The 57,671-nt window shown below is 49.3% G+C and carries 50 protein-coding genes (2 of these 50 only partly in view); 27 read left to right on the top strand and 23 right to left on the bottom strand.

The window, feature by feature from the left end; all coding sequences use genetic code 11:
- A protein-coding gene (locus CVV44_17770; protein ID PKL36069.1) for a two-component system response regulator crosses the window boundary here: on the top strand, positions 1-888 show its 3' portion. 195 nt of this gene lie to the left of the window's left edge; only the last 888 of its 1,083 coding nucleotides appear in the window; its start codon lies beyond the left edge, outside the window; it ends in the stop codon at positions 886-888.
- Here CVV44_17770 and CVV44_17765 read toward each other — a convergent pair whose 3' ends face one another.
- Positions 889-1,413, bottom strand: coding sequence for a hypothetical protein (locus CVV44_17765; GenBank protein PKL36068.1), 525 nt, complete (start codon positions 1,411-1,413; stop codon positions 889-891).
- A 353-nt stretch (positions 1,414-1,766) separates the two neighbouring features.
- On the opposite strand from CVV44_17765, the gene CVV44_17760 reads away from it, so the two are divergent.
- A complete protein-coding gene (locus CVV44_17760; GenBank protein ID PKL36067.1) occupies positions 1,767-2,780 on the top strand; it encodes a hypothetical protein in 1,014 nt (337 codons plus the stop codon).
- Positions 2,781-2,861: 81 nt separating this feature from the next.
- On the opposite strand, the gene CVV44_17755 is transcribed toward CVV44_17760, so the two are convergent.
- Positions 2,862-5,681, bottom strand: coding sequence for a hypothetical protein (locus tag CVV44_17755; protein PKL36066.1), 2,820 nt, complete (start codon positions 5,679-5,681; stop codon positions 2,862-2,864).
- A 552-nt stretch (positions 5,682-6,233) separates the two neighbouring features.
- Here CVV44_17755 and CVV44_17750 point away from each other — a divergent pair.
- From CVV44_17750 to CVV44_17740, 3 genes are read left to right on the top strand one after another with little or no spacing between them, the layout of a single operon-like run.
- Positions 6,234-7,391 carry a hypothetical protein gene (locus CVV44_17750; protein ID PKL36065.1) on the top strand — a complete coding sequence of 386 codons (1,158 nt, stop codon included), beginning with the start codon at positions 6,234-6,236 and terminating at the stop codon, positions 7,389-7,391.
- A complete protein-coding gene (locus tag CVV44_17745) occupies positions 7,385-7,810 on the top strand; it encodes an NUDIX hydrolase (protein PKL36064.1) in 426 nt (141 codons plus the stop codon). Before CVV44_17750 ends, CVV44_17745 begins: the two co-directional genes overlap by 7 nt.
- 24 nt (positions 7,811-7,834) lie before the next feature.
- The gene (locus CVV44_17740; protein PKL36063.1) at positions 7,835-10,015 is read left to right on the top strand and encodes a hypothetical protein; all 2,181 of its coding nucleotides are present in this window, start codon (positions 7,835-7,837) and stop codon (positions 10,013-10,015) included.
- A 43-nt stretch (positions 10,016-10,058) separates the two neighbouring features.
- On the opposite strand, the gene CVV44_17735 is transcribed toward CVV44_17740, so the two are convergent.
- The 3 genes from CVV44_17735 to lon form a co-directional block, all read right to left on the bottom strand.
- Positions 10,059-11,624: a hypothetical protein gene (locus CVV44_17735; protein PKL36062.1), complete on the bottom strand. Its 1,566-nt coding sequence runs from the start codon at positions 11,622-11,624 to the stop codon at positions 10,059-10,061.
- 45 nt (positions 11,625-11,669) lie between these two features.
- Positions 11,670-12,344 (bottom strand): hypothetical protein, encoded by a 675-nt coding sequence (locus CVV44_17730; GenBank protein ID PKL36061.1) that lies wholly within the window; start codon positions 12,342-12,344, stop codon positions 11,670-11,672.
- Between the two features lie 170 nt (positions 12,345-12,514).
- A complete protein-coding gene (lon, locus tag CVV44_17725) occupies positions 12,515-14,926 on the bottom strand; it encodes an endopeptidase La (protein PKL36270.1) in 2,412 nt (803 codons plus the stop codon).
- A 152-nt stretch (positions 14,927-15,078) separates the two neighbouring features.
- Here lon and CVV44_17720 point away from each other — a divergent pair, with 152 nt between their 5' ends.
- The gene (locus CVV44_17720) at positions 15,079-15,303 is read left to right on the top strand and encodes a hypothetical protein (GenBank protein PKL36060.1); all 225 of its coding nucleotides are present in this window, start codon (positions 15,079-15,081) and stop codon (positions 15,301-15,303) included.
- A gap of 29 nt (positions 15,304-15,332) precedes the next feature.
- Positions 15,333-18,056, top strand: a complete 2,724-nt coding sequence (locus CVV44_17715) for a hypothetical protein (protein PKL36059.1) — start codon at positions 15,333-15,335, stop codon at positions 18,054-18,056.
- A 151-nt stretch (positions 18,057-18,207) separates the two neighbouring features.
- Here CVV44_17715 and CVV44_17710 read toward each other — a convergent pair whose 3' ends face one another.
- A complete protein-coding gene (locus tag CVV44_17710) occupies positions 18,208-18,801 on the bottom strand; it encodes a hypothetical protein (GenBank protein ID PKL36058.1) in 594 nt (197 codons plus the stop codon).
- A 119-nt stretch (positions 18,802-18,920) separates the two neighbouring features.
- Positions 18,921-19,676, bottom strand: a complete 756-nt coding sequence (locus CVV44_17705) for a hypothetical protein (GenBank protein ID PKL36057.1) — start codon at positions 19,674-19,676, stop codon at positions 18,921-18,923.
- On the opposite strand from CVV44_17705, the gene CVV44_17700 reads away from it, so the two are divergent.
- The 7 genes from CVV44_17700 to CVV44_17670 all read left to right on the top strand — a co-directional run bounded on the left by CVV44_17700 (position 19,675) and on the right by CVV44_17670 (position 28,022).
- Positions 19,675-19,971: a hypothetical protein gene (locus tag CVV44_17700; protein PKL36056.1), complete on the top strand. Its 297-nt coding sequence runs from the start codon at positions 19,675-19,677 to the stop codon at positions 19,969-19,971. The two genes, CVV44_17705 and CVV44_17700, sit on opposite strands and share 2 nt — an antisense overlap.
- The gene (locus tag CVV44_17695; protein ID PKL36055.1) at positions 19,943-20,398 is read left to right on the top strand and encodes a PTS fructose transporter subunit IIA; all 456 of its coding nucleotides are present in this window, start codon (positions 19,943-19,945) and stop codon (positions 20,396-20,398) included. The genes CVV44_17700 and CVV44_17695 overlap by 29 nt, the downstream gene beginning before the upstream one ends.
- A gap of 16 nt (positions 20,399-20,414) precedes the next feature.
- Positions 20,415-22,883, top strand: coding sequence for a leucine--tRNA ligase (locus CVV44_17690; GenBank protein ID PKL36269.1), 2,469 nt, complete (start codon positions 20,415-20,417; stop codon positions 22,881-22,883).
- 358 nt (positions 22,884-23,241) lie between these two features.
- The gene (locus tag CVV44_17685) at positions 23,242-24,534 is read left to right on the top strand and encodes a hypothetical protein (protein PKL36054.1); all 1,293 of its coding nucleotides are present in this window, start codon (positions 23,242-23,244) and stop codon (positions 24,532-24,534) included.
- A complete protein-coding gene (locus tag CVV44_17680; protein ID PKL36053.1) occupies positions 24,473-25,483 on the top strand; it encodes an RND transporter in 1,011 nt (336 codons plus the stop codon). The genes CVV44_17685 and CVV44_17680 overlap by 62 nt, the downstream gene beginning before the upstream one ends.
- Positions 25,480-27,453 (top strand): MacB family efflux pump subunit, encoded by a 1,974-nt coding sequence (locus tag CVV44_17675; protein PKL36052.1) that lies wholly within the window; start codon positions 25,480-25,482, stop codon positions 27,451-27,453. The genes CVV44_17680 and CVV44_17675 overlap by 4 nt, the downstream gene beginning before the upstream one ends.
- A gap of 161 nt (positions 27,454-27,614) precedes the next feature.
- Positions 27,615-28,022 carry a hypothetical protein gene (locus CVV44_17670; protein ID PKL36051.1) on the top strand — a complete coding sequence of 136 codons (408 nt, stop codon included), beginning with the start codon at positions 27,615-27,617 and terminating at the stop codon, positions 28,020-28,022.
- A gap of 83 nt (positions 28,023-28,105) precedes the next feature.
- Here the strand turns inward: CVV44_17670 and CVV44_17665 are convergent, their stop codons facing one another.
- The 3 genes from CVV44_17665 to CVV44_17655 all read right to left on the bottom strand — a co-directional run bounded on the left by CVV44_17665 (position 28,106) and on the right by CVV44_17655 (position 30,817).
- Positions 28,106-29,164: a hypothetical protein gene (locus CVV44_17665; GenBank protein ID PKL36050.1), complete on the bottom strand. Its 1,059-nt coding sequence runs from the start codon at positions 29,162-29,164 to the stop codon at positions 28,106-28,108.
- The gene (locus CVV44_17660; protein PKL36049.1) at positions 29,164-30,069 is read right to left on the bottom strand and encodes a hypothetical protein; all 906 of its coding nucleotides are present in this window, start codon (positions 30,067-30,069) and stop codon (positions 29,164-29,166) included. Before CVV44_17660 ends, CVV44_17665 begins: the two co-directional genes overlap by 1 nt.
- Before the next feature lie 118 nt (positions 30,070-30,187).
- Complete coding sequence (locus tag CVV44_17655) at positions 30,188-30,817, bottom strand: hypothetical protein (GenBank protein PKL36048.1); 630 nt, start codon at positions 30,815-30,817, stop codon at positions 30,188-30,190.
- 192 nt (positions 30,818-31,009) lie between these two features.
- Between CVV44_17655 and CVV44_17650 the strand changes: the two genes are divergently transcribed.
- The 7 genes from CVV44_17650 to CVV44_17620 all read left to right on the top strand — a co-directional run bounded on the left by CVV44_17650 (position 31,010) and on the right by CVV44_17620 (position 36,760).
- Entirely contained in the window at positions 31,010-31,729 is a 720-nt protein-coding gene (locus CVV44_17650; protein PKL36047.1) for a hypothetical protein, read from the top strand.
- Between the two features lie 83 nt (positions 31,730-31,812).
- Positions 31,813-32,343, top strand: a complete 531-nt coding sequence (locus tag CVV44_17645) for a RimJ/RimL family protein N-acetyltransferase (GenBank protein PKL36046.1) — start codon at positions 31,813-31,815, stop codon at positions 32,341-32,343.
- Positions 32,344-32,406: 63 nt separating this feature from the next.
- A complete protein-coding gene (locus CVV44_17640; GenBank protein PKL36045.1) occupies positions 32,407-33,381 on the top strand; it encodes a hypothetical protein in 975 nt (324 codons plus the stop codon).
- 61 nt (positions 33,382-33,442) lie between these two features.
- Positions 33,443-33,889, top strand: a complete 447-nt coding sequence (locus tag CVV44_17635) for a hypothetical protein (protein ID PKL36044.1) — start codon at positions 33,443-33,445, stop codon at positions 33,887-33,889.
- Positions 33,890-34,078: 189 nt separating this feature from the next.
- Positions 34,079-35,170, top strand: coding sequence for a 4Fe-4S ferredoxin (locus tag CVV44_17630; GenBank protein PKL36043.1), 1,092 nt, complete (start codon positions 34,079-34,081; stop codon positions 35,168-35,170).
- A gap of 119 nt (positions 35,171-35,289) precedes the next feature.
- The gene (locus CVV44_17625; protein ID PKL36042.1) at positions 35,290-35,724 is read left to right on the top strand and encodes a hypothetical protein; all 435 of its coding nucleotides are present in this window, start codon (positions 35,290-35,292) and stop codon (positions 35,722-35,724) included.
- A 16-nt stretch (positions 35,725-35,740) separates the two neighbouring features.
- On the top strand, positions 35,741-36,760 hold the full coding sequence (locus CVV44_17620; protein ID PKL36041.1) for an oxidoreductase: 1,020 nt from the start codon (positions 35,741-35,743) through the stop codon (positions 36,758-36,760).
- An 18-nt stretch (positions 36,761-36,778) separates the two neighbouring features.
- Here the strand turns inward: CVV44_17620 and CVV44_17615 are convergent, their stop codons facing one another.
- From CVV44_17615 to CVV44_17595, 5 genes are all read right to left on the bottom strand, one after another.
- Positions 36,779-37,153, bottom strand: coding sequence for a two-component system response regulator (locus CVV44_17615; GenBank protein PKL36040.1), 375 nt, complete (start codon positions 37,151-37,153; stop codon positions 36,779-36,781).
- A 287-nt stretch (positions 37,154-37,440) separates the two neighbouring features.
- Positions 37,441-37,857: a VapC toxin family PIN domain ribonuclease gene (locus tag CVV44_17610; protein ID PKL36039.1), complete on the bottom strand. Its 417-nt coding sequence runs from the start codon at positions 37,855-37,857 to the stop codon at positions 37,441-37,443.
- Positions 37,857-38,102 (bottom strand): CopG family transcriptional regulator, encoded by a 246-nt coding sequence (locus CVV44_17605; GenBank protein ID PKL36038.1) that lies wholly within the window; start codon positions 38,100-38,102, stop codon positions 37,857-37,859. Before CVV44_17605 ends, CVV44_17610 begins: the two co-directional genes overlap by 1 nt.
- Positions 38,103-38,282: 180 nt before the next feature.
- Positions 38,283-38,615, bottom strand: a complete 333-nt coding sequence (locus tag CVV44_17600; GenBank protein ID PKL36037.1) for a hypothetical protein — start codon at positions 38,613-38,615, stop codon at positions 38,283-38,285.
- Between the two features lie 111 nt (positions 38,616-38,726).
- Complete coding sequence (locus CVV44_17595) at positions 38,727-40,481, bottom strand: hypothetical protein (protein PKL36036.1); 1,755 nt, start codon at positions 40,479-40,481, stop codon at positions 38,727-38,729.
- Between the two features lie 162 nt (positions 40,482-40,643).
- On the opposite strand from CVV44_17595, the gene CVV44_17590 reads away from it, so the two are divergent.
- A complete protein-coding gene (locus CVV44_17590) occupies positions 40,644-41,222 on the top strand; it encodes a nitroreductase (protein PKL36035.1) in 579 nt (192 codons plus the stop codon).
- A 123-nt stretch (positions 41,223-41,345) separates the two neighbouring features.
- A complete protein-coding gene (locus tag CVV44_17585; GenBank protein PKL36034.1) occupies positions 41,346-42,812 on the top strand; it encodes a sodium:proline symporter in 1,467 nt (488 codons plus the stop codon).
- Between the two features lie 12 nt (positions 42,813-42,824).
- On the opposite strand, the gene CVV44_17580 is transcribed toward CVV44_17585, so the two are convergent.
- Positions 42,825-43,997 (bottom strand): hypothetical protein, encoded by a 1,173-nt coding sequence (locus CVV44_17580; protein ID PKL36033.1) that lies wholly within the window; start codon positions 43,995-43,997, stop codon positions 42,825-42,827.
- Positions 43,998-44,233: 236 nt separating this feature from the next.
- Between CVV44_17580 and CVV44_17575 the strand changes: the two genes are divergently transcribed.
- Both CVV44_17575 and CVV44_17570 read left to right on the top strand, forming a co-directional pair.
- Positions 44,234-45,244, top strand: a complete 1,011-nt coding sequence (locus CVV44_17575; protein ID PKL36032.1) for a hypothetical protein — start codon at positions 44,234-44,236, stop codon at positions 45,242-45,244.
- A 53-nt stretch (positions 45,245-45,297) separates the two neighbouring features.
- Positions 45,298-46,530, top strand: a complete 1,233-nt coding sequence (locus tag CVV44_17570; protein PKL36031.1) for a hypothetical protein — start codon at positions 45,298-45,300, stop codon at positions 46,528-46,530.
- A gap of 9 nt (positions 46,531-46,539) precedes the next feature.
- Here CVV44_17570 and CVV44_17565 read toward each other — a convergent pair whose 3' ends face one another.
- The gene (locus CVV44_17565) at positions 46,540-46,995 is read right to left on the bottom strand and encodes a hypothetical protein (protein PKL36030.1); all 456 of its coding nucleotides are present in this window, start codon (positions 46,993-46,995) and stop codon (positions 46,540-46,542) included.
- Positions 46,996-47,033: 38 nt separating this feature from the next.
- Positions 47,034-49,181, bottom strand: coding sequence for a hypothetical protein (locus CVV44_17560; GenBank protein ID PKL36029.1), 2,148 nt, complete (start codon positions 49,179-49,181; stop codon positions 47,034-47,036).
- Here CVV44_17560 and CVV44_17555 point away from each other — a divergent pair.
- A complete protein-coding gene (locus CVV44_17555; protein ID PKL36028.1) occupies positions 49,176-51,050 on the top strand; it encodes a hypothetical protein in 1,875 nt (624 codons plus the stop codon). The genes CVV44_17560 and CVV44_17555 overlap by 6 nt on opposite strands.
- Positions 51,051-51,102: 52 nt before the next feature.
- Here the strand turns inward: CVV44_17555 and CVV44_17550 are convergent, their stop codons facing one another.
- A complete protein-coding gene (locus tag CVV44_17550; GenBank protein ID PKL36027.1) occupies positions 51,103-52,389 on the bottom strand; it encodes an MFS transporter in 1,287 nt (428 codons plus the stop codon).
- Positions 52,382-53,053, bottom strand: coding sequence for a hypothetical protein (locus CVV44_17545; protein PKL36026.1), 672 nt, complete (start codon positions 53,051-53,053; stop codon positions 52,382-52,384). The genes CVV44_17550 and CVV44_17545 overlap by 8 nt, the downstream gene beginning before the upstream one ends.
- 252 nt (positions 53,054-53,305) lie before the next feature.
- On the opposite strand from CVV44_17545, the gene CVV44_17540 reads away from it, so the two are divergent.
- Positions 53,306-55,258, top strand: coding sequence for an aldehyde ferredoxin oxidoreductase (locus CVV44_17540; GenBank protein ID PKL36025.1), 1,953 nt, complete (start codon positions 53,306-53,308; stop codon positions 55,256-55,258).
- A gap of 18 nt (positions 55,259-55,276) precedes the next feature.
- On the opposite strand, the gene CVV44_17535 is transcribed toward CVV44_17540, so the two are convergent.
- The 3 genes in view from CVV44_17535 to CVV44_17525 are tightly spaced (each overlapping or abutting the next) and all read right to left on the bottom strand, a layout consistent with a single transcriptional unit that may run on beyond the window.
- The gene (locus tag CVV44_17535; protein ID PKL36024.1) at positions 55,277-56,590 is read right to left on the bottom strand and encodes an NAD(P)/FAD-dependent oxidoreductase; all 1,314 of its coding nucleotides are present in this window, start codon (positions 56,588-56,590) and stop codon (positions 55,277-55,279) included.
- A complete protein-coding gene (locus tag CVV44_17530; GenBank protein ID PKL36023.1) occupies positions 56,514-57,161 on the bottom strand; it encodes a siroheme synthase in 648 nt (215 codons plus the stop codon). Before CVV44_17530 ends, CVV44_17535 begins: the two co-directional genes overlap by 77 nt.
- Positions 57,161-57,671, bottom strand: partial view of a hypothetical protein gene (locus CVV44_17525; GenBank protein PKL36022.1) — the end only. It continues 761 nt past the right edge of the window; the window shows 511 of its 1,272 coding nt (coding positions 762-1,272); its start codon lies off the right edge, out of view; the stop codon is at positions 57,161-57,163. The genes CVV44_17530 and CVV44_17525 overlap by 1 nt, the downstream gene beginning before the upstream one ends.

Below are 57,671 nucleotides of genomic sequence, written 5' to 3'. Positions count from 1 at the left end.
GATGTGATAACACACGTCAGCGGAGAATATCCTGACATCCCCGTCATAGCCGTATCGGGAACGGGTGATATCTCCCTGGCCATAGAAGCGGTCAAGCTGGGGGCCTGGGACTACCTCATGAAGCCCCTCTTTGACATGAACATACTGATCCACTCCATCAGCAGGGCCATCGAGAGGTCCCAGCTCCTACGGGAAAACAAGCGCTACCAGGAAAACCTGGAATTCATGGTACAACAGCAGACCGAGGAACTGCGGCGTGAAATCGAAATGAGGAAAACGGCCGAAAAGAAAATAGAGGAACAGATGCAGGTGCTGGAGAAAACCCTCCAGGGTACAGTGCAAGCCATTGTTTCGGCAGTAGAACTCCGGGATCCTTACACGGCCGGCCACCAGCGGCGCGTGGCCATGCTGGCACAAGTCATTGCCCGGAACATGTCCCTGGACGATTTTTCAATCGCCGGCCTCACCACGGCCGGCACTATCCACGACCTGGGCAAGCTCTCGGTACCCTCGGAGATATTGTCAAAGCCTTCGCGACTTACCGGTGCCGAATTCAACCTGGTGAAAGACCATGCCCGTTCAGGCTTTGAACTGCTCAAAGGGATAGATTTCCCCTGGCCCGTGGCGAAGATCGTGTATCAGCACCATGAAAAAATAGACGGTTCAGGATATCCCCTGGGAATAGGGGGAAGCGAAATAACACCCGAGGCAAAAATACTCACCGTGGCCGATGTCGTGGAGGCCATAGCCTCGCATCGTCCCTACCGGGCCTCCATGGGAGTGGAACTCGCCGTGGAGGAGATAAGGAAGAAGCGAGGCATTCAATACGACCCCGAAACAGTGGACAGCTGCATAGCCGTATTGAATCAGAAATTATTCAGCTTTTAATCATTCGTTTACATTGACCGGTTCTTCATGGCCATCGGGATGTATGAGGTACATCAGGGCCGGATCCTTTTCGTCGATGCGGGCCACAACCCTTTCCATCCCTTCTGATTCCACATTCCAGGTATTGAGATCATCGTGATACACCAATGCCACGGCCTCACCAGCTTTCTGTCCGGTCATCGTGACAACATCAAAACGGTTTTTTGTTGCTGTTATGCGGTACAGATCATTATTGTATGTAACGACCTGCTGCTCTTTATCCCCGGGATTCATAGCCAGGGGATTGCTGCCGGTCCAGAATTCAATAGTGTTAAGCCCGATCAGGTCTACTAAAAAGCATATGCCATAAATCGGAACCAGCCACAGAAGGAAATGGACCACGGACCTGACCCATTTATCCCCGATTGTTCCGTTCCATTTCAACACCTTGTGAAACAACGTATAGCTGCCGTGACAGCCCGCTAATACATTCATTGAAAGCACTGCCGACAGAATTATGGCGGTCCCCCTGAACATTCTTTTCATTGCATTTCTCCTGGATAATTTAAAATATTGGCACCTCAAAAAAAACGGTTTTTCAATACCATTAAAATGAAAAACTTTATTTTTGCGATGTTTGCGCCCGCAAGGAAGCAACAAAAAAATTATTTATTGAAGCTCCCTTATGAATCAGCCGTGCATGGAGATTCTTTTCCATCCCCTGAGGCTCATCTTTGCTGCAGTTATTAGCAGGAATGTTGATAATTAGCAACTTTTTTTTCATTTTCCCCCGGCAAAAGGATGATAATGTATTTGACCGGCCCTGCCGTGTTTTCATACAATTCTTTACGGCAGCGTTCATCCGCGACCGGACCGACGCCATGTATAGATAAAGTACGATGAAAGAACTGTATCCCGACATCTTCTGCATAACGGAAAAAGGCGTGGCACGAAACATGACACCGCCGGTAAATATCTATGTCATCGCCGGAAGTGACGGCCTCATCTTCGACGCAGGTTATGGCCGCACCGGCAGCCTGAAAGAATTCATAAGCCAGTTCACCGCCATACAATCACGGTTTGAGGAAACGGGCAGGCCTTTTGCCGTTACGCGGGTCCTTCCCAGCCACACTCATGCCGACCACTTTTCAGGAGCCGCCGGGATCAGGGACAAACTGGGAACATCCATTATTCTCACGGCCCCCATGGCGGAAAAACTGCACTCCAGGGAATCCTACGTGAGGCGCTATGAAAAAGACCGTTTCCGCTCATCATTGCGGGATATAACCATGCGCGGCCGCATACAAAAAGCGGTATACACTCCCCTCTTCACACTCTATTTCGAAAAGCTCTATGGTTCGCAATTCATCCCCGACCCTGACATCATAATAGCAGAAGAAACCGCCATACTCATAAACGGGCGCCAGTGGCGCATCTTCCCCACGCCGGGACACATGGACGATCACATATCGCTCTATGATCCGGAAAGGGGCATTCTTTTCAGCGGCGACAATGTCCTTAAAAATATCACCACCTGGCTGGGACCGCCCGATTCGGACCTTGACCAGTACATACATACCTTGGAGCGCATCAGAAACCTTCCAAAGCTCGAAGTGCTGCTGAGCTCCCACGGGTCCCCCATCACAAACCCCGTTGAGAGGATAGACGAACTCATCAGCTGGCGCAGGGAACGCCTTGAACATGTGCGGGAGGTCATCACCGGTTCCGGCGGGAACGGTATAACACTGCGAGATATAATCACCTCACTGTATCCCGCCTTCAATCCGAAGATGCGATACCTGGCGCATGGCTGGATACGCCTCTCGGTGAAATACCTGGAGAAAAACGGAAACATCGAAAGCCGCGTGATTAAGGACAGGCGATATTATTACGATGCAACGCCCGGCAAGTGATGCCGTCCTTGGCAGCAAGTGCCCGATCCCTTTTCCAATCCCCGTACCGCCCTGAAACTGCGGTGCGGGGACTATAACACACTAATTGAGCCTGGCACCGTCCTCTTCTTCCGGACCCTCAATGAGCAGCTTATGAAGCGGCAGGAAACGGAAAATTTTCCAGTCCTTTATATTGCATACGTTTATCTTCAGAAGCATGATGGCACTGGGAAAGAGAATCAGGTTCGACAGCGTGGAGATTACCAACACAGCACAGATCAGAAGACCGCTCCTGAAAACGGGCATAAAGCTGGAGAAGATGAGAACCGACGATCCCAGGCTGTTGGCCATTGAGGTGTACACGATGGCCAGACCCGTTTCGTGGTGCGTCTGGGTTATAGCCTCCCGTATCGGTATGCCCTCGAGGCCCTTTTTACGCAGCATGTTGAGGATATGACACGCGTCATCGATACCGATCCCTATGGCTATGGGTGATATGAGCGCCTCGGTCATACCAAAGGGAATACCGGCCCAGCCCATAAATCCGAATATCCAGACAATCGATGCCACCATGGGAACAAGCACGGACAATCCCGTCTGCCAGCTCCTGAAAATAAGAAACATGATAATACCGATAGAGAGGATACCGGTGATCATACCCTGGATCTGACCATTATTGATGTATTTCGCGATGATAACGAAATTGACCGGCCCTCCTACGATATAATGCGTATACCCTTTTGGATTGGGAATGGAATCGAGATATTCCTTCACATGATTCAGGGTTCTCTCGGTGCGGGCGGTACTGAGCTCTATGCCGGGAGGGCTTCCCATCCTGACATAGAGCACGGTCTTGTTGTAATCCTTGCTCAGCGTTGATTCGAACATGTCTGGCCGGCCGTCATAGTTATCATCATCACCGGAGAATATCTCCATGAAATCCATGATCGTCATAGTATCGTTAGGGATAGTGTAAAACTCGGGCTTTTCGTTGTTTATGGCCTTGTTCATACGCTTGATATAATCATTGAACCCCGTTGAAAGTCTGATATAATAGTTGTCGCGATTTTCCTTTCTGCTCAGCCACTTCTGGACCCCGTCAATATATTTGAGAAATTCCGCGTCTATTACGTCTTTGCCTTCGCCGGGACTGAACACTATATTGAAAACATAGGACCCCTCGAAAAGTTCATTGGTCCGTGCCAGTGATTTACGTATATATGAATCGGGCTTGAAGTAAGTAGTGGCCGATGTCTCGGTCTTCAGCCGCATAATGCCGAAGACGCTGACCACGATGGAAATCAGGACAACAATCACGACTCCTTTATAATGATCCGTGCTGAGATGCGCCATGAAATCCACCATACGCTTTACCATGAGATTATACGGCGCATCGGTGCCCATAACATTATCCCCCTTCTTGGCCCGGGGAATCGGCAGGACGGCCAGGGCCGCCGGCAAAACCACTATCGATATTACAATAATCAATACAGTGCCCAGGGCAATGCCGATACCGAAATCCACCAGAACACGCACGGTGTTTGTCGTCAGTGTGAGGAAGCTCACGAAGGTGGCCAGACCGGTGAGAAGAACGGTATTGAGAATGTGCAGCATGGCCTTCATGAGACCATTTTTTCTGCCCTCATTTCGTATCATATCCAAATCGATATAATACTGGTTTAACACGTGGATGGCATAGGCGCTGCCGATGGCCATAAGCAGAGGCGGGATAATAGCGGTAAGGATGGTCATTTTAATGCCCAGAAAACCCAGAATTCCCATGGTCCAGACGCTTCCCATGAAAACCGAGAGAATGGGAAGGGCCATGCCCCGGATCGACTTAAAATTCAAGTAAAATACTATAAGCATGATCACAGCGGCAATGGGGAGATATTTGCCCATATCCTTTTCGTTGTACTCATTAATGACCTTGTTGAAAACCAGGCTTCCCTGGAGCAGAACTTTCACGGGAGAATGGGGGTTATTATGTTTATTGAACATGGCCCAGCCATACTCGGTGAAGGCATCATAATTGCGCTGGCGGCGCAGCATCATGGACATTGCCAGGGCACGTATCTCTCCCTTATCATCCATGGAATAAAAGTTTGACTTGAAGGCCGGGTTCCGGAGAAGTCTCTTCTTGTAGGCAGCAAAGTCGGCGGGTGTCGAGGGAATTATCCTCTTTCCCTCCTTATCCTTGGGGATGAGGGTTACCGCTTTGAGTTCATCATGTTCGCCGTTTATGTCCGTGATAGATATGGGGTCCACGGCCTCCTGGAGTAATTTTACTGATTTAAGAAGATATATATCCTCCCAGGACTCGAGCAGTATCTTGTAATCCTTTATATCCATGGGAGAGCTGCGATCCAGCTGTTTCATATTCTTCGCTTCAATGATAGTCTCCATCATGGCTCTGCCGCCGTTATCGAGCCGCGAGGCGATGTCCTTCATTGAAACAGCACGATAAGCGCTGTAGTCGTAGCGGTTACGGGGCCTATAGGGCTGATCATACCCCTCCTGAAGTTCCTTCTCTTTATCTGAAATTTTAACGGGCCCGGCAATTTTCACGTTTCCCGATTCAAGAACGGTTGCGAGACGCAGATCTTCTTTCGCCCGGTTAAAGGTCCGGTATTCCTGTACCTCGTTGGCAATGCCATTAATATACTGAAATGTTTCTCTTGTAAGCAGTTTCCCTTTTTCGGCAGGCTCAATAGCTGCAATGAGAAATGTGCTGCTGTCGCCGAAAAGCTTTTTAGTTTCCTCGCCGAGTTGGTACGTCGTATCATCATAAGGCATGGCGTTTTTTTCTGAATTGTCATATTCAAACAAGGTAATCCCGTATCCGGTTATGAGAGTTATAATCAATGCGGTTGCAATAACCAGGCGCGGACGGGATAAGACAAACTCAAGCATCTTTTTCATACTACCCTCACTTATGCACACAGGCACTTATTTCATAATCTGACATACAACACCGGGGAAAAACGGAAGAAAAGACCGCTGTATACTATCTACACCAGTCTCACCACACTCACCGGACATAGAGCGTACCTTATCGATTGTTGCTCAGCTTTCATGTATATGGAAAGTAAATTACACCGATGGATACTCCCGACCAATGGCCCCTTACATATAATGCGGCGAAAAACGACCCCGGATTATACAGGATCGACGGGATAACTTGTACGGCATGACAGAAAAAAAGCAAGAGAATTTTAGTATTTTTCAGCAAATTACACCAAACCTGCAACAAATGTTCCGGGCAAATACGAGGTAAAATCAGGATTTTTATTCAGCGGAAATTGACCGGGATAAAACTATATTTTGCTTGTAAATCGATGGAAATGCTTTATCATCTCAAGCAGGTGAAACAAAGAGGCGATCGGAGTGACATGATTCCTTTGCCGCAAATAATATATAGTTTCGGGCAGGAAGCATGTCAATAAAACAGCAGGATATGATCACGCTGAGACCATGAATGATCCTATAAAAAGAACCTTCAGCAGCATGGAACGGGCATATATCAGGTATATATCGCTCTTCTCTATTGCCGCCTTTGTTATTGTCCTGTCTCTGGATTTCCTCTTTGAACATATTCATCGCCACATAATGCCTATTAAAGAGCATTATCTCTCTCCGGTTCTGCTCATATTCACATCCCTGGCCGCACTTTTCCTGTTTCTTGCCCTGACGAGAAACAGGATCAGAAAGTCATTCCAGGAAGTCGACGAAGAACTGAGCTTCATTGAACTGATGAAAAACCACAGCAATGAAATCATCATTCTCCTGGACAACCTGGGTCGTATCGTTAATCACAACACGGCCTTCAGCCGGAGCCTCAATATCGACCAGAAAGCACTTATCGGCAGGCCACTGAGAGAAATATTTTTCCTTGCCGACGTTGAGAACGACGTTCATTACCGACAGCTCGTCCTGGATAAACTGAAGAGTGCTTTTATGGGGATTGAATCGGAGCTCATCACCACCGTTTTCATGAAGGAATCACGCGACATTCAGACGATTCACCTGAAAATGAAACCGGTGCTGAAGAATAAAGAGCTGCACAGAATATTTGTAACAGGGCGCTTTCTGCAAAGCGACTATATCACCAACAAATGGCTCACCTCTGAGAAAGCCAGCTATGTTCTGGACAACGATCTTTCCCTGGTCCATCTCTTCAGCTACCGCCTCATCCGGAACCTCGATGGTAAAATACCACGGAATGGCATACTCTATCTCCAGATTGCCCTCCAGGAAACCATAATAAATGCCATTGAACACGGCAACCTGGAAGTCGGATACAAAACCAAAACCGAACTCAAGCAACGCGGAGGCAACTACTGGGAATTCCTTGTCCAGCAGTGCTGCAATGATTCGATCCTGAAGAGAAAAGTCCTGGTGGAGTATGCCCTGGAAAAAGACCACGTGAAATACATTATCACCGATGAAGGCAATGGATTTGACTGGCAGACCTTCATGTCGGGGAATACCGGGAAGTACAGTAAAAATTTTCTCTCCACCTACCACGGCGTGGGCCTGCAGATGATAAAAAAATCCTTTGACAAAATCATATTTAACGATAAGGGTAATCAGATAACACTGATAAAAAATATTGGAGGGGAAGAATTTTGACAAAAGAACACCGGAATCCCCTGCCCACCGTGGATATTATCATAGAAATAATCCCTGATGGCGGCAAAAGCCCCCGGGGAATCGTGCTCATCGCACGGAAAAACCCTCCTCATGGCTGGGCAATTCCCGGCGGCTTCGTGGATTACGGTGAATCCCTGGAAACCGCCGCGGTCAGGGAAGCGCTCGAGGAGACGTCCCTGCACGTCACCCTGTCACGCCAGTTCCATACATACTCCGATCCCTCCCGCGATACCCGGCATCATACCATCACCACGGTATACATAGCTTCCGCCCATGGGAATCCCGTGGCAGCCGATGATGCGCGGGAAGCGGCTGTTTTCACGCAAAACTCGCTTCCGGAAAATATTGTCTTTGATCACGCCCGCATACTTGACGATTATTTCAATAAAAGGTTTTAAGGTATCAATCGAGGAGTGTCATCCATGGAAAGAATATCGCAGCCTATTACTAAAACCGTCATCGTCGCACTGGACGCCCTGTTCAAATCGTCAAAGGTGGACATCAGGCTGCATGACCTGGAGAATGTACCTGACCAGCCGGTCCTCTTTGTTATCAATCATTTCACCCGGCTGGAAACAATTTTCATGCCCTACATCATAAAAAAATATCTAAACATGTACACCTTCTCCCTGGCCCACTATTCCTTCTTCGGCGGCGGCTTCGGCAAATTCATAGAGAAACTGGGAGGTGTGTCAACGAAAGACCCGGACCGGGACGTGATCTTCACGCGCTCAATGCTCACGGGAGAAAACAGCACCCTTATATTCCCCGAGGGACAGATGGTCAAGGACAAGAAACTGGTGGAAAAAGGAAAATATATGATTTACAACACGGGGATACGAAGACCGCCCCATACAGGTGCCGCCAATGTCGCCCTGAACACCGAGTTTTACCGTGAAAAGATGCGTTATCTGAAAGAGAATAATTTTAATGATGAACTCAAGGCTATGCTGGAACACTTCAGGCTCACCCCGCAGGACCTGGACGGCGTCCTGGCCAAAGAGTCCCTTATCATTCCGGTAAACATCACCTATTATCCAATCCGGGTGCACAACAACGCCATCAACCGGCTGGTGGAACGGTTCGTCAAAAATGTTTCTGAGAGAATGGAAGAGGAACTGGAAATCGAAGGGACAATGCTTCTCGACGGCGTGGACATAGACATTAATTTCGGCAAACCCATACACCCGCGTGAATATCTCAACGGCTGCAGCACGGCCATGGGAAAAGCGGCAAACAGGAGACTCTATCTTGATTCCGACGAACTGAAAAAAGAGGTCCCTTTCAACAGGCCCAGCATCGACCTCATGCAACGCTACATGGATGCAATCTACGGCATGACCACCATAAACTCGGACCACATCTTCGCCTATATGCTGACAAAAACGAACCGGACAAAGATCCATGAATGTGATCTCAAGAACAGGGCCTTTTTGGCCATTGAACAGCTGAAAGAAAAAAAGATCCCAAACCTTCATACAAACCTTTACAAGAACCAGTTTCACATCATTACCGATGACGAGCACCAGCGTTTCAACAGCTTCATCGAAGCCGGTGTCAGCGACGGCCTCATAACAATGAAAGACCATTACATAATAAAAAATAAAAAGAAGTTCAGTGATATCTATGAGTTCCATACGATCCGCAAGGACAATATATTCGAAGTCTTCACCAATGAGCTGGAACCCCTGCCGGGCATAACCAGGCTCCTCATCAAGTCGGCGGCGCGGCCGGCCTTCCTGGCGCGGAGAAAAATACGCGGGTATTTCCTGGAACTCGACCAACGATTTTTCGAAGAGGATTATGAAAAATATTTCCTGCCCGATGAAAGCAAACCAAAAAATATCGGCCGCCCCTTTTTCATGAAACGGTGGTACCAGAGAAAAGGGATCATCCTGATTCACGGCTACATGGCCGCTCCCGAGGAGATGAGGGTCCTTGCCGACATCATCCATGGTAAAGGGTATGCCGTTTACGGCGTGCGCCTTCGCGGTCACGGTACGGCACCGGAAGACCTTGACTCCCGCGAATGGATCGAATGGTACAACTCGGTGAACCGGGCCTACATCGTCATGGAAAATTCCGTCAGGCGGTTCGCCATTGCCGGTTTTTCAACGGGAGCGGGCCTGGCCCTTCTCCAGGCCTCGCAGAAGGGTGACAGGCTGAGCGGCGTTATTTCCATATCAGCCCCGCTGAAGCTCCAGAACATATCATCGCGCCTTACCTCGGCCGTCGTGGCATGGAACAAGTTCCTGGACAGGCTGCACGTGGGAAAAGGAAAGATGGAATTCATTGCCAATACACCGGAAAATCCCCATATCAACTACCTGCGCAATCCCGTCAGGGGCGTCAATGAACTGGGGAAACTTATGGACGTGGTGGAAAAAAATCTTCCCGCCATCCAGATCCCCGCACTCATCATACAGGGCTCCAATGACCCGGTAGTTAATCCCGTCAGCGCCATGGAAATATTCAAAAAAGTGGGGACCACCAAAAAGGAAATTTACGAGATATACTCGGAGCGGCACGGCATCGTGCGGGGAGACACGGCAGAAAAAGTGGCCGAACGGGTAAAAAATTTTTTGGAATCAGTTTTCGACTGACCGGCACGGCCCATACGTCACGGCAACCGTTCCCATTACACAGTTAGCGGGACTGATACAGCACGTTCTTCATCCTGCTTATATCACCGGCAAGGCTTTCCGAGAGCTGCAGTAGTCGCGTCGACATGTCGCCCAGATTGTGATAAAATTTTTCAATTTCTTCCATCATCATCCGTGAATTATCAATTTCCCTGGCATTCTCATCGGTAATACGATCGATGGAATGCGTGTAATCCAGTGAATTCTCGAGCTGATCAATGAGTAGCTGCACGTCCCTGACCTGTGACTGGATGACCGTACCGAAATCCTCCAGAAGGCTCCGGTTGTTTTCCAGGAACGATATTATATCCTTTAAGGCCGTCGAGGTTTCCTCGATCTGTTCCGAGGCCTCGTTGATCCGGCTTACCGACATCACAATGATGCCGCTGATCTCACGGGCCGAAGAAATGCTCTTCTCGGCAAGCTTTGATATCTCATCGGCGACAACGGCGAATCCCCTGCCGTGATCCCCTGCCCTGGCCGATTCGATTGAGGCGTTCAGCGAAAGCAGGTTCGTCTGATCGGCTATATCGTTGATGGTCTGGGAAATCTCCTCTATCCGCGACGATTCCTCCTTCAGTTTCTCAATGGCGTTACGCGAATTTTGGAGTTTGATATCGCATTCATCGGAAAGAATTTTTATTTTATGCGCTTCTTCAATGGCGGCGCTGCTCGACTGCGCCGAAACCTTCATGTCCCCCCGGAGCTGCTCCGTAAGCCCCTTTCCCTTGATGTTCATTTCCAGCTGGCTGTTCGTCTCGATTTTCAGTTTTTCAAAAGAAGATATTACCGTGTCATTCGAGACCCGGCTCCTGGCCATGAGCTCCGACTGTTCCCTGATGGCCGTGTCCACGTTTTTAGAGTAACCGCTGATAATGCCCGTGGCCTCGTCAAGGTGGGTCAGCACATCCTTTGTCTCGGCCACGATGCTGTCAATGCGCTCCTTGTCGGTCTGTATGCTCTCCTTGTGCTTCTGAATCTCTACAGATTTCTGCCAGCTCTGAAAACGGATCCGGTCAAGGACATAGATGAAAACGATGACGAAGCCGGCAGTTGCGAGGAGATCATTGAGGCGGTACTGCTCTTGCAGTGTTGCAAAGGCCATGCCCTTGAAAATCCCTATTGACATGAAGAGCGCCACGGACAGGAAAAGAAGTATCCACGTGAGCACCTTGATAAATGGCATAATGGTGAGAATCATGACCACAAAGATATAGCCGGAAAAATATACGGGGTCCCCCTTGGTAAGTGCCGTGATGACCGCCGTAGCCGCCTGGAGATATACTCCCAGGACGAACAGGAGATACATGCTTTTCTTTTTCAGTACCGGTATAAACTGAGCGACAAAAATAAGAAGCCCGACAGCCGAAAGGCCGTAACGCAGCGTTATGATATGGGGCTCTCCGGGATAAAGCTGCCCGTCCACGGGGATATAATTGATCCAGGCAAAAATGCAGATAAATGATGCGGGCAGAATGACCCTGCTGCACTGGTAGTGCAGCTCCGATTGAAACTCGCCGCCAAACTCCTCCCGTCCCGGGAACAATGTCTTTTTAATCCATTCCTTCATGGTGAGAACCCGCCCTGGCGATTTTTCAAAAGAAATCGGCAAATCCTACTTGTAGAGAAAATCCAGGTCTACACCGACCTTCGCCTGCAGCAGCACAATGGCGGTGGTGTGGGTCTTCGCCATGTTGGGTTTCGAAATGGTTTCTATCTCAATATCAACCTTTTTATCTTCAAACTTGGGATGACTGAATTCGAGGGTAAAGGGCACATGGGCGCTTTTCCCCATATCGCCTTTGGAAAAAATGGGCCAAAAATGGTAATAGCCCTTGGTGGCCTTGTTGGTAGTATAGGGATTTTTCCAGTTGTCGTCGATCATCTTCGCCGGTTTGCCCTTGAACAGCAACGTCACTTCCACGTTGGGAATCATGGAAAGTGTTGTTTCCTCCAGAACCTCGCCGACTATATGAGACAGGCGGTACTCTTCGGCAGCAGCTGTTGATTCGGCAGAATGCAGTTCCGTTGAGCGTCTTTTTTTTATTACATCGATGGCTTCATAGACGCTGAACAGCATGTCGGTCTTCTGCTGCGTCTCGTAGTGCGCTTGAATCTTCCCGTGGAGAATTCCGCGCTCGCTGGTTATATATTTGGGAGGTATTCTGTTCAAAACATAGGCGACGATATCATCGCGATTCACCTTTATTTTTTCCAGATCCTTGTCCTTTTTCATCACCTCTTCAACGACATTGGCGACGATATCTTCCATCAGATTCTGAATCGACATTTGGGCCCTCCTGGCAAAGGATATTGCTCACCGGCATCACAGGGAATACAACCCCATGGTCATGCCATATATGTATTAATGACATTATTGTGCCGCAAAGTCAATAATATTCTGCCTGGACTCTTTTATTTTATTCCCAGCATGCCGATCCGTCCCGGCCGGGAAATAAGTCAGCCTTTTACCTTTGCTTTACCGGCAAAGACAAGTTCGAATACTTCTTCCACTTCCCTGACAAAAGAAAAACGCAGCCCCTTCTTAATATAGTCGGGGATTTCCTCGTAATCCTTCCGGTTGTCCGAGGGCAGGATGATGTGCTTCATATGGGCCCTTTTCGCCGCGATGACCTTTTCCTTCACGCCTCCCACGGGAAGAACACGCCCCGTAAGTGTAAGCTCGCCTGTCATGGCGATATTGTTCTTCACCAGCCTTCCCGTTGTCAGCGAATAAAGCGATGTGGCCATGGTAATCCCGGCCGAGGGCCCGTCCTTGGGAGTAGCGCCGGCCGGCACGTGGAGGTGAATGACATTATTATCGAAAAACTTGCGGGCCTGTTCGTCACGGGCCAGCATATGCTGAATATAGCTGTAGGCGATATTGGCCGATTCGGACATAACCTCGCCGAGCTGACCCGTCAGTTTGAGACCCGCTCCCTTCCTGTTCTCCACGGAAAGCGATTCTATGACGATGGTAGTGCCTCCCAGGGAGGTCCATGCCAGCCCTATGGAAAGCCCGGGTTTTGTTATTTTCGTAAACTCATCGTCGAGATATATCTCCGGTCCCAGGTACTCCCGTATTTTCCCCACGGAAAGCGGCGCCGGTGAAATTTTTTTCTTTTTCGCCACAAAGGTCGCCGTCTTTCTGCATATCCTTTCTATCTGCCGCTCCAGGTTTCTCACTCCCGACTCCCTGGCCCAGCCGTTAATGATGTACAGGAATCCGGTCTTGTCGATCTGAATGCTGTTTTTTTTCAGGCCGTGTTGTTCAACCTGCTTGGGCAGCAGGTATTTCCGGGCAATCTGGTATTTTTCCATGGCGATGTAGCCGGCAAGCCTGATGACCTCCATCCTGTCGGCCAGCACGGCCGGTATGGAGTCCAGGGTGTTGGCCGTTGTGATAAACAGAACATCGGAAAGGTTGAAAGGCACATCCAGGTAATAATCCCGGAACTCCACGTTCTGCTCCGGGTCAAGCACCTCCAGGAGGGCCGAGGCCGGGTCGCCCTGAAAACTCTGTCCCAGCTTATCTATTTCATCAAGCATGAACACGGGATTTCGCGACCTGGCAATTTTCATTCCCTGGATTATCTTCCCGGGCATAGCACCGATATAGGTTCTGCGATGGCCCTTGATCTCGGCCTCATCGCGCATCCCCCCAAGGCTGACGCGGAAAAAGTTTCTGTTTAGAGCCTTGGCAATGGACTTGCCCAGGGAGGTCTTTCCCACTCCCGGAGGCCCCACGAGGCAGATGATAGAGCCCTTGGCGTCGGGCTTGATTTTCTTTATGGCCAAAAATTCCAGTATCCTTTTTTTCACATCTTCAAGACCGTAGTGCTCCCGCTCCAGAATGCGTTCCGCTTTATCCAGATCGATTTTATCCTCGGTCTTGGTATTCCACGGCAGGGAGAAAATAGTTTCCAGATAGTTGCGGGTCACCGTATATTCGGCCGAAGAAGGTTCCATGAGCGTGAGTTTTTCCAGCTCTTCGGTCACCTTTTCCCTGACCTCTCCTTTCAACTCGAGATCGTCGACCTTCTTCTTCATCTCGCGGACCTCGACGGATTTTTCATCATCCTCGATGCCCAGTTCCTGTTTTATGGCCTTGAGCTGTTCCCGGAGGAAATACTCCTTTTGCTGCTTGTCTATCTTTTCATTTATCTGGCCCTGGATTTTTTTCTGGACGTTCATAACCTCCATCTCCTTCTGCAGGAGACGGAGCACTTTTTCCAGGCGCTTTTTCACATTGAGGGTCTCCAGCACCTCCTGGTACTCGTTTTTTTCGATATTGAGGATGGAGGTGACAAAGTCAGCGATCTTTCCCGGCTCATCGACGTTGAGCATGGTGAGCTTCATTTCCTCGGTGAAAAGAGGATTGTTTTCCGACAGCTTTTTAAGGCGCCCCAGAACCTCGCGGGTCAGAGCCTTGATTTCAATGCTTTTAACGCTTCCCAACCGATCGTCCATGTATTCCACATCGGCCACGAGAAATTTTTTATTGGAAATGACCTCGTTTATCCTGAAGCGCTTTACGCTGTTAATGAGAACATTCACACCGCCGTCGGGAAGATTGATTTTTTTCAGTATCTTAACCGCCGTTCCGAAGTTGTAGAGATCCTCGGAGTCGATTTCATCCTTTTCATCGTCTTTAATAAGGACAAGCCCCACGGTTCGTGATTCATTGAGCACCTTGTCAATGGCATCGGTGAACCGTCCCTGGGAAATGATCAGGGGGGTAACGATACCGGGGAAAATGGGACGGTACCGGATGGGTATGATATACAGCTGTCCCGGTAATGTCTGATCGATAGAGACGAGCTCGCTCTCAATCAGGTCCGTATCGATTGATATATCGCTCCCTTCGATCATAATTTCATCAATTTCCATCATTCTTCACATCCTGGTGGATAAAATTTTAATATCCAAAAATAATATTTTACATATACCGATGCAACCATTCAAAATATGTTTGCATCGCTGAAAATTCCTGTCAATGTTAAATCTGCAACGGCATTCAGTATATGCCGATAATTTACCTTCTCTTTTTTATCATGCCCGGCATACGCGGCCAAAATACCAACCTATTTCAGGCAATGCTAATGTCTATTATTAAATTTTTTAAATTTTCACCTGCACTAAAAAGACCGCATCCCTGTACCATTATTCATTTTTTACTTGATAGTGGGGCCGTCATTTATAAAGTAACACTTATTAAACAGTACATCAAAATAAAATCAACCTTATAGAATTCAACGGCCGATAAATACCGGATATCATGTCATTTATAGAAACAATCGAAAAAAACCGGGAGAATTTTCTCACCTTTAACAGGGCCAAGTTCGACCGATTCCAGCAGCTCATTACCAATACGGCGATTAAAAAGGTCGTCAATGCCATTCCGCTCCTCCTGTGCGTAAACGACCGGAAAATACCGGGATTCGTCGAGGGCAAGGTTCCCCTGGGCATTGCAGGATATGAGCCCGACCGGGAAACGATCAAATACCTGGAAAACAGGTTTCATAAAACGGGATTATCCATCCACAACCAGCACCCCTTCGTGGAAATGCTGGCCGTCATGGGAAGCGTCGGCACAATCGCCTACACGAAGCAGTCCGACTTCGATTACTGGGTCTGCATCGACAGGAAGGGAGTGCCCGCCGACGTCATGAGTAACTTTCAGAGGAAGATAGACGAGATACAAAAATGGACCAAGGATGAAGCCGGAATCGACGTGCATCTCTTCCCCAACGATATCAGCAACCTCCGAAATAACATCTACGCCGAGGATGAAGATGAGGCCTTCGGATCAACCATTGGTGCTACCCTGAAGGACGAGTTTTACCGGAGCTCCATTATAATCGCCGGAAAAATCCCCTTCTGGTGGGTGGTCCCCCGTATCGGCGACAGGGAATATGATATGCTCTACCAGCAGGTTCCGGCGGAGCTTCGCGAGGAGTATTATATTGACCTGGGCAATCTCTACAACATATCCAAGGAGGACTTTCTCGGTTCGGCCCTTTTCCAGCTCATAAAGGCCCTGGGGAATCCCTTCAAGTCCATTCTGAAAATCGGCATCCTGGAAAAATACCTTTTCGGTTCGGACCAGGCATACCTTATCAGCCAGAAAATAAAATCGGCCATTCACAAGGGTGATTTCGACAACAAGATTCTCGACTCGTATGTTCTTCTCTTTGAAGAGGTGTACGATTATTATAACGCCACACTGGAAGACCGGAACCTCCTGACGATCCTGCGGCAGAACCTCTATCTTAAAATCAATCCCCAGCTGTCCAAGTATGCCGCCATGCAGAAGAGCAAGAACCTTCCCTACAAGGTCATTGTCATGTTCAGCTATGTAAAGGAATGGAACTGGACCGCCGCCGATATAAAAGAAAACGACAACTTCGACAACTGGGATTATAAAAAAATCATGTTCTTCTGGAACATGGTGAAAAAATTCATGCTCCTCAGCTATCAGAAAATCGCCCGTGAGCTTCCCGCCATGAACCTGGCGCAGAGCATCTCCGAATCGGACTTCATGCTTCTCAGCAGAAAAATCAAAGCCAATTTCACCCCCAACGAGGATGAGATAGACAACTATGTCACCTTCAAGGACACACCCCATGAATCCATTCTCTACGTAGAACCCCTGAACGCGGGGATAACCGATATCGAATGGCGGCTGTATAAACGCGATACAAGCTCCACGGACAAATTCATCTCCACTACGCTCAAGACCGAGAGGGACCTGGTGAAGCTCATGACCTGGACCGCCATAAACCAGATTTTCAATCCCACATTCACGCGGCTCCAGATCCAGTCGGGATACAGCAGGATAAACCAGAATCTAATCCTGGAGCTCCTCACGGAGATATCAAACCTTTTCGTCGGCGGTGATATTTATCTGAAAAACGAGTTCTACCTCAACCGGACTTTCAACACCATCAACATGATAATAATCAATTTCAACCGCGAAAACGCCGATGCCCTGGAAAGCATCTACCATGTATTCAAGACAAGCTGGGGACAGAGCTATATCCATCATTACACTTCCGAGGATGCCCTCATCGGGATACTGGAAACGATACTCTGCGACGGTATACTGCTTAAGCGGCCCTATGAAAAATACTGCGCCGTCAATACGCCTGAACCCTTTAAAAAAATGTATAAAGACATTGACCGCCTTTTCAGGGAAACCTATGACTTCATCGTTCAAAGCAATCCCCCGTCGTCGCTCCGCCTGGTTACCAGGATCGGCTCCCATTTTGTGGTGATAAACAGGGATGGCGCAGTCATCACCGTAACCAGGCAGCCCCATCTCATTAAAATGCTGGCATCCCTCACGGTGAGCCCCAAGAAGGCCATGACGCTCCACTTCCAGGGGGGTGATCCGCGCATCATGATGATGGAAGCCATTTATAACAAACGAAAGAAAAATTCCATCTCCATCATCTACGAGGACAAAAAAGAACATGTGCTCATGTATATCCTCGATGAGCGCGGAAATATTTTCTCCTTTGTTAAACCCCAGGCCGACAAGGAACAGGCCCTGCTGCACCTCTATGAGTTCAGTAAAAATGTTATAGAATCCATAAATAATGAAAAAGTGATTTCCCGTATAAATGTCAAGATAGAGGTGCTCAAACTGGCACGGTCCAAACAGGGAGAGGTCTCCTTCTCCAATGAAAGTTCATTCCTGGCCGACCTGCATCTCATGAAGTTCCGTACGGTGAAACCTACCGTGGCAATCATTGCGCGGTATAACGACAACCAGTACTATTACTGCATAAAAACTCCCGGCGCCTCCACGGATTTCACTCCCCTCAAAAACCTCTCGCAGAAGCTGAGCGGAATCAAAACACAGATCGGCGGAAACGGACTGATCAGCGCCATTGAATTTAACGGCATACGCGATGAAGACATGGAGATGGGCTCGGCGGTTTACTTCCTGGAGAAATACCGGCTGGAATTTGTTTTGGCTAAATTGCTGTCAAAGTAAAGCTGGCCGGTGCCCCCCCCCTAAATCCCCCGGAGGGGGACTTGCCATTAAAGGAAATTGTAAAATGAATGTATTACCCCCCTCAGGGGGTGGCGGGTCTCAGTTAATTAAGGACGGCAGGTCCGTTCGCCGGGGGCAAGAGTATAGGACGTTAATCCGTGGGGAAATTTTCCCTGAAGAAGCGTACCTTCTTCTCCTTATCGACATCCTTCCGGTTATCAACATCCTTCCGGCTCAGAGTTCCCTTTTCCAGGGCTATGTCCAGTATTTTCACGCTGTCATCACTGCCGTGAACATCGGATTTGGCCTCCTCCTTTTTCCGGGGGGCCTCCTTGACCTTGATATCGTTCATCCTGGCATCGATCATGTCCTGGGTGAGCATAGGGATATCATCATCGTCGGACATATCATCATCGGCGCCTGACCTGGGTTTCGGTTTTCCCGGAGACGAGGGTTTTGCCTTTGTCGGGACCGGTTTTTTCTTTGCGGTCTTTTTTGCCGGTTCGGTATGCCGCTCTTCCGGTTTGCCCTCGACCAGTTCAACCAGGCTTTCCGGGGGATTGGCGATAGCGAGTTCCAGCATCTTTATCCTCTCGCCCAAAAGAATGTTGATCTGTTTCTCGATGGACATGTATATGGGGGTTGAGAAGGATTTATTGCTGGCGATGGACTTCTCAAGCTTTTTAAGATCCTTGATATCATTGTCGATCATTTCGATGCGTTTTAATACGTGGACAACTTTCATATTGTACCCCTGGATATAGTATGCTGACGAATTAGTCCCACTTATGGCAAGCAGTTCTATTATAGTAGAGATATACGGGCAATTAAGTCAATAAAAATTCGATATTTCTGCTGAAATGATCAGCAGTAGGCCAGTTCCACGCGGTTCCTGCCCCGTTCTTTGGCCATATACAGGGCATTGTCCACGCGCTCGATGACGGTTTTAAGCATGTCCCGTTCGTCAAAACCGGTGCCGCCGAAGCTGGCCGTCACATGGAGTTCCTGTTTCCCCAGGTCCAGGGGCGAGTCGTCGATATGGTGACGGAGCTTCTCAGCCAGGATACCGGCCGATTTCAGCTCCGTTTCAGGGAGAATAATCATGAATTCCTCGCCGCCGAAGCGCGAGAATATATCACTTTTACGAATATTGTCTTTCACGATGTCGCAGCAGTGCCGCAGGACCTCGTCGCCGATGAGATGGCCGTGGGTATCGTTGAAATGCTTGAAATTATCGATATCGAACATCAGGAGTGAAAAGGCGCCGCTGTATCTCCTGCATCGCTCCATCTCGTTGATGAGCAGTTCGAAGAAATAACGCCGGTTATAGATGCCCGTAAGATCGTCGCGCATGGCCAGTCCCTGGTATTTATCCCGCAGGTCCTGCAGTTCCTCGTTGCGAAGCCGCACCTCGTTTATCTGGCGCTCCCGTTCCATGAGGGCCCGGTCCCTCTGCACCAGGGCCTGTTTGTATTCCGTGGCGATTTTAAAACAGCGCATCTCGGCTTCCAGGGCGGCCTTCTTAAAGAGGTCCAGGTCCTGCTCCTTCTGACGCAGCAAAAGCTCCAGTTCCTGGCAGCGCTGCTGCAGATTTTCGGAATTATGCGTTTTGGTATGCATGACAGCCAACCTTATAACACGTATCAGGAATAAATTATTCGGAAAAACCGTTTCGGTTTCCCCGCAGCCTTCCAGGATTTGTTCAGCGCCCCTCTTTACAATTTCAGTTAAACAGATACTTAAAGTCCATCAAAATGTAAAAATATCTAAAAATGTCAAGAAAAAAAGCCACGGGGCTGAAAAAGAATTAATCATTGACATATACCTGAAGGGGCTGAAAAAGGGTATGATCTTCTCTTTCAATTCAGAAAATGTGAGGTATTCATATGTCCCCCGTAGCGGTTTACACAAATAAAAAATTCATCCGGGAACTGGAAGCTGACAACAAATTCAGGGCCATCGAGGAACTGGCACAGGTCTTCCAGGACAGTGAAATCTGTTCCGACGTGGAAACCCTGACACGGGCCCTTAAGGAACGGGAGGAGATCATGAGTACGGGAATCGGACTGGGTATTGCCATACCCCACGCCAAGATCAACATGGTAAAAGAGATGGCCTTTGCCATAGGTATATCCAAGAAAGGAATCGACTTTGATTCGCTGGACGGTCATCCCGTTCACCTCATAATCCTCGTAGCGGCGGGGGAACGGCAGCACAAGGATTACCTGAGGCTGCTCTCGAATATCATGGCAATCCTGAAAAATGAGAAGACAAAGGAAAGCATAATCAGGTCATCGTCCCCGGACGAAATCCTCGGTATTCTTGAAAAAGAAGGAAAATAATCTGCAGAGGTCACCCATGGAAGAACGCGAGTATTCATTCATCGATATAGAAAATAAATGGCAGAAAAAATGGGAAGAGGACGGTGCCTTTAAGAACACCGTTGATCCCTCGAAAGAAAAATATTATGTCCTGGAGATGTTCCCCTATCCCTCGGGACGCCTTCACATGGGACACGCGAGAAATTACACCATCGGCGACATCGTGTCGCGGTACATGAAAATGAAGGGGAAAAACGTTTTTCATCCCATTGGATGGGACTCCTTCGGCCTTCCAGCTGAGAACGCCGCTATCAAGAACAATATACCGCCGCACAAATGGACGGCGGAAAATATCGACAACATGAAAAAGCAGCTCCGCCGCATGGGCTTTTCCTATGACTGGACCAGGGAGCTGGCCACCTATAAGCCGGAATATTACCAATGGAACCAGTGGCTGTTTGTAAAAATGCTCGAGAAGGGTCTGGTGTACAAGAAAAAATCATCGGTAAACTGGTGTCCCTCGTGCCAGACCGTCCTGGCCAATGAGCAGGCGGAAAACGGTGTGTGCTGGCGCTGCGATTCCGAGGTACACCAGAAGGACCTGGAACAGTGGTTCTTCAGGATAACCGCCTATGCCGAACGGCTCCTGGCGGGACATGAAGAACTGAAGGATACATGGCCGGAGCAGGTCATCACCATGCAGCGCAACTGGATCGGCCGGTCAAAGGGACTGGAGATAACTTTTAAACTGGAATCAGGAGAGGATTTCCCTATATACACGACGCGGCCCGACACGGTGTACGGCGTTACCTTCATGGTCATCGCCCCGGAGCACCCGCTCCTGGAAAAAATTACCGATTCTGCCGTAAAGGAATTTATCAAACGTATCAAGACACAGTCCATGGCCGACCGCATCTCCGACGACAAGGAAAAAGAGGGGATCGATACGGGACTGAAAATCATCAATCCCTTCAACAATGAGAAAGTGCCCCTGTACGTGGGCAACTTCGTTCTCATGGAATACGGTACGGGCGCCATTATGGCCGTCCCGGCCCACGACACCAGGGACTTTGCCTTCGCGAAAAAATACGGCATCCCCGTTAAGCTCGTCATCGACAACCCTGAAAGTCCCATCGAGGTGAATGCCATGACCGACGCCTATATCGATGACGGCGTCAATGTCAACTCGGGACCCTTCAACGGTTTCCACAACCGCGAGGCCATCGAAGGCATTTCCGATTACGCCGAGAAGCAGGGATTCGGGAAGCGGCAGGTGAACTACCGCATCCGCGACTGGGGGATTTCCCGTCAGCGTTACTGGGGCTGCCCAATCCCCATGATCTACTGCGACAAATGCGGGGCAGTTCCCGTACCGGAAAAGGACCTGCCGGTCCTGCTTCCTACCGAGGTTGACTTCCACGGCGACTCCCGCTCCCCGCTGACACAAATGGAATCCTTCCTCAATGTCAAGTGCCCGGGCTGCGGCGGAGAGGCTCGCCGCGAGACCGAGACCATGGACACCTTCGTGGACTCATCATGGTATTATGCGAAATACACCTCGCCGGGATCGGCGGAAATTTTTGATAAAAACGAAGTGAACTACTGGATGCCCGTGGACCAGTATATAGGCGGCATCGAGCATGCCGTGCTTCACCTGCTCTACGCCCGCTTCTTCGGCATGGTGCTGCACGATATGGGCCTCCTGAACTCCACCGAACCGTTTAAAAGACTCCTCACACAGGGTATGGTCATTAAGGACGGGGCCAAGATGAGCAAGTCCAAGGGCAATGTAGTTGACCCCGACGAGATCATCGCGAAATACGGCACTGACACGGTACGCCTTTTCATGCTCTTCGCAGCGCCTCCCCAGAAGGACCTGGACTGGTCCGACAAGGGCGTCGAGGGAAGCTACCGCTTCATCGGCCGGGTATGGCGTTTTGTTAACCGCTTCGCCCATCTATACGACGCCGGGCATGCCGTCGACAACCAGGCGCTCACCGATGCCCTGAAAACAATCAGGATCGAGATGCATCGGACCCTGAAAATTGTCACCAAAGACATAGAGGAGCGTATGCAGTACAACACGGCTATCGCCCGTATGATGGAGCTCACCAACGCCCTGTACCAGGTTGAAGAAAAAGAATGGGAAAGCCCGGCAGGAAGGGCCGTTTTATCGGAAATATTCGATAAATTCATCCCCATGCTTTCACCCTTCATTCCCCATGCCGCCGAGGAGATGTGGGAAACCCTGGGCAGAAAGCAGGGACTTACGGCTGCGGCATGGCCGGAATATATCGATGAACTCACCACGCGCAACGAGACCGAAATAGTGTTCCAGGTGAACGGCAAGATACGGTCCAAGGAAATGGTCCCGTCGGACATCACGAAGGAAGACATGGAAAAAATGGCCATGGAAAACGACCGCGTAAAGGAATTCATCGAGGGAAAATCCATCGTAAAAGTCATAGCCGTGCCGGGCAAGCTGGTGAATATCGTCGTCAAATAGCAGAATACCGGCCTGCGCGTGTTCTGTTCCTGCTGCTCCTGACGCCTGTCACAACTGCCCATCCGGCAACTATACCGTGGTGAAGGTGAAGCGCGGCCCGAAGCTCATCAACGGACAGCACAATGACAGGCATTGGTCCCTTAGCGGAACTGATCCCCCGGTCGACGATATAACCGCATTAATCCCGACGCGCCGCCGCTGAATTATTCAAATTCCAAAACTCTTTCTTGCATATAAACCATAAAAATGGAACAATAAGAAATAAACCGGGGTCTATAAGACAGGTGCCTGAAAAATCCATCACGAGCGCAGAGACGCTCTTTTATTCAATATAAAGAAATCCGAGGATACGATAATCATGGGAAAAAACATTGTAACCATCCTGCTACTCATGTTATTTTCATGTATCTCCCTTCTTACACCGGCCTCCGCCGAAAACGCGGTCAGGTATACATGGGAAAGCTGTGTGAAAACCGCCCTTGCGCACAACCCGGACCTGTTATCTTCCCGTGAGATAATAAACCAGAAAAAAGCGGCCAGGGGGATAGCACGGTCACCCCTACTCCCACAGATAAGCGCCACAGCCTCGGGCGAAAAATCATCGGGGTCGTCGGGAGCGGGATACGGGTCTACAGAGAGATATGCTTACGGGATAACGGCGAAACAGCTTGTGTTTGACGGCTTTAAATCCGTCTACGACCTGAAAAGCGCCGATGCCGAAATAAATTCATCTTTATATAACTATTCTGCCACATCAGCCACGGTGCGATACAACCTGAAAACGGCCTTTATCTCTCTCCTGAAGGCCCAGGAAATGCTGGCCATACTGGAAGAAATAGAACAAAGAAGAAAGCACATACTGGAACTGGTAAAAATGAAATATGAATCCGGCAGTGAACACCGGGGTTCCTATTATTTCGCCAGGGCCGATTATCTTCAATCCCAGGCTGATGTTAAAAGCGCCATAAGGGAGATATCACTACGGAAAAAAACGATATGTTATATCATGGGAATGGAGGAACCGCCGGACTTTTCAGTAACAGGCGACTTAACCCTCCTTGCCTCGTATGATCTGAAACCGGATTTTATTTTCCTGGCAGCAAATAATCCTACATACAGAAAATCCATGTCGACCGTAAACGCAGCGTTATACGAACTGAAATCCTCGAAGCTCGCCTACTCTCCGGAACTGTATGGCACGGGAAGCGCCGGAAGAAGCGGTGATTCACCGGGCAGCATGTCGGGGAACTGGTCAGTGGGATTTGAAATCACCGCGCCCCTGTTCTCCGGCGGAGAGACATGGTACTCCCATGAGAGGGCAAAGGCTCTTTACCGGCAGGCGCAGTGTGATGAAAAAAGCGTCAAAAATGAGGTAATGAGAAGCCTGGAGGAATCATGGAACAATCTCAGGGACAGCATTGATACCGTCGAGGTGCAGAAAGAAACGCTTACCGCCGCTCTTGAGAGATCAAAAATCGGTGAGACCCAGTATTCCATCGGAAGGCTGACTTTCGACAACTGGACAATTATTGAAAGCAACATGGCAAATACGAAAAAAGCGCACCTTACGGCCTGCGCAGCGGCTCTGGATGCCGAAGCACAATGGATCTATGCAACGGGAGGCTCCCTGGATTATGAAAATAAAAAATAAACCGGCACTTTTCATCATCACTTTAATGTGCGTCGGCGGGTTTTTCATCATTAAAACCGCGTGTACAAAAAATTCCGATGTCGCCATGAAAGAGATCAAACCTTTTTCCGGCGATATCAAGCTGACGGTTTCAACAACGGGAACGGTACTTCCGAAAAACAGGCTGGAAATCAAACCGTCCGTGGCCGGCCGTATTGAAGAGATTCGCGTAAAAGAGGGAGACAGCGTATACAAAGGCCGAATTCTCGCCATCATGAGTTCAACCGACAGGGCCGCACTCATAGACGCAGCCCGTCTCCAGGGAGCCGCGGCCCTTGCCTACTGGCAGGACGCTTATAAACCAATCCCCATCATTGCCCCGATAAATGGGACGGTCATAGTCCGTTCCATTGAACCGGGACAGACCGTGACCACTACTGACGCAATCCTGGTCATTTCCGACCGGCTTATCGTCAAGGCGCAGGTGGATGAGACGGACATAGGGAAGGTCGTGGAGGGCCAATCGGCATATATTTCACTCGATTCCCATCCCGAAGTGCCGGTTAAAGGAAAGGTCACCCATATATATTACGAATCGGAGACCGTGAACAATGTGACGATCTATAATGTGGTGATAACACCCGACAGCGTTCCCGCCGAATTCAGGTCCGGCATGAGTGCGAGCATAGAAATAACGGAAAAAGAAATAAACAATGCGCTCCTGATTCCCCAGGATGTGATCATCCAGGAGGGTAGCCGGAGCTTCGTCCTCGTCAAAAAAGAAGGCTCAAAACAGCCGGAAAAACGCCCTATCACCACGGGAATCGCCGATGATCAGAACATCGAAGTCACGGAAGGACTGAGCTCGGCCGACACTGTCATGGTCCCGGTGCGCAGTTATACACCGGAAAAAGCGTCGGACGCTACCAATCCCTTCATGCCCAAGCGGCCCGGAGCGACAAAGAAATGACCCCCCTTATTGAGCTTAAAAACATCACAAAAATTTATCAAATGGGCGACACCGAGGTAGCAGCGGTCAACGGCGTCTCACTTGCCATTGAATCCGGTGAGTTCGTCGCCATCATGGGAGCATCCGGTTCAGGGAAATCGACGCTGCTCCACCTCCTGGGTTTTCTTGATACCCCCACATCGGGCTCTTATGCCATAATGGGACATGATGTGACAGGCCTCGATGAAGACAAGCTTTCCATCCTGAGAAATCATATAGCCGGCTTTATATTCCAGCAGTTTCAGCTCCTTCCCCGGTTATCAGCAGCGGGTAATGTCATGCTCCCCACGCTCTACGCCGGAAAGCGAGACATGGCAGAAAAGACCGATGAAAAACTGCAATGGGTCGGAATGGGTCACCGTGTCGATCACTACCCGAATGAACTCTCGGGGGGCGAGCAGCAAAGGGTAGCCATAGCCCGATCAATGGTGAACGAGCCCGTGATACTCTTCGCCGACGAACCAACGGGAAACCTGGATACGAAAAGTGAAAGTGAAATAATAGACATTCTGGAAAAGCTGAACGACAATGGAAAAACAATTGTGATGGTCACGCACGAGGAGGATGTTGCACGGCGGGCAAAACGCATCATACGGATGAAAGACGGCGTAATTATTTCAGATAAAAGAAACAACAAGACTCATACGGCATCTCCCGACGCCGGAGATACAGACAAAATAAACGGAGCTCTGAAAATTACATCGGCCTCGTTCGGACGGGCCGAATTCATGGATTATATCCGCCAGGCCGCGCTCTCCCTGGTTTCCCATAAAATGAGGTCCCTGCTTTCCATGCTGGGCATACTGATAGGAGTCGCTGCCGTGATCTCCATGGTGGCCATTGGAGAAGGAGCAAAAGCATCTATTACGGAAAGCCTCAACAAGCTGGGCACCAACATACTCACGGTTCACCCCGGTTTCAGACGGTCGGGAGGTGTGTCTCTCCAGCAGGGAGAAGGGAGCCGTTTAAGCATCGCTGATGCCGATTCATTTCTCGAAATCGAAGGAATAAAAAAAGTATCCCCGGCGGTAAACAGCCGGGCCCAGGTCGTTTACGGGGCAAAAAACAGCAACACCCTCATAATGGGCACCGGAGTCGATTACGCCGTGATGAAGGCATCGGTTCCCGTGACGGGACGTTTTTTCACCGAGATGGAAAACCGGTCCAGGAAAAAAGTCGCAGTCATCGGCGCCACGGTTTTAAAAAATATTTTCGGCGAAGAATATCCCATCGGGAAAAAAATAAAAATAAATAAAATCGGTTTTACCGTCATCGGCATCCTCCCCGCCAAGGGGGCAACCATGATGCGGGACCAGGACGATATCATTATCATTCCCATAAAAACAGCCATGTACCGGCTTTCGGGTAAAACCTACATTGACGATATACATGTTGAAATTGCATCCCCTGAAAACGCCGAATCTGTAAAGGAAATCCTTATGAGCACATTAAAAACAAGGCATAAAGTTCTTCCCGGACAGGAAAGCCTCTTTGAAGTCAGGGATTTTTCCGAAATGAGAAAGGCCATGATGAGCACCGCCACCACCATGAGCCTCCTGCTCGGAACGGTTGCAGCCATATCCCTCATCGTGGGAGGTGTGGGCGTGATGAATATCATGCTCGTATCGGTAAAGGAACGGACGCGGGAGATAGGACTTCGCAAGGCCATCGGCGGGCGCCGAAAGGATATCCTCTACCAGTTTCTCATCGAGGCGGTAATAATGACATTCACGGGAGGCGTGGCCGGGATCATACTGGGAGTTTCCATATCACTGCTTTTTTCCCTCATAGCAGGATGGGCCGTAAAAATTTCTATCATGGCGGTGCTGGGAGCCGTATTCTTTTCGATTTGCATCGGCATCGGTTTCGGAATCTGGCCGGCAACCCAGGCATCCAGGCTCAATCCCATCGAGGCCCTGCGATACGAATAATCGACGATGGTTATGTTGCCCCGTCGATATGCTCCATTACCCAATCATGAATAGAGCCACCGACATTCTTTTCTGATTATTTTTTAAATAGTAAACTATTTTATTGTAATAAGTATCTTATTCCACTATTATATCTTTATCACTGGAAAAAGAGGCAAAGCATGAAAAAATTATTTCTCTTAGCGGCATTTATCACTCTTGCGGCAACCATGACGGGATGCTATGAGGGCAGCAGCGGCAAAGACGGAGCAATGCTCCGGCAATACCTGGAGCCCGCTGCCCTGAAGACCCTGATTGATACGCCCCGGGCCGACATCTGGATCATAGATGTCCGTCCTGCCGACGCCTATAAAAAGGGGCATATTCCCACATCGAAGAATTTTCCCTCGGGGGAAATTATGGACAGGCTGTCTGAAATTCCCAAAACACAATATCTTATTCTGGCCTGTGAAACGGGAGGACGTGCCCAGATGGTGGCTAAACGTCTGGGAAAGGCGGGATATACCCGTTATATGAACTGGGGAGCATCGTCACGATACACCGACGTGTACGGTGCCGTTAAGGAATAGAAAAACCGGCTGCATGCCGCCCACGGGCGCGAAGGCACTTTCCTGCCTTTGCGCTTATATTACAAGCATGCCCGGTTCCTGGTTCAGCCATCAAGACGCGGCTGCACCTCCTTCCATACATCTTTCACATCCCGGGGAGTAAATGACTCACCGGCAAATTCCCTTTTGCAGAGCTCATATATCGCCCTGTTATAGGGCGCCTTTACCCCGTGTTTATCAGCCAGACCCACGATGTACCCGTTGATGGTCTCGAGCTCCGAATCATGGCCGCCGCGCTGGATGATATCCTGGGCCATGCTGCTCATAACCATCTTCCTCACGTTTTTCATGAAGAGGGGCCGGGTGATCCACTGTGGCAGCATTGCTGAAAGTTTTATAAGCAGCCACGGAGGCATGCCGCCTATTTTGCATTCATGGTACCCCGCGGCCTTCACAATCTGCACGCCTTCATAAAGCAGGTTCGACAGCAGTTTCTGAAAATATCCGTAATCCGATATCTCTTTAAATCCGAGACCGACAAGGGTCGTGAGAGAATTGGTGAGATTGATGATAACCTTTGAATGGGCCGCGTCCTGGAGATGGTCCACAACAACGGTTTCCACTCCCCGGTTGAAAACAGCAGCGATCTCTTTCATCTCGTCCATGAGTTCATTGTTCCTTGTCCCGAAAATGAGCGGCCCCTTTTTCTGGTATCCCACCACGCCGGGCTTTTCAATCCAGGCATTGTAACCAATTACGCAGTATATCACCTTTGAAAAATACTTCGACAGTATGACCTGGTTTTCCACGCCGTTCTGCATGGCGACGATAAAGGGACGGTCGCCCACCGTATCCTTTATCATTTTTGCCACACCCTCCAGGCTGAAGGTCTTTACCCCGATGGCAATGACATCGGCATCACGGGCATCCTTTATGTCACTGATGACTTTCACAGAGACATGAACGCCCTCGTTTTCCTTCCCCTGCTGGAAGTGAGTGATGCCCTTCTCCTTCATGGTCTTTGCCACTTCTCCCCTGTCGAGGAAATAAAGGTTCTCGTGGACCCCGGCAAGCCATCCGCCCACGGACTGCCCGATGGCGCCCGCACCGAAAATCACTATCTTCATGTCTTTTTTCATTATCAGCATCCTCCCTTTTATCATTATCCGTTCAGATTATTCAGCCACACCGGCGCCTTGTCATCGGGCAGGTCAAAGCAGCTGGACATATGCTCGGCATAGCGAAGCTGGAAGGGATGTTCCTCTATTTCCAGCTCATGCAGCATTTTAGTCGAAGGTGTATTCCCTATTTCAATATATTTTTTATCGGGCCTGGCTCCTTTTTTAAAAAGAAGATCCATGTGTTTTACCACATTAAAGGCGGCCTTAAAATTCGTTTCGCTCCTGAGGATGGTACCGTTCAATCGTGAATACAGATAGGAGCTCACGTCAAACTGTGTGGGCTTCCCCTGACGCGGCACACGGATCGTCAGGTAGGGATCGCCGTTTTCCTCATAAGCCGTTGTAACACAGTCGCCGCCCAGGGATTCCATATCAATCCTCTGCGTGACTTTCGGCAGGCCCCAGATTTTGTTTCCGCGGATCTGGTTTTCAAAGGACGTCACGGGCATGCCGGCAATATAATAGCCGAAGCGGCTGAAGGAGTCAAGTATCATTGGAAGCACGGGCGGCCGGAAGGCGGTGTTCACCATGACCGGGATGGCCATGGCAATCTCATTATAGGGTGCCACGCCCATGACATTTTTATATTCATAACAGGAAAAGGCAATAATGGATCGTCCCTTTGTCAGTTTTACCGGTTTGATCTTATGATGCAGTTCCCGGGCCACCAGCGCCGCAGCCTTTTCATAGGAACACATGAAAATGCCAATGGCGCAGGTGACATCACCATAAAAAGTCGGGAAAAGATACTTCTTCGATATTCGTTCGTTCAATTGCAGGGGTTTATCGGCATGTCTCAGTTCAAAACGCCGGAAAAAATCATTGCGGAAAACCGGCGAATCCTGATTATCCAGCATACCCTGCTGTATTTTCATTGTGGGCTTCATGGGGGCCTCCTTTCAGTATAGTGAATGATATAAATGACCAGCGGTCATTTATAGGTAAAAAATAAAATGGCCCGGGCCATCAGTGCGTACTATCAGATATCCACATAATGACCGGTGGTCATTTTTTTGCAAGAAAAAAATCAGGCTCACAATTAAAAAATCTCTTCATGAAATCCTCCAGCATCACCCTGGCTTCTTCCTGGCTTTTTATACTTTTATCAATATATAGCCGGTAGCATATTTCAAGTATTGTGCCGATGAGAATCTCGGAATAGGTGTCAAGCTGTGTAATGGGATACTGTTCATAGAGATTGAGAAACCGGCTGATGAAGTCCGAAAGGGCCGACATGATACTTCGGTAATAGGGATACTCGCGATGCATGGTAAGGTTCTTTCGTACCTCAATAAGAAACAGGGTGTTCCTCCCGAAGTAGGATAGAAGAGACTCGGCAAGGGGTGCGATCTTCTGCAGGTCCTGGTTCGCCGCCACAACCTCACGGAAAAACTCATGGGAAAATTCGTCGAAAACGGCATTGATCAGGTCATCGCGGCTGTTGAAGTAGAGATAAAAGGTGCCCTTGGCTATTGCGGCCTGTTTCACAATATCATTGACCGAGGTATCATCAACGCCCTTCTTCATGAACAATTCCAGGGCACAGGCCCGTATCATATCTCTGCTGATGGGCCTTCCTTCTTTATCCGCTGTCACGATCCCGCTGCTCATTCCTTCACTCCGCTGAAGCAACATATAAACCTGTTACTGCCACTGTCAAGGATTATCCCCCGGTAATCTAGCCGGACCCGGGCAACAAGATCAGAAATCTTTTTATGGCATTCTTTTAAAATTAATAGAATTATTGACATGGCAGTTCAAATCTGATGGTATGAACGCATACAAAAAGGCTCATAAAATATCATCAGCGATCAGGAGGCTTCCGTCATGGAAAATTATCCCCATCCCTATCTTTATATGGCGGCGACGTCGGGTTTTTTCTGGACCATAACCTATATTCTCATCATCAAGCGCGGTTTTCAGGACAAGGCCCACGGCATGCCCATGTGGGCCCTGGCCATGAACATATCATGGGAATTCATTTATTCCTTTGTCACACCGGCGCCGGCACCCCAGCTCTATATCAACATCGTATGGTTTTCTTTTGATGTGGTGATTCTGTATCACTTCATCAAGTCGTGGAAGCTGGACTTTCCGCAGTTCCAGGCGCGGTACTTCTATCCCTTCTTCGCCCTGGTCATGGTCACGTCCTTCCTGGGAGTGCTCTTCATCCAGTATGACGGACTTCATCCCGGCGTCATGAACCTCGAGGCCAGCAAGGGCTATGCCCTGGGCATGGGCCGCGCCTACTCGGCCTTCGGCATGAACATGATCATGTCCATCCTCTACGTGGGAATGATCATGAGCAGGAACAGCGTTGCGGGCCAGTCCATCTACATCGCCCTGGCCAAGATGATCGGCACTATCTTCGCCGATCTGGCTTTTATCGTGTATCCCAAATCACCAATTACACCGGGAACTCCCCATGCCGACGAACTGCTCTTTCCCTACATGTATGCCGCCATCCTCATCTTTGATATTATTTATGTAGTGCTGGTGTACAGGAAATGCAAAGAAGAGGGGATTAATCCGTGGAGGAGGGCGTAGTCATAAGGACCTTGTCATGTGGGATGTCCCGTCGTAGTGAACGGTTTGTAACCGTTCACTACGACGGGGCGCTTATATAAAACATGGAATTGAAAACAAAAGACATTTTACTAAAACCCCTCATGCGTACCGATACGCATGAGTTATTCAGCCTGATCGAGGAATGCAGGAACTACCTGCGTCCCTGGCTGTTCTGGGTGGATGCAACGAGAAGCCCCGAAGACATTCAAAGCGCTCTTGACAGAATCACCAACCCAATAGAACAGCCCCTGGGGATATTCCACAGGAACAAACTGGCGGGACTTATTTCTGTAAAACATTTTGATGAAGCAAATTTTTCCTGCGAGATCGGTTACTGGCTCGCTGAAAAGTACCAGGGTAACAGCATCATGTTCAGCGCCTGCAAAATGCTGATCAATTACCTGTTCAGGGAAAGCGCCGTAAACAGGATTGAAATCGGCGTCGCTACGAACAATCACCGCAGCAGGAACATACCGGAGAAGCTGGGATTTTTCGAGGAAGGAATTAAAAGATGCGCCGTGTACATCAATGACGGCTTCCAGGATTATGTGATTTATTCATTGTTAAAGAAAGACTGGAATAGCCGCACATAACAGGTAACACGTAACGGGCAAAACCCCGTTTATAATACATTTATCACTAGAAAAGGAACACCAATGACAGAACAAACCGACCAATCAGTCCTGAGCCCTAAAACAAGCGCAGTCATGGCCGAGCTGGCAAGAAATAAAAATTCGAAGAAAAACATGCTGACATCACTCCTCGTGCTGGCTATAACGCTTTCGCTTTTTCTCGGTTTCAACGTGCTCAACAGCCCGATACGGGATTCGATCATAATTTTGCTTGTCATCTTCATCCATGAAATGGGACACATGGTCTTCATGAAACTGTATAAATACAAAAATCTCAGCATGTTTTTCATTCCCTTATTCGGCGCTGCCGTGACCGGGAAGGTGACCAATCCCGATGCGAAACAGAAGGCCATCGTCTCCATCATGGGGCCCCTGCCGGGAATCGTTCTGGCCATTGCCACAGGTTTTCTTTTCCTGGTCACGGGAAATCAGGCATTGCATCAATATGCCTTCATATCATTATTGATAAACGGATTCAACCTTCTGCCCATATATCCCCTGGACGGAGGACATTTTTTTGACAATATTCTTTTTTCCCGCAGCAAGAACCTGGAGATCGTCTTCAAGGCCGGCGCGGTGCTGCTATTATTCTATATTTCCATAACCTTTCAGGACTGGATGCTCATCGCATTCGCTGTGTTGATATCACTGTCAATCCCCATGACGATTCAGGTGGCGAAAATATCAAACCAGCTGAAAAATGACAATGATGCGGCTCCTCTTACGTTCTCTGATAATATCCCGGCAGGCTTTGTCGACATGGTCATGATGCACATTAAAAACTACCGCAGTAAAGACTCGAAAACCATCGCCAGGATAGTTGAAGGTGTATGGGTTAAATACTTTACCAGGGCGCCGAAAATTCTTACATCGATACTCTTTACGGCAGGCTATGTTTTCCTGATGCTGGTTATCATTCTGTCACTGGGGTTATTGTCCGGCATCGGTGAAACAAATAAATCCAATTCGGACAAATTCCCCATTGAACAGGTGCAGTAATTTATTTTTCCTGATAAGCGTTATGCGCTTTTTCCTTTAACAGCAACATAAGGAGCGGACCATGAATTACCATGAAATATTGAACATACTGGCCCCGTGCGGCCTGAACTGCCGAAAATGCATGGCCAATGCTGAAGGCGACATCAGGCATCACAGTATTAAACTCAGGGAACTGCTGGGATCATTCGACGGCTACGCGCAGCGCTTCTCCCGATTCTGGCCGGTTTTCGAAAGCTACCCGCAATTTAAAACAATGCTGGAACATTTTACCGGGGGAGAATGTCGTGGCTGCCGTTACGGCGACTGCAAATATCCCAACTGCGGCGTGGCAAAATGCTACGGGGATAAGCATGTTGATTTCTGTTTCCAATGCGGCGAGTTTCCCTGCGGAAAAACAAATTTCGATGATAATCTAAAAACCCGCTGGCTCAAAATGAATTCGCGCATGAAGGAAATCGGCGTGGAAGCTTACTATGAGGAAACAAAAGATATTCCCCGCTATGTCTGAAGCAAAGGAACGGCGGGAGCATCTCAAAGAGCAGGCCAAAAAATAGTAAATGCTCGATACGGTTTTGTCCCGGTTAGTAGTGAATGGTTTGAAACCGTTCACTACTAACCGGGACAAAGCTTTATGGTTGACAAATTATCATAACACTGTTATGTTTGCCCCATAAAAACAATATCAAAGGGTGAAATCATGAACGACGAAATTTACCACCGCCTGAGAGAACTCCTGGACACCATACCAAACGGATATCCCGCCACGGAAGACGGGCTGGAAATAAAAATACTGAAAAAAATATTCACGGAAGAAGAGGCCGATATAACTCTGAAACTGAAGCTCGATTTCGAGACCCCCGAAGCCATTGCGGCCCGCACCGGCATGGACACGGCCTATCTCACGGACAAACTCCAGGAAATGCAGAACAAGGGACAGATCTTCGGCGCGAAAATCGGATCGGTTCACCTCTACAAGCTTCTTCCCTTTGTCTTCGGAATCTACGAATTCCAGCTCAACCGCCTCGACCGGGAACTGGCGGAAATGTGCGAAGACTATATGAGGCATATCTTCGGCAGGGAGTTTTTCACCCACAATCCCCCCCTTCTGAAAGTTCTTCCCATTGAAGAAGATGTCCCGGACCGCTCATCCATCGAGCCCTATGAAAGCCTCACGGCCATCATCGAGAACGCCAAAGCCTGGGCCGTGGGCGACTGCATCTGCAAAAAGGAAAAAGCCATCCTGGGCCATCGCTGTGACAAACCCATGGAGGTCTGCATGGGTGTCGCGCCTATCGATAATTATTTCAATGATTATTTCTGGGGACGCCCCATCTCTAAACAGGAGGCCTTTGCCATTCTTAAAAAGGCTGAAGAGGCGGGCCTGGTTCACATGACCAATAACTTTAAAAACGGCCAGTTTGCCATCTGCAACTGCTGCGCCTGTTGCTGCGGCGTTCTGCGCGGCATGCATGAACTGGGTTCATTGAATGCCACGGCATTTTCCAGTTACCTTGCCGTCGTCGATGAATCCCTGTGCACGGCATGCGGCATGTGCCTGGACCGCTGCCAGGCCGGGGCCATAACCGTTGATGCCGAAGCAGTTATAAACGAGCGGTGCATAGGCTGCGGTCTCTGCGTATCCACCTGCCCCACGGGAGCCATTACAATGAAGAAACGGGAGGCTGCTGAAATTCTCAATGTTCCCAAAAACGAGAAGGAATGGATGGAACAGAGGGAAAACTCCCGGCACGGCGACCACGCCTACAAAAACCTGTTCCGGACAAAATAAAAACAAGAATCCCGGCCACATTCGTTCGGCCGGGACATCCTGATTTTGTATTGACATTTTTCCGCCCATCCCCACTATTCAGGCCATCATCACCCCTGGCGGTGATGTAATGGCTATTAATGTATAACAGGAGATATCTCATGGGAAAAATAAGAATCGCCCTTCTGGCCTTTATCTGTGTCTTCACCTTCGGCATTTCCGTAATCTCAGCCGTCAACATGAACGAAGGAAACTGGGAAATGAGTATCCAGACCGAAATGCCCGGCATGCCCTTTGCCATGCCGGCAATTAAATATACGCACTGCCTGACCAAGGAAAACATGACACCGCAGAAACCGGAAAAAAACCAGGACTGCAAACTCATCTCGTCAAATATTACGGGCAGCACCTACACCTGGGTCATGGAATGCAAAGGCAAGCAGGGGACTACCCGCAGCGAGGGTTCCATCACCTATCGCGGAACCACCTTCGACGGAGTAATCAAAACAAACATGAACGGGACGCTCATCAACCAAAAAATCTCGGGACGCCGTACCGGCGAATGCAAGAACTGAGACTGCCGTACTTCCCGTGAAGGTCATGGTCACAGGAGGGACCGGGTTCATCGGTTCCCATACGGTAAAGTCCCTCGTTGAAGAGGGACACCAGGTGCGCATGCTCGTACGCAGCAGGGAAAAGGCACAGCGCGTGTTCCGTGAACTGCATTGCGAGGCTCCGGAAATGGTTGATGGAAACATTCTGGACCGAGCATCCGTGGCGCGATGCATGGATACCTGCGACGCCCTATTCCACGCCGCTGCCATGGTATCCATGGACCATTCAAAGAAAGATGAAATGCTGCACACCAACAGGACGGGTACCGGGCATGTCATGGACGAGGCATGCCGCAGGTCTTTGAAGTCCATAGTCCATGTATCGAGCATCACGGTTCTCTTCAGCCCGTCTTCGGCGCCCATTGATGAGAGGAGCCCTGTAGTCACGACGGGGAGCGCTTACGGACGGTCTAAGGCCGATTCGGATATTCTGGTCCGAAAGTATCTGGGAAACGGAAATCCCATCCGCATTACCTACCCCACGGCGGTCGTGGGGCCCCAGGACCCGGGCCTGAGCGAATCGAACTACGGTGTCATGAACTTTCTCACCAGGGGAGTGCCTCTCACCTCCACGGGTTTCCAGGCCCTGGATGTGCGTGACCTGGCCATGATCCATGTGCGTCTTCTCGAAGGCGCGGGGACACCGGGATATTATCCTGTCGGGGGCATCTACAAGACGTGGCGGGAACTGGCTGTATTTCTTGAATCCATCACAGGCCGCAGGGTTCATACTTTTCAAATGCCAGGATTTTTTCTTCGGGGAGCAGGCGCCGTAACCGACCTGTTGAGCCGCATCCATCCCCTGAATGTTCCCCTGACCCATGAAGGGATGAGGTATGTCACACAGTGGCGGAAAGTGGACAGTGAAAAAACACTTAAAACATGCGGAACAGCCTTCCGTGACCCTGCGTCCACTTATGGCGATACCATACGCTGGCTACATGAGCACGGCCATATTTCCAGAAAACATGCGGGAATGACAATACAGGGGAAATGAAGATAAATTAAGTCAGCGTCACTTCATAAGTTTTTTCACGGCATCGATAAGCTGATCCGGCTTGAAGGGCTTTACGATCCAGGCGTTGGCGCCCAGTTCCTTTCCCTTTTTTTTAATATCCTCGCCGATCTCCGTGGTAAGCATGATAAAGGGCGTAAATTTATAATCGCCATACTCAGCATCGCTCCGTACAGTTTTCAGAAAAGTCATGCCGTCCATGTTGGGCATATTCACATCGCAGATAAACATGTCCACGACGTCTCCCTTCAGCTTCTGCAGGGCATCCACGCCGTCGGCAGCCTCGATAATGGTGTAACCGGCATCATTGAGCGACAGGGAAACAACCTGGCGCATGGACTGGGCATCATCTATAATCATCACTGTTTTGGCCATAACTAACTCCTGAATGGGATTTGATCAGGCAAATTGTAGGATATTTGATTTCTTTTGTCAATACTTCCATGGCCGGTCCCACAGGAATCATGAAAATAATATGTTTTTGCTCTGGAATGGCAGGTATGACACTAAATGGATTATTGAAGAAATCATATAGAGAGGGGTCAGAGCCCCGGACCCCTCTCTATATTTTCAGGATTTCCCCCATGATTATTTTGCAATTTCCAACCAGCAGCCCTCTCCCGATGCCGGTGGAAGAAAGACTGTGGAATTATCTGCAGAGGTCAGGACGACGGCGCCTCATCAGGAAAGCACTGAAATCCCTGTTCCCGAAAATGAGTGTCAAGCGTGAAGGCCCGCCTGATTCCCCTTCGGCGCATGCATTCAAAACTGGCGCAGTCCACGAGACTAAGTTGCCTTCGCCGCGCCGTGAGAAGGGCCGCCATTGAGACGTTATGCATGGCCTCATCAATCCAGTGGATGGACACAAGGGGCACCACATCATCATGAAAAACCTCCAGGGCTTCCAGGCCGATCCGCGCCTGGAGCAGCGCCGCTGTTTCTACCAGGACATAATTAGTGGTGATAAGGGAGATATCCGTCTCAATGCTTTTAATCCAGAACTTTTTAGCCGGTAAATGATATTCATCATCGGAGTTCAGGACCGCCAGAAATGCCGATGTGTCGATGAAAGTGACCATTATTCGAAGGTTTCCGCCAGATACCAGTCGTGGTCCCTGGCAAGATCACGGTTCCCGGACCTGAATCGGCCTGCTGCTTCCATGGCCTTTTTCTTTTTATCCGCATCGGAAATGACGACGCGGGTGGTCATGAGATTGTCTATGGCATCCCTAATCAGCTCTGCCATGGATACATTCATCTCGGCGCTGTATTTTTTTAGGGATTCAGCCTGTTGTTCCGTCAGTTGTATCTGGGTGCGTATCATATTACCTCATGATTACAGATATGATGTAAAGATAACACTTTTACAGAAATTTGTCAATAGATTAATGATACCTTTAAAAAAGGGGTCAGAGCCTTGGACTGTAATGAGGCTCTGACCCCTTTTTATTCGCATTTACAATAAATATTTCTACAGCTTGAACTGCACGCCCAGACCTACCAGTCAGGATTTTCCTATATTCTCGCCAACGTCCCCATGAAGATTGATCAATCTCCCGCCCTCAAGAAAAAGACTAACCCATGAACTTGAGAAAAGCTGAACACCGGCGCCCATTTCCATTAAATAGCAGTTTGCATAACCAATGTCACCAAACCATTCATCATCATCTGGATTTTTGAAGCCATCCAGTTTATAATGTGAGAACCGCAAAAGTGAATAGGGCGTAAAGAAAGGGCTGATGATATAGCTGAAAAATCCCGATGCGTCAAATTTATAAGAATAATCTTTTGTCTCATCGCCAAGATACGCAAAACCACCCCCCAGTGAAAAGGCCACACTCAGGCCTTGCTGCCGGTTTTGATAGGGAGAGTATTTAATATCGCCGTATAATCCCGTTATATGATAGGTTTGTATACCTGTATCGTTTCATGGGCCGCTTGGCATTATTTATTCCACAGGAATACTCAGCTCCATCTGGTCCACATCATCATGAACAAAAGAAACCTTGTACTGATAAATGGTGGGAACCCCGTATTCCGTGTCCGAGGTATCGATGGCCAGGGCCAGACGGTGGCCCGCTTCAAAATCATAGGCGTTAAATACGAAGTCCAGGGGAACGTCCATGATTTCGCCCTCAACGGCGTTCCACCAGGTTTTGAAGGTGTGGGTGATAAACGTAGCGTTGTTATTTTCATCGACATCGAAGAGATAGAGCACCACCTGCCCCCGCTTGCCCGAAAGGGCCATGCGCAGGTTGACCGAAGGCACACCGCGCATATACAGCGGGCTTTCCAGTTCTTCCGTGAGATATACCATTGATTTCGCCGGTATCATGCTCCAGAGAGGCACGGTGAAGGGGGTCCCGTTCTCTTCCAGTATCGGAGACACAATGGGAATACCCGTTGTTGTGCCCGTGAGAAAGAAGGAAATAATGGAACTGATCTGTTCCTCGGTGTTTTTTTCCATGGAGAGCACACCGCGGTTTTCCTCTTCTCCCGGCGCGCAATAGAAAACTTTTTTCCTTTCATTTTTCGGAGGCCACTGGTAGGTCACGGCATCGCCGTCGACATGCTTCAGGCTTTCCTTTTCGTAGACTATGCGCTCATTTGTCAATTTCACTTCCATGGTAATTGTCGCTGTTCTGTCCGTCCCGGTTATGCCCGTATCCTCTCCCTTGAGGAAATGATCGAACCAGAGATGGATATTATCGAAGACGTAGTTCTTATATCCAAGAATTCCCCCCATCTCAGCTGAAACATGGGTCCCCTGGTTCAGGTCAAGAAACTTGTGATCAACACTGAGATTGTTGAAATATTCCACGGCAAAATTAGAAAAAAATACATAGTCACCCATGTTGGAACTGACGTATACCGGACAGTTTCTCTTATTCACTTCATCGATATAATTGATAGGACCCTGGTCCCAGGTCAATTCATAGACAGTATCAATATTTGTTCCCGTCAGGGTGTATTCATAGAGGTCCAGCATCCAGGGCGAGATACGTCCCATCAGGGCGCCGCTGAAGATAAGCAGGCTTGCCCAGACCAGGCGCGGCGTTTCCTGGGAATACATACTCTTGAACTGATCTATGTAGGGGCTTGTGGCCGCAGCGGTCTTGATGCGTTCATCATGGGCTATGGCCTGCAGTGAGCCGCCGCCTCCAAGCGAGGAACCGCATACCCCGATGTTCTGCTCGTCAATGGGGGCATTTTCACCAAGCCAGTCCACGATAGTGCTGAAATCCATCCAGTCGATATCACCGCCCATCTGGATCTTTCCACCGGAAACGCCCCAGCCTCGGCACGAATAGCTCAAAACAACATAGCCTTTTTTGGCGAATTTTTTGGCCTGCATAATATATTCATGTTCTTCCAGAGCCCAGCTGTTGATGAATATGATGACGGGAAAAATTTCACCGTCTTTTTTTTCAACGGGAATGAATATATTCGCGGCGATGTTGATGGTTTCATTATCTACAGTTGAGGGAATAAGGATTGAATCGTTATAAGAATAATCATAGGTCCCGTCACCGGCATCCACGCTGTCAGAATCACCGGACAAGTCACTGCCGACATTGGTGATCTGTTTTGAATCATCACCGAGAAGAGACGTATCACCGGAATCACAGGCCGTTAGCAGCAGGCAGAAAATAATTGGCATGACAAGAAATACGCTCATAAAATTTGTTTTCATTGATCCCATGATTCACTCCTTTTTAACTGCAGAGTTTTTATTTTTGTATCATACCCTTATAAAGTCAGAGTAAATACGTCAATGTTTTTTTGCACCGTACAGACGGTTTTTGTTTTAATAATATCTTGACATACAATAAAACACTCTTACTGTTAGTCGATACTACGGAGGATGAATATGGAACTGATGGAAGCGATTTACAACCGACGATCCGTGCGCAGGTTCACCGATTATGAAGTGAGCGACGGCGAGCTGCGGGAGATGCTTGAAGCGGCGCGTTATGCGCCATCATGGGCCAACACCCAGAGCTGGCGGTTCGTGGTCATCCGTGACAGAAACATCATCAAAGAAATAACCAATACCTATTCAGAGACCAATCCGGCGAGGAAATGTTCCTTTTCAGCTACGGCACTAATCGCCGCGTGCGCCGAAACAAAACTTGTCCATCACCGGGGTGATGAAGAGCGCACAAATTTTCTGCAATGGTTCATGTTCGACCTGGGCATGGCCGTTCAGAACCTCTGCCTCAGGGCCCATGAACTGGGACTGGGCACAGTCGTTGTTGGATCACTCGATCACGAGAAGTGCAACAGTATACTCTCAGTGCCCGAGGGAATGGATGCTATCGCCATAATTCCCGTGGGAAAACCTGAACTCCGGGATACACCGAAGCCGGCACCCAAAAGAAAGGAACTGCAGGAATTTGTGTGGCTGGATACCTTTCACGAACAGTTCAAACAGCCGGAATGATAAAAATTCCCTTGACAGCATATCATGAGATGATACCTGAAAATATCAACCGGGCCTTCAACAAAGGACGGGTCCATTCTTCATACAATAAAATACGGAGGAACTACTCAAAAAACATTTATAATGACAATTGTTATAACGACCTTTCTCATATTTCTTCTCGCATTTATCCTTATAGGCATCGCTTCAACATATAAAAGCAAAAAAACAACCGAAGATTATCTCATAGCCAGCAGGAACATTCACCCCGTACTGGCAAGCCTCTCTGCTGCCGCAACAAACACCAGCGGATACATGTTCATAGGTCTCATCGGCTTTACCTATCACTACGGTCTCTCTTCAATCTGGGTGACCATAGGCTGGATCTGCGGCGATTACATAATGTGGCACCTTGTTTACAGAAAACTGAGAGAACGCAGCGAGTCCCTGCAGACGCAAACAGTCCCGGGTTTCATCGGAAGCACCGTAAAGGGAATCGACAGCGTGATCGTCACTGCAGCGGGACTGATAACCCTGGTGCTGCTTGCAGTATACGCGTCGGCTCAGCTCAAGGCCGGGAGTAAGGCACTGTATGTCCTCTTCGGCTGGGACTATTCTACCGGCGCAATTATCGGATCGGTCATTGTCCTAATCTACTGCATTGCCGGCGGCATCCGGGCCTCTATCTGGACCGACGCGGCACAGGCCATTGTGATGATAATCTCCATGAGCATTCTTCTCGGTACAGCCATGGGCGCAGTTGGCGGTCCCCTTTCACTTTACAATGCACTGCTTAAGATAGATCCCGCTCTTGTTACTCTGTTCCCGGGAAACCTTAAATTCGGACCGGGACTCTATGTGCTGGGCTGGTTCGCTGCGGGCATCGGTGTTGTTGGACAACCGCACATGCAGATACGGACCATGAGTATTCGTTCTCCCCGACATATAAAAAGGGCACGAAGGACCTACTTCGCATGGTATATACCTTTTTCCGCGGCAGCCGTGGGAGTGGGACTCTATTCGAGGGTGCTGCTTTCCGATATAAGCATGATTCACCGCCTCATGCTGTCCTGGAATATCCGCGCAGATCGACTTCCGGCTAACTTCGATCCGGAACTGGCTTTGCCCGCTCTTTCCATGCATCTTCTGCCGTCGGTCTTCATAGGGCTTATCCTGGCAGGCCTTTTTGCGGCCACCATGTCCACTGCCGACTCCCAGATCCTTTCAAGCGGAGCCGCACTGACCCAGGATATTGCCCCCGGCATGGGAGCCTCGCGATTCAAGACAAAGGCCGGTACTTTGATTGTCACCGTATTCGCCCTGGGTTTCAGTCTTTCCGGGCCTCAGAGCGTCTTTTCACTTGTCACTATAACATGGTCGGCCCTGGGAGCGGGACTCGGTCCCCTCATCATCCTCAGGTCCCTCGACAGACCCGTGAATCGTTTCGTTTCCCTGGCCATGATGGCATCGGGAATTACGACTGTTCTTCTCTGGCGCCATGTCTTCCATTTAAGCGACCACGTATATGAGATACTTCCAGCCATGGCGGCGGGTTTTTTATGTTATGGAACCTCACTCGCCTTGCAAGCATGGAGAGGAAATAAAATTTGAACGATAGATAAATCAGTATCCGTCTTTATGTAAAACAGAAACACCAGGATAATAGGATTTAAGTATTTCATCATACACTTTCCCCTGACGCGCCTGGGCCTCGGCTCCCCACTGGCACAGGCCCACAAGGTGACCGAAACCCCTACCGGTGAAACACCACCGGTCACCTTTTTTTTCAGCGGAAAAACGGACGCTGCGTATTGCCGCAATGCCTTGCCGCTCAAGACAGGCCTTGAAAGTGAATCCCGGCATTACCTCAATTTTTTTATTCCCCGCAGAAAGCAGAACATGGCGCAGCAGGCCGTGATTGTTAAAAACAAATTCCATGCCGGAAATATCATGCCCTGTCTGTTTCTTAAGGGCACGGATGATTTCCCCTTCTTCCAGGCAGGCTGACCAGGAGAAAAATGGAGAGATACGGCAGCGGGGACTGTTTTCATCGCTGTCAAAACGCGGCGCTGCCCTGGACGGATCTATGGCCGCATCACGCCATGCCTCGGCGGGCGTGAGCAGCATTCCTCCGCAGGTGGAATGAAACCAGGGAATAAAATCGGGATCAGGACTGCGGAGCACCTGCCCGTCCGTAGAGAGCACGGCCTCGCGAGTTTTGTCCCCGGCATACTGCATGCCGCGAAAGGCCTGGAAGCGGCCCGCCACATCGCAGGCATCATAGTCTCCACTCTTTTCCCGCACAGCTAGAAAATATGTGCGGGAACAGACCGCCTGCGCTTTCAAAGCCTCGAGCCTGAAGGACTCACCCATCTCAGAGCCCACAACACCCATGAGATAATCATTGAAAGGCGTTGTATTGACCACAAAGAGCTGTCCCTCCTTCAGACCGATGTCGAAGAAACCGCTGTATGTCTTTTCCCCGTATACAGTGGTGATTGTCGTAAGGCCGCCATCGGCGGGATAAATCCTCACCGAGTCAAAAAGCGCGCCTCCCGTTTCCAGCCTGCCCCCGGCAAGAGCGATATCCACGGTCACGACCGGTATTGATGCATCATTGACAAGGAGACCGCTTCTGTTATTCAGAGTTATCCTGTCCCTCTTCTGAAAAATTTTCAGCCATATCCTTACCGTTCTGCCGTCACTCCCCGCTTCCATGGTCGTGATAAAAGAGAAAAGCAAAATAAGGATACATGTTCCCCGTATTCTATTTAAATGCATTGATCTACACCGCATTCCCTTTATTCCCTGCCTCAAAGAAGCTTGATGGAAGCAGCGGCAAATTTCAAGTATTTTACCGGACTCCTTTTACATCGCTCAGGATTTTCATCGGCGAAAAACCAGTTCCAATCATGATTCCTCAAAAATACAACAAAAATGCCTTGCAAATATGGATTTTCCCTTATAATTAACAGTTTCTCATCCGACAGTTAATTGTTGAACTATAACCAGGGTCCCATGAGGATATCACCATGAAGCATAGTATCTATCAAATAATTATCGTACTGCTTTTTGCCGTTATCAATTCGCCCCTACCGGCGGCTCCCGACCTCGCCATCTATAAAGGCCAACCCAGGACCATCGCCCATGATTTTCTTGACCTGGAAAAGGACCTGTACGCGGGAGCGGAACATCATGCTGCGATCAACGCTCTCATCAATAAGGCCCTTACCGTCGTGAACTTCAAACAAAACAGCACGACAGAAGAAGCGGTTAAGACCCTGGCGCAGATAGATGCCCTTCTCGGGAATGAAGGATTTGTTTATAAACAGAATTATCTCCTCGGCATGGGCATACAATCCAAACTCCTGGACTGCGATAATTACTGTGTCATATATATCGCCATTGCCGAAGTAATGAAGATCCCCATTGTACCCGTATACGCTCCCAATCACAGTTTTCTCCGTTTCTATTTTAATGACGGTTCTTATCTCAACTGGGAGCCGACACAGGGGAGGCCGCAACCCGATTCGTATTACATGGAGACACTCCGCATAAACGATAAATCGATACAGAAAGGCGTGTACATGAAAACCCTGACACGGAAGGAATTTCTGGCCGTGGAATACAATAACATGGGCGCCTATTTGATGACACAAAAAAAGTTCGGCGAGGCCATATCCTGTTTCAGTACGGCGATCGGGCTCTACCCTCTTTTTTCTTCGGCATATCACAACCGGGGCTCGTCGTACTATGCCGGGAAGCGCGTCAGTGAAGCATTGACCGATTTGCAAATGGCCAACGAACTCGATCCTTCCCGGGCATCAACGCACAACACGCTGGGCGATATTTACCTCGACAGGGGCGAGTATGAAAAAGCACTGAAGGAATACACGGCGAGTATTAAGCTTGACCCTTCCAATTATGTTCCCTATAATAATATTGCCGTGATCATGCAGAAACTCGGCAGAAAAGATAAGGCAGAGGTCTGGTTCAGGAAGTCTCAGGAGATTAAAGCGAAGCATGAAAGGAAGACCGATTAATTGCAATTATTCCCGTAAAAATCTTTAAAAAATCAGGCAGGAGGATATTATCCATGCTGTCCCGAATCCTATCAATAACATCCATGATTTGTCTGTTCGCGTCCACTGCCCATTCCGGAAAATTTACCGTTTCGGAAACCCCGAAAAACATGGGAAAGCAGGTGAACAGCACCGTAAACGATTTTGCACCCGCCGTAAGTCCCGACGGAAGTTACATGATATTCAACTCCAACCGGAACGGCAAGTACCAGGACCTGTTCATCAGTTATTTCAGGGACGGTTCGTGGTCGGTACCCGAAGCGCTGGCTATCCTGAACTCGCCCTTTAACGATGAAACACCCTTCATATCGTCGGACGGCCGGTTTCTCGTTTTCGCTTCCGATCGTGACGGCAGCATGGAACTGCGCGGAAGCGAGCCCGGCCAGGTCATGGTCTCTTTCGACATTTACTGGTCGGAAAATTTAAACGGCCAATGGACGCCTCCGGAACCCATGCCCGGCCAGATTAACACGGCGCATCACGAAAGAACCCCGAGCATTACTCCCGACGGAAGACTGTATTACACAAGATGGCTTTTCGGTGACAGCAGCCGAACGGTTCTTCTCGAGGCTGAAAACGTGGACGGCAATTTCGTCAATCCCAGGCCCATGGCAGGTCCCTTTAACACCGGTTATCGCGACGTGGGGCTCATACCGGCCAGGGACCTGAAAGGATTTTTTTTCGCCTCCAACAGGGCCGACAGCCGGGGCATGTTCGATCTTTATTTCGTTTCATTTGAAAACGGCAAATACGGAGAGCCCGTCAACCTGGGCGATAAAATAAACAGTACGGCAAACGAGATGTATCTGACACGCGCCGATCAGCGCTATTATATTTCATCTAACCGGGACGGCGGGATAGGGCTCTTTGATTTATACTCAGCCTTCGTGTTCGCCAAAGAGGCAAATTTCGAGACCCGCGCCATACATTTCGATTACGACAAGGCTGACATAAAAAAAGAGTCTTATCCCTATCTTGACGCTCTCTCGGCATTCCTCAAGGAGAACAGCGATATCAGGCTCGAAATCGTGGGGCATACCGACCTGCAAGGCGCCGACGAATACAATAGCAAACTCAGCCTCGAGCGGGCCGAGTCAGTCAAAAAGTATCTTACGGGGAAAGGACTCGGCGAGGAACGTTTTAAAACGACAGGGGCCGGCAAAACACAGCCCGTGGTTAAAAAGACCGGCAAGGGATTTGATGAACTGAACAGGCGCACGGAATTCAGGATAATCAAGGATAAATGAAAAACGGGCCTATATCCCTTTCAGTTGCAGGTATGTAAGGCGCGGGTAAAAGCCGAATTTCCGGTAAAAAGGAAATACCGATTCATGGCCATCGGCAATACCCACGACTACGCGGGAACACTTTTTATCATTAAACCACGCGATGCAGCCCTCAACTAAAAGTCCGCCGATCCCCTGTCCCCTGCATTCTTCCTCGAGGTACAGGGAATCCAGTTCCCCGGAAACGCCGTCAACTGTAGAAATGCAATAGCCCACGGCGCGTCCGTCTTCAAACAACACAATCTGTATGAGGATATCATCGTCCCGGCTTTCCCGAAAGGCAGCTGTTCGTTTTTCAAAAGTGAATGACCTGAAGTGTTCCTTGAAATAACGAGAATCTTCCAGATGCATGGCGTTGAGCTTCTCCCAGAGGGGTCTGATTATATCAAGCTCATGCCTTTGCAGTCTTTCTATTTTCCAGTTCATGGTCTGTTTCCCGTGCGGTATAATAGGACGAAAGGATATCAGGAAACCCTGAAGAGTTCAACCATTCTTCTCAGGTCCACGGCCCTGCCTGAATTCTCTCCCATGGAAGCGGCAATCTCCTCGGCACCGGAGCTTATGCGCTGCGTAAGGGAATTAATAGTATTTATAGACCGGCTCACTTCATTCATGGCGTTTTTCTGTTCAATCAGCGAGGATTCGATGAGTCCGGCCTTTTTCATCACTCCGGCCACCTCACTGTTGACTTCCACGTTGCCATCTATCTGTTTCTTCATGAAGGCCCTGATCTCATCGGTCATGGCTTTTATAGAAACAACGCCACGGGTTATCATGGTCATTTTTTCAACAACACCGTTGACAATCCTGATGCCCTCCTCCACCTCTTTATCACTGGAAGAAATGACGGTGCCGATTTCCTTGACGCTCGCGGCCGTGGTTTCGGCCAGCTTTGATATCTCATCGGCCACAACGGCAAAACCGCGACCGTAATCCCCGGCCCTGGCGGCCTCGATAGAGGCGTTGAGCGAAAGAAGATTAATCTGGTCAGATATGTCGTTTATAATGCTTATAATGTCGGTCATGCGGCTTGATCCCTGGGAAATCCTTCTCATACTCTCGATCATGCTCTGCAGGGACTCCTCTCCCTGGCGGGCCTGGTTTGAGATATCATCAGTTTGCTTCGAAGCACCGGTCGTTTTTTCCTGCATGGCCTCCATAGTTGAAGTCAGTTCGTCCATCCCGCTTACAAGATCCTTCAGGCTGTCTACCTGGTTTGTGGTATTTACGGATATTCCTTCAATGTTCGCAGCGGCCTCTTCGATCGTGGCGGTTATCTCCTCGATTGTAGCGGCCTGGTTCTGCGTATCCTCGGAAAAGGAATCGGTTATTTTGAAAATCTCAACAGTCGATGAATCAAGAAGGCCCGTCATCGTGCGTATTTCCGATATAATGCCGGCGATCCGTCCCTTCATCTCCTGGATTCCTCTGTTTATCACTGCAAGATCATCCATGACAGCCATGGGGACCGGATCCGTCGCGAGTTCCCCCTCGCCTATCTTCCCCAGGTGGTCCGTAATTATAGATGCCTTCTCGGTCAGGGATCTGGTAAGAGTTAAAATCAGGCTGCCCGCCACCAGAAAACCGAAAATCAGGATGAGAAAAAGTTTCATCGCCGAGATGGAGGCAAGAACACCGGCGGTTTCCAGGGTAATCAGGAAATAACCGATTACAGCCGTGACCGGCAGGCTCACCATGATAATAGTGGATACAACAATGCGCATGCGGAAGCTCACCCGCAGATCCCTGCCCCCGGGACTGTAGGATGTAAAAATCCCCATAAAGAGGTACTTTTGCGTAATTCTTTCAGTAAGAAAAAAATACAGCACCATGCCGAAAGGTGGTATAATGACTGCCGTTGTCCATACGTTGACCACCTGTATCCTGCTCAGGCTGGCAAGCATGGTAAAGGGTACATAGGCCATGGCAAGGCCGGCGATCCAGCGAATGAGCGAACCGAAGGCGTGATAATAGGGAAGCATGAAAAACCTGCGGCAAGCCCCGTCATATATGTCCGATGCCATCTCCCCCGCCCCTTCCCGTACTTTGAGATACCGCAATACGGGAATAATTACGATATAATCACTGAGAAAAGTTGTGAACATGGAGACGGGAATGACGATAGCCAGTATCTTCAGAAGAAGCATGAGATTAGCCAGGGATATATCCAGGTTCACGGCAAAATAAAGAAACAGGAGAGGAATAACAATAAAGTAACTGATTAATTCCGTTGAAAAAATGAACCTTTGAAAAAAACTCATGGGGCTGATCCCGGTAGCGGCGGTATCGGCAGTTCCTATATTCATATCTGATCTCTCATTGTACAAATTTTCTTTAAAGGCAGCGACCAAAGTGATATCACACGATATTGTACTGTCAATTACTTTATGACATCCCCGCAGCCGGAATACTCTCGAATCTTCTTCACTGGATAATAGCAGAACAGCACAGGGGTAAATCAACCATACATTTTTTATGATTTCCCGACATATAATTATCAATATTTTTAAATATTTTACTTTTGAATATAAGACATGTATAGTACTATTATACAGGTGTGCGCTCAATATAATGCGTGCCCGTATAACAAGCCTTAAGAGGTGCATATGCATTTAACAATTAAAAAACGCCTATTCTATTCAGTATCAGCGGTTATTCTTATTATCGTTGTACAGGGAATAGCATCTCTTATTTTTCAGAAAACAATTCAAAGCAGGAATGCGCATATTGAATCACTGATAAACAACGAAATCCTGATAAAAGAAAAGCTGGTCGATCATGTCGTGTGGGTAAATGAACTGGCTGAATCCATTATCACCGGGTCTCATTTTAAGGGCATAACCGATCCCCACCAATGCGCCTTTGGGAAATGGTATTACGATCTTATTAAAAATAATGGCACCGATGATCTCACCACAGAGCAAAAAAAAATATTCCACGATATGGAGGCTCCTCACAGGGAGCTGCATAATTCCGCAATCGCCATCACAAATGAAAAATACCAGGATGAAAAAATTGCCCGTTACCGTGATGAAACAAAAAAAAGCCTTTCCCGGATACGTGAGCTTTTCAGCAATTTTATATATTTGAACGATACGCGGAGAAATACTGAGATATCCTCCCTGCATGCATCGGTGAGATCCTTCACAATTATAAATATCATCATTATCCTCCTTTTGTGTGCCCTTGCCTTTTTTTCAGGAACAGCAATCAGCAGGAGAATTCTCTCACAGATAGACCGCATGAAAGAAGGGCTGCACAGGCTCACACAGGGCCATCTTGCCGAAACCATGCAATTCGAAAAGGTGAAGTGCAGTGAGATCAGGAACTGCGGGAAAGAGGACTGTTCCATGTATGATAAAATGAACTGCTCCTGCTTCATTGAAGTTGGCTCCTACGCCCCCCTTATAGGAAACACCATCGCCTGCCCATCCATCTTGAAGGGCAAATTCCGGGACTGCCGCGAATGCGACGTTATGAAAAAACTCGCCCCCGATGAACTCACCGAGATGGCCATTCTTCTGGACACCTTCAGGGAAAAGCTAAAATCGATTATTGCCAGAGTCCAGGAAATGACCTTTACGCTGACCACATCGTCGGATGAGATTTCCAAGGCTACCATTAACTTTTCCGAAAATGCCCAGAATCAGGCTGCCTCGGCAGAGGAAATATCGGCGACAATCGAGGAGATATCCGCCGCCGTGGAACATATCGCCTTTAACGCCCGGGACCAGCATGGAAGCATGGAAGAATTGATGAAGGACATTTACAAACTGTCCGACGCCGTTTTGGAAATGAACCGCCATATAGAAGAGACGCGCTCCATCACCGAATCAATAACAGAAAAGGCTCGATCGGGCGAGGACTCCCTTAAAAGCATGAATAACAGTATGGGTAAAATCAATGAAAGCTCCCATGAGATGATCGGTATTGTGGAAATGATCAATGACATATCGGACCAGACCAACCTGCTTTCACTCAACGCGGCCATAGAAGCGGCCAGGGCAGGAGAATCGGGACGGGGATTTGCCGTCGTTGCCGATGAGATTTCCAAACTGGCCGACCAGACCGCATCAAGCATCAAAAACATAAACAGACTGATTCAGGAAAATAATACTGAAATAAATCTCGGCATGAAAATATCAAATGAAACCGTGGAGGGTATCAGCATTATCATCGAAGGTGTTGATTCAATCGTGAATATGATCAACAGGATATCGGAATACATGAACCTTCAGGTAAAATCAAACAGCAACGTTTCTCAGAGCGCCGATGAGGTAAAAACAAAATCGAACGAAATCAAAGTTTCGACGGAAGAACAGAAAACGGCCTTTAACGAGATCGTCGTTTCCATATCAAATATAAACGAACTGACACAGTCCAACGCCTCGGGAGCGGAAGAAATAGCCGGGAACACGGAACAGCTCCATGGCATGGCTGAAGAATTGATGAAAGAGATGGATTTTTTCAAGCTGAAATAATACCGGGGCACCCCACATGGATGATTTACCGCCAGAGATCAGCGATCCCCCGTTATTGCGGTTCAGGCCCCTTTGCTGCCGTGGTATTTTCCAGCGTTTCCTTCAGAAAAAAACTGGCCGCAAGGGCGATAATTCCGCAAAGGGTTAAGATCATAAAGGCCTTCTGATATCCCGAGGCTGTAAAGATGCCGTTAATTTTGCCCTGACTCTCCAGCACATAACCCAGCACAGGCTGGAACACGGCTCCGCCGGCAAAGGGAAAAAGGTTGATGAGGCCCGTGGCAGTGCCGGCGATACTCACCGGGAAAAGCTCCTTGGCCGAGGTAAAACCTATAACCACAATGGCATTGCTGAACATCCCCATGAAAAAACACAATATATATAGAAGAGGAACTGAAAGCCCGTCGATATAGATAGTCATAATGCCGATGATCAACAGCGTAAAAACCGATGATACCATCATTACGGCTTTCCGTCCCTTCATTACCCTGTCGGAAATATAACTGTGTGCCGGGCTGCCCACGATCATTCCCAGGGCCAGCATGGAGAGAATACTACCCGCTCCTGCCTTGGACACGCCGTAGATCTGCATGAGATAGGGACCGCCCCATATTCCCCCGAAGGAAAAAAATATTGCCGATGTAAAAAAGAACCATACTGCAAGGGGCCAGAAATGACCGTTTGTCAGGACCATTTTCACTCCGCGCAACAGAGGGATTTTCTCCGTATCCGCAGCGTTATCGTGACGAATGGCCTCAAGCCCCATATCGGCGGGCCGGTCCCTCACAATGACAAAAACCAGGATGGTGATGAGCAGCGTTAAAAATCCAACAATTAAAAAACTGTTGCGCCATCCCACGGCGCTGCTGAGCCATGCCAGGGGTGATGTGGCCACCAGCGTACCAACTCCGCCCACGGCGATGAGAATTCCCGTCATGAGGGCGAAATCCCGGGCCTCAAACCATTCCGCCAGAATCTTCATGGTAGGAACGAAGAGCATGGATACGCCAATACCTACCAGAGTCCGGCCGGCAATAGCGGTGAAAACGTCGGGTGCCATGGAAAGAACTATGGATCCGATAAAGGCGATCAAAAAGAAGATGGTGATGGTTCTCCGCGGCCCCAGCGAATCGGAGAGAAGACCGGCAGGAAGCTGCATGAGCGCATAGGGATAGAAGTAAGCCGCGGCCAGAAGCCCGATAATGGTCCCCCCGGCCTGGAGATCCCGCATGATGTCCACGGCCACCACGGCGGCGCAGAGCCGGTGAAAATATACCAGAAGATAGGCCAGGGCCAGAATGGAAAATATTATCCATCGGTATTTCTTTATATCATGCATGTACTCCCCCTGGTTCCTCAATGCTCATGAGGGCAAAATTGCGCTCATTGGCGATATATTCCTTCATATTTTTCATGCCCAGTTCCACATCCCCGGTTTTCACAGCTTTAAATATTTCCTGGAAATACCGGGCGTTCTGTCCCAGATCCATTTTTCTTCTCAAAAGGGAAGCGTACTGAACACGATTGATGCCGGGCAGCAGATCCATAAGCATAACCTCCAGAATAGGGTTTTGCGACGCTTCTATCCCCAGGATAAAAAAAATATAAACAGCCTGATGATACGCATCCACATCCCCCTTCTCCGAAGCCTTTTCAATCCCCTTCAGTGCGCCTTCCAGTTTTATACGATGATCCTCATCGCAATTCTCAATGCACCTCTTTGTCAGAATCCCGCAGAGTTCATAAACAACCTCAAAGAGATTATGAACATATTGCCCGGTAATTTCAGTGACGCGGGCCCCTCTCCGCGGCAGGATTTCAACAAGCAGTTGTTTATGAAGTATCCTGATGGCTTCACGCACCGGCGCCCTGCTGACCCCCAGTTCAGCGGCAATTTTCGCCTCAAGAAGGCGTGATCCGGGCCTGAGTTCAAGATGAATGATCTTTTCCCGAAGATGATGGGCTATCTGTTCATTAAGATTTTCCGCATGAAATAAAACCATGGAATCTCCTGGATGCAAATATTCGTCAGAATTGTCAGTACAACAAACCAGCACACCTGTAAATACAAAATTTCATTACGGTTATTTTAAAATATTTTGATTAACGCCATTAACGGCAATTCAGGTCTTGCAATATCGGGTTATAAAACTCTTTCTTAGGCATATTTCATGTTTTATAGTTGACATTTTTTCTTTTTTGTATTATTGTCGACAATCCGAACAGCTATTTCAGGCAGGAAGGAGGGCCATCAAATGAACAAGGGATACATGGGAAAAATATTGATGGTGGATTTGACAAAAAAAACCTGCACAACGGAAGAAATTCCTCCTGATGTCTACAGGAACTACCTGTCGGGAACCGGTCTCGGCGCGTATATTCTCTATAATCGAATTCCCGCCGGCGCCGACCCCTTGGGGCCAAAAAATATTCTCGGCATGGTGTCGGGACTTCTCACGGGAACTGGCGCCCTCTTCGCAGGAAGGTGGTCCCTGGTAGGCAAGTCCCCCCTTACGGGAGGATGGGGCGACGCCAATTGCGGCGGGACCTTCTCCCCGGCCATTAAAAGGTGCGGCTTTGACGGTATTTTTTTCAACGGTAAATCGCAAAAACCGGTCTATCTGTATGTAAAAAACGGAACAACGGAGATACGAAATGCTTCCGATCTGTGGGGCAAGGATGCCGTTGAAACTGAGGATATTCTGACAAAACGACACGGTTCCGGAGCAAAGGTTGCTTGCATTGGCCAGGCCGGTGAAAAGATTTCCCTGATCTCAGGCGTATGCAACGACAGGGGACGTATTGCGGCCCGGTCGGGACTCGGAGCGGTCATGGGCTCCAAAAAGCTCAAGGCCGTGGTGCTCGATGGTAAAATTCGCATCCAGGTCCATGACCGTGAAAGTATAATAGCACTCAGCAAAAAGTTGATTAAATGGGTAAATTTCCAGTTCCTCCCCATAAGCGGGAAAGCCAGCGCCTTTATGGGATGGCTTCTGGGCGTTCTTCCCGTGGGAATGGCCATGGACGGCATGCTCTACAAGTTGCTGCTCAAAAAATGGGGGACCGCTTCAATGAACCGCATGTCCGTAGGCATGGGTGACTCTCCCCTTAAAAACTGGAAGGGCAGCTATCGCGATTTCGGATACCGGCAAACCGCTTCAATTGATCCCGATATAATCAAAAAACATGAAAAGCAGAAATACCACTGCTATTCCTGTCCCCTGGGCTGCGGCGGCATTTGCTCCATTGACGGCAAATTCAGCGAGACGCATAAACCCGAATACGAGACCGTTCTTGCCCTGGGAGGCCTGTGCATGAACGAAAATATGGATGAGATATTCTATCTCAATGAAGTACTCAACAGGGCGGGCATGGATACCATCTCGGCCGGGGCCACGGTCTCCTTTGCCATGGAATGCTATGAGAAGGGAATCCTCACAAAAAAAGATACGGGCGGACTTGACCTCACCTGGGGAAACAGTCAGGCGGTGAAAACGCTCATCGAGATGATGATTTCCCGTGAAGGCATCGGGGATATTCTGGCCGATGGTACAAAAGTCGCGTCACAGCGTATCGGCAAAAATTCCAATGAGTTCGCGGTCCATGCCGGGGGTCAGGAACCGGCCATGCATGACGGACGCCAGGACCCCGGTTTTGCGGTGCATTATAGCGTAGAGCCCGCACCGGGCAGACATACCATCGGCGCGCAGATGTATTACGAGATGTTTCAACTCTGGAAAACGGTAAAATCACTTCCCCCCGTACATCCCCTGCACCTGAAGAAGACCCGGTTTGTCGCCGACAAGAACAAGGCGGTCAAGTCCGTTGCCTGCAGCCGCTTCATGAACGTGGTCAACGGCGCAGGGCTCTGCCTCTTCGGCGTATTCATCGGTTCAAAGCGGATACGCACCTTTGATTATCTCAATGCCGCAACAGGATGGGACCTGTCGCCGGAAGAATACATGGAGATGGGCGAAAAGGTCCAGACACTCAAGCAGGCCTTCAATATAAAACACGGCATCGATCCCCATTCGTTCCGGATACATGGAAGGGCCACGGGAGAACCTCCGCAGAAAGAAGGAATGAACCGCGGAAGGACCATCCCAGTGGAGCAGATGATAAAGGACTACTGGAAGCAAAGCGGATGGGACCCCGCCACGGGAAAGCCAACGGGGGAATCTATGAGCAGACTCAAAATTGATATGTAACCGGTAAGACCTCAGCGGTCATCGGGAATATTTCCCTCTCATGGCATTTCCCGCAATAAAGGCCGTGGAAAAAGCGGCCTGGAGGTTGTATCCTCCCGTATCGCCGTCGATATCCATGACTTCACCGGCAAAGTAGAGTCCCGGAACAATCCGTGACTCCATGGTACGGGGCTGTATTTCTTTCAGGGTCACGCCCCCGGCAGTACACATGGCACGGTCAAAACCACCCGTATCGCTGATTTGCAGTCTTGTTCCCGTAAGGGCATCCACAAATTTGTTTTTCAGCTCCTTCCTTACTTCACCGACGCGGGCATCGCGGTCGATACTGCCCAGTTCCAGTAGTCGTTCCGTCAGCCGTGAGGGAATGTTTTCACCGTTGAGAATCATCCGCATGCGCACTGCCGGTTCCCGGCCCATACGTTCCATGATGCGGCCGCGGAATTCTTCGCGGTTTTCCATGGCGGTCATACTCAGAGAGACTTCATCGCCGGGCTGCATATACCTGGAAAAATCAAGTATGCCGGGACCGGAAAGCCCCGTGTGGGTAAAAAGAATATCACCGCGATGCTCCCTCATCCGCTTTCCCTGCCGGTGGAGGGAAATGAAACTGCCCGTAATTGAAATTCCCGCCAGATCGCCGAAGGGAAAATTTTTTATTTCAAGGGAAACAAGAGAAGGACGCGGGGTGATAATCGTGTGTCCCAGACCGGAAGCCAGGGTATAACCGTCTCCCGAAGAACCCGTCGAAGGATATGATTTTCCTCCCGCGGCTATAAGGACCGTGGGCGCCTGCCATGTTTCATCACCGGTTCCGGCACGGAAATATCCTTCTACTTTTTCCAGCGACAGGACTTTCTTTCCGTAAAGAATTTCCACGCCTGCTCTTTCGCATTCGTGGAGCAGCACATCGAGAACATCTCGGGAGCGGAGACTCCCGGGAAAGACCTTGCCGTCCTCCCTGACCAGCATTTCCAGTCCCCGTTGCCCGAAATAGTCCATGAGATCATTGTTGGTAAAAGAAAGAAGGGCATGCTTCAGAAAACGATGATTGTCGCCGTAATGCCGGAAAAAGTCCTCCATTGGACCGCCGCGGGTAATATTACACTGCCCGCTTCCGCTCAGGAGGAGCTTTATCCCCGGCCGCTCCATCTTTTCCAGCATAACAACGCGTTTGCCTCTCTCCGCCGCACTGAGCGCCGAGAAAAGACCGGCCGGGCCTGCACCGATAAATAGATGATTGCATTGTTTCATGGGTTTACAGGATTTGAAGCAAAAACGTCCCGAGGCTTCCCTGCTCAAAGGAAAGGCGGAGTTCTTCCAGCCGGGCGTCATCGTTAACCATGGTCTTCAGCACTTCGCCTCGCCGCACCGAATCAAGATGCACGAAACGACTGTCGCTTTTCAGCATCTCCCTGGCTTCCTTCAGCGCCTCCAGCATGATATCGATATGTTCGGGAATGTGTTTCTGGAGCTCACGCCGTATCCTGGCGGCCATGGCCGGCGAGGCCCCGCTGGTGGAGAGAGTCATGATCAGGTCCCCTTTGCGATATGATGAGGGAATGAAAAAACTGCAGTTGGGCGGATCATCCACGGCATTAATGAGAATATTCCGCTCCTGGGCCTCATTGAAAACGGTCCCGTTGACCCTTTCATCATTGGTGGCCGAAAAAACCAGGACCGAATCGCCGACATCGCCGTACCGGTACTCCCTTTTTATCATCACCAACCGGTCACCGTAATATTCAGCCAGTCCCGCAAATCCCTCATGCATTAACGGCGCTATCACGCTCACCAGGGCGCCGCAGCCAAGGAGGTCTTTAACCTTGCGCAGGGCCACCTCTCCGGCGCCGATGACACATACCCGGCGACCCTCCAGGTTTATCATGATGGGATAGAGCTCCATTATTTCAGCAGCTCCTCGGGCTGTGGGAAGAATTCTCCTTTTCTCCGGAGCTCCTCCTTTTTCTCGGCGTCAAGACCGATCTCCTCATCGGTAAGATAGCACTGAGGGTCCGGGGCCCAGGGATCATCATAGGTGCGGAAAGCCCGCACCCGCATGGCGCCGGTACAGAGCTCCCGGTATTTACAGAGACGGCATCGCCCCTTGATATACTGCGCTTTGTTCTTCAGCCCCTTCATGAGCGGCTCACTCTCGTCGAGCCATATCTCGCCAAAACGGCGTTCCCTGATATTGCCCAGGGTATAATCCTGCCAGAACTGGTCTGGATGCACATTGCCGAAAAAATCGATATTCCCGATCCCCACACCCGTGGAATTGGCGCCGCCGCCGTTCCAGGACAGCAGGCGGTATATTTCCTCCGCCCTGACAGGGTCTTTCTCCAGGAGCTTCAGGTAAAGATATACACCGTCGGTATGATTGTCAACGGTCAGAATGTTGATATCAAGGCCCCGT

This window comes from Spirochaetae bacterium HGW-Spirochaetae-1, assembly GCA_002839375.1.
In the GTDB taxonomy this organism is placed as follows: domain Bacteria; phylum Spirochaetota; class UBA4802; order UBA4802; family UBA5550; genus PGXY01.
This window is presented reverse-complemented; position numbering and strand designations above follow the sequence as displayed.

Bases quoted from the DNA above. Each gene is read 5' to 3' on its own strand.
- CVV44_17765 (PKL36068.1), bottom strand. From the start codon at position 1,413: ATGAAAAGAATGTTCAGGGGGACCGCCATAATTCTGTCGGCAGTGCTT.
- CVV44_17760 (PKL36067.1), top strand. From the start codon at position 1,767: ATGAAAGAACTGTATCCCGACATCTTCTGCATAACGGAAAAAGGCGTG.
- CVV44_17755 (PKL36066.1), bottom strand. From the start codon at position 5,681: ATGAAAAAGATGCTTGAGTTTGTCTTATCCCGTCCGCGCCTGGTTATT.
- CVV44_17750 (PKL36065.1), top strand. From the start codon at position 6,234: ATGAATGATCCTATAAAAAGAACCTTCAGCAGCATGGAACGGGCATAT.
- CVV44_17740 (PKL36063.1), top strand. From the start codon at position 7,835: ATGGAAAGAATATCGCAGCCTATTACTAAAACCGTCATCGTCGCACTG.
- CVV44_17735 (PKL36062.1), bottom strand. From the start codon at position 11,624: ATGAAGGAATGGATTAAAAAGACATTGTTCCCGGGACGGGAGGAGTTT.
- CVV44_17730 (PKL36061.1), bottom strand. From the start codon at position 12,344: ATGTCGATTCAGAATCTGATGGAAGATATCGTCGCCAATGTCGTTGAA.
- lon (PKL36270.1), bottom strand. From the start codon at position 14,926: ATGATCGAAGGGAGCGATATATCAATCGATACGGACCTGATTGAGAGC.
- CVV44_17720 (PKL36060.1), top strand. From the start codon at position 15,079: ATGCCGATAATTTACCTTCTCTTTTTTATCATGCCCGGCATACGCGGC.
- CVV44_17715 (PKL36059.1), top strand. From the start codon at position 15,333: ATGTCATTTATAGAAACAATCGAAAAAAACCGGGAGAATTTTCTCACC.
- CVV44_17710 (PKL36058.1), bottom strand. From the start codon at position 18,801: ATGAAAGTTGTCCACGTATTAAAACGCATCGAAATGATCGACAATGAT.
- CVV44_17700 (PKL36056.1), top strand. From the start codon at position 19,675: ATGACAGCCAACCTTATAACACGTATCAGGAATAAATTATTCGGAAAA.
- CVV44_17705 (PKL36057.1), bottom strand. From the start codon at position 19,676: ATGCATACCAAAACGCATAATTCCGAAAATCTGCAGCAGCGCTGCCAG.
- CVV44_17695 (PKL36055.1), top strand. From the start codon at position 19,943: ATGTCCCCCGTAGCGGTTTACACAAATAAAAAATTCATCCGGGAACTG.
- CVV44_17690 (PKL36269.1), top strand. From the start codon at position 20,415: ATGGAAGAACGCGAGTATTCATTCATCGATATAGAAAATAAATGGCAG.
- CVV44_17685 (PKL36054.1), top strand. From the start codon at position 23,242: ATGGGAAAAAACATTGTAACCATCCTGCTACTCATGTTATTTTCATGT.
- CVV44_17680 (PKL36053.1), top strand. From the start codon at position 24,473: ATGCCGAAGCACAATGGATCTATGCAACGGGAGGCTCCCTGGATTATG.
- CVV44_17675 (PKL36052.1), top strand. From the start codon at position 25,480: ATGACCCCCCTTATTGAGCTTAAAAACATCACAAAAATTTATCAAATG.
- CVV44_17670 (PKL36051.1), top strand. From the start codon at position 27,615: ATGAAAAAATTATTTCTCTTAGCGGCATTTATCACTCTTGCGGCAACC.
- CVV44_17665 (PKL36050.1), bottom strand. From the start codon at position 29,164: ATGATAAAAGGGAGGATGCTGATAATGAAAAAAGACATGAAGATAGTG.
- CVV44_17660 (PKL36049.1), bottom strand. From the start codon at position 30,069: ATGAAGCCCACAATGAAAATACAGCAGGGTATGCTGGATAATCAGGAT.
- CVV44_17655 (PKL36048.1), bottom strand. From the start codon at position 30,817: ATGTTGCTTCAGCGGAGTGAAGGAATGAGCAGCGGGATCGTGACAGCG.
- CVV44_17650 (PKL36047.1), top strand. From the start codon at position 31,010: ATGGAAAATTATCCCCATCCCTATCTTTATATGGCGGCGACGTCGGGT.
- CVV44_17645 (PKL36046.1), top strand. From the start codon at position 31,813: ATGGAATTGAAAACAAAAGACATTTTACTAAAACCCCTCATGCGTACC.
- CVV44_17640 (PKL36045.1), top strand. From the start codon at position 32,407: ATGACAGAACAAACCGACCAATCAGTCCTGAGCCCTAAAACAAGCGCA.
- CVV44_17635 (PKL36044.1), top strand. From the start codon at position 33,443: ATGAATTACCATGAAATATTGAACATACTGGCCCCGTGCGGCCTGAAC.
- CVV44_17630 (PKL36043.1), top strand. From the start codon at position 34,079: ATGAACGACGAAATTTACCACCGCCTGAGAGAACTCCTGGACACCATA.
- CVV44_17625 (PKL36042.1), top strand. From the start codon at position 35,290: ATGTATAACAGGAGATATCTCATGGGAAAAATAAGAATCGCCCTTCTG.
- CVV44_17615 (PKL36040.1), bottom strand. From the start codon at position 37,153: ATGGCCAAAACAGTGATGATTATAGATGATGCCCAGTCCATGCGCCAG.
- CVV44_17610 (PKL36039.1), bottom strand. From the start codon at position 37,857: ATGGTCACTTTCATCGACACATCGGCATTTCTGGCGGTCCTGAACTCC.
- CVV44_17605 (PKL36038.1), bottom strand. From the start codon at position 38,102: ATGATACGCACCCAGATACAACTGACGGAACAACAGGCTGAATCCCTA.
- CVV44_17595 (PKL36036.1), bottom strand. From the start codon at position 40,481: ATGGGATCAATGAAAACAAATTTTATGAGCGTATTTCTTGTCATGCCA.
- CVV44_17590 (PKL36035.1), top strand. From the start codon at position 40,644: ATGAATATGGAACTGATGGAAGCGATTTACAACCGACGATCCGTGCGC.
- CVV44_17585 (PKL36034.1), top strand. From the start codon at position 41,346: ATGACAATTGTTATAACGACCTTTCTCATATTTCTTCTCGCATTTATC.
- CVV44_17580 (PKL36033.1), bottom strand. From the start codon at position 43,997: ATGCGGTGTAGATCAATGCATTTAAATAGAATACGGGGAACATGTATC.
- CVV44_17575 (PKL36032.1), top strand. From the start codon at position 44,234: ATGAAGCATAGTATCTATCAAATAATTATCGTACTGCTTTTTGCCGTT.
- CVV44_17570 (PKL36031.1), top strand. From the start codon at position 45,298: ATGCTGTCCCGAATCCTATCAATAACATCCATGATTTGTCTGTTCGCG.
- CVV44_17565 (PKL36030.1), bottom strand. From the start codon at position 46,995: ATGAACTGGAAAATAGAAAGACTGCAAAGGCATGAGCTTGATATAATC.
- CVV44_17555 (PKL36028.1), top strand. From the start codon at position 49,176: ATGCATTTAACAATTAAAAAACGCCTATTCTATTCAGTATCAGCGGTT.
- CVV44_17560 (PKL36029.1), bottom strand. From the start codon at position 49,181: ATGCATATGCACCTCTTAAGGCTTGTTATACGGGCACGCATTATATTG.
- CVV44_17550 (PKL36027.1), bottom strand. From the start codon at position 52,389: ATGCATGATATAAAGAAATACCGATGGATAATATTTTCCATTCTGGCC.
- CVV44_17545 (PKL36026.1), bottom strand. From the start codon at position 53,053: ATGGTTTTATTTCATGCGGAAAATCTTAATGAACAGATAGCCCATCAT.
- CVV44_17540 (PKL36025.1), top strand. From the start codon at position 53,306: ATGAACAAGGGATACATGGGAAAAATATTGATGGTGGATTTGACAAAA.
- CVV44_17535 (PKL36024.1), bottom strand. From the start codon at position 56,590: ATGACGCCCGGCTGGAAGAACTCCGCCTTTCCTTTGAGCAGGGAAGCC.
- CVV44_17530 (PKL36023.1), bottom strand. From the start codon at position 57,161: ATGGAGCTCTATCCCATCATGATAAACCTGGAGGGTCGCCGGGTATGT.